At 70.5% G+C, this 57,671-nt stretch carries 38 protein-coding genes and 1 pseudogene (1 of these 39 running past the window's edge); 13 read left to right on the top strand and 26 right to left on the bottom strand.

The features are described 5' to 3' along the window. The 5 genes from ADL15_RS03680 to ADL15_RS03700 all read right to left on the bottom strand — a co-directional run. Nucleotides 1–472, bottom strand: partial view of a hypothetical protein gene (locus ADL15_RS03680; protein ID WP_067685143.1) — the 5' portion only. 236 nt of this gene lie to the left of the window's left edge; only the first 472 of its 708 coding nucleotides appear in the window; the start codon lies at nt 470–472; its stop codon lies beyond the left edge, outside the window. Nucleotides 473–529: 57 nt separating this feature from the next. After that, the gene (locus ADL15_RS03685) at nt 530–829 is read right to left on the bottom strand and encodes a PAS domain-containing protein (RefSeq protein ID WP_198170502.1); all 300 of its coding nucleotides are present in this window, start codon (nt 827–829) and stop codon (nt 530–532) included. Nucleotides 830–927: 98 nt separating this feature from the next. Next, the gene (locus ADL15_RS03690) at nt 928–2,148 is read right to left on the bottom strand and encodes a right-handed parallel beta-helix repeat-containing protein (RefSeq protein WP_067685146.1); all 1,221 of its coding nucleotides are present in this window, start codon (nt 2,146–2,148) and stop codon (nt 928–930) included. 153 nt (nt 2,149–2,301) lie between these two features. After that, nucleotides 2,302–3,780 (bottom strand): nickel/cobalt transporter, encoded by a 1,479-nt coding sequence (locus ADL15_RS03695; protein ID WP_067685148.1) that lies wholly within the window; start codon nt 3,778–3,780, stop codon nt 2,302–2,304. Further along, entirely contained in the window at nt 3,777–5,087 is a 1,311-nt protein-coding gene (locus ADL15_RS03700; protein ID WP_067685150.1) for a tetratricopeptide repeat protein, read from the bottom strand. Before ADL15_RS03700 ends, ADL15_RS03695 begins: the two co-directional genes overlap by 4 nt. Before the next feature lie 182 nt (nt 5,088–5,269). Here ADL15_RS03700 and ADL15_RS03705 point away from each other — a divergent pair, with 182 nt between their 5' ends. Next, nucleotides 5,270–6,637, top strand: a complete 1,368-nt coding sequence (locus ADL15_RS03705) for a DUF4331 domain-containing protein (protein ID WP_198170504.1) — start codon at nt 5,270–5,272, stop codon at nt 6,635–6,637. 53 nt (nt 6,638–6,690) lie between these two features. Here the strand turns inward: ADL15_RS03705 and ADL15_RS03710 are convergent, their stop codons facing one another. The 9 genes from ADL15_RS03710 to ADL15_RS03750 all read right to left on the bottom strand — a co-directional run bounded on the left by ADL15_RS03710 (nt 6,691) and on the right by ADL15_RS03750 (nt 21,799). Continuing rightward, the gene (locus ADL15_RS03710) at nt 6,691–8,145 is read right to left on the bottom strand and encodes an endo-1,4-beta-xylanase (RefSeq protein WP_067685154.1); all 1,455 of its coding nucleotides are present in this window, start codon (nt 8,143–8,145) and stop codon (nt 6,691–6,693) included. Nucleotides 8,146–8,506: 361 nt separating this feature from the next. Beyond that, nucleotides 8,507–9,883, bottom strand: a complete 1,377-nt coding sequence (locus ADL15_RS52615) for a non-reducing end alpha-L-arabinofuranosidase family hydrolase (RefSeq protein ID WP_067685380.1) — start codon at nt 9,881–9,883, stop codon at nt 8,507–8,509. Between the two features lie 11 nt (nt 9,884–9,894). Next, complete coding sequence (locus ADL15_RS03720; protein ID WP_157441143.1) at nt 9,895–12,192, bottom strand: beta-L-arabinofuranosidase domain-containing protein; 2,298 nt, start codon at nt 12,190–12,192, stop codon at nt 9,895–9,897. A gap of 70 nt (nt 12,193–12,262) precedes the next feature. Further along, the gene (locus tag ADL15_RS03725) at nt 12,263–13,759 is read right to left on the bottom strand and encodes a non-reducing end alpha-L-arabinofuranosidase family hydrolase (RefSeq protein WP_067685156.1); all 1,497 of its coding nucleotides are present in this window, start codon (nt 13,757–13,759) and stop codon (nt 12,263–12,265) included. Nucleotides 13,760–13,784: 25 nt separating this feature from the next. Beyond that, complete coding sequence (locus ADL15_RS03730) at nt 13,785–15,842, bottom strand: family 43 glycosylhydrolase (protein WP_067685158.1); 2,058 nt, start codon at nt 15,840–15,842, stop codon at nt 13,785–13,787. Between the two features lie 219 nt (nt 15,843–16,061). After that, nucleotides 16,062–17,621: a sigma-70 family RNA polymerase sigma factor gene (locus ADL15_RS03735; protein ID WP_067685160.1), complete on the bottom strand. Its 1,560-nt coding sequence runs from the start codon at nt 17,619–17,621 to the stop codon at nt 16,062–16,064. 58 nt (nt 17,622–17,679) lie between these two features. Next, on the bottom strand, nt 17,680–19,095 hold the full coding sequence (locus tag ADL15_RS03740; RefSeq protein WP_067685381.1) for a glycoside hydrolase family 43 protein: 1,416 nt from the start codon (nt 19,093–19,095) through the stop codon (nt 17,680–17,682). Further along, on the bottom strand, nt 19,095–20,699 hold the full coding sequence (locus ADL15_RS03745; RefSeq protein ID WP_232343878.1) for a glycoside hydrolase family 27 protein: 1,605 nt from the start codon (nt 20,697–20,699) through the stop codon (nt 19,095–19,097). The genes ADL15_RS03740 and ADL15_RS03745 overlap by 1 nt, the downstream gene beginning before the upstream one ends. A 17-nt stretch (nt 20,700–20,716) precedes the next feature. Beyond that, entirely contained in the window at nt 20,717–21,799 is a 1,083-nt protein-coding gene (locus tag ADL15_RS03750; RefSeq protein ID WP_067685164.1) for an RICIN domain-containing protein, read from the bottom strand. A 354-nt stretch (nt 21,800–22,153) separates the two neighbouring features. Between ADL15_RS03750 and ADL15_RS03755 the strand changes: the two genes are divergently transcribed. The 4 genes from ADL15_RS03755 to ADL15_RS03770 all read left to right on the top strand — a co-directional run bounded on the left by ADL15_RS03755 (nt 22,154) and on the right by ADL15_RS03770 (nt 28,098). Continuing rightward, entirely contained in the window at nt 22,154–23,527 is a 1,374-nt protein-coding gene (locus ADL15_RS03755) for an endo-1,4-beta-xylanase (protein WP_067685165.1), read from the top strand. Between the two features lie 120 nt (nt 23,528–23,647). Then, complete coding sequence (locus ADL15_RS03760) at nt 23,648–24,928, top strand: cellulose binding domain-containing protein (RefSeq protein ID WP_067685166.1); 1,281 nt, start codon at nt 23,648–23,650, stop codon at nt 24,926–24,928. A 5-nt stretch (nt 24,929–24,933) separates the two neighbouring features. Beyond that, nucleotides 24,934–26,235, top strand: a complete 1,302-nt coding sequence (locus ADL15_RS03765) for an extracellular catalytic domain type 1 short-chain-length polyhydroxyalkanoate depolymerase (RefSeq protein WP_198170506.1) — start codon at nt 24,934–24,936, stop codon at nt 26,233–26,235. Between the two features lie 216 nt (nt 26,236–26,451). After that, nucleotides 26,452–28,098, top strand: a complete 1,647-nt coding sequence (locus ADL15_RS03770; RefSeq protein ID WP_067685167.1) for a glycoside hydrolase family 43 protein — start codon at nt 26,452–26,454, stop codon at nt 28,096–28,098. 15 nt (nt 28,099–28,113) lie between these two features. Here the strand turns inward: ADL15_RS03770 and ADL15_RS03775 are convergent, their stop codons facing one another. After that, nucleotides 28,114–29,634, bottom strand: a complete 1,521-nt coding sequence (locus tag ADL15_RS03775; protein WP_067685168.1) for an alpha-N-arabinofuranosidase — start codon at nt 29,632–29,634, stop codon at nt 28,114–28,116. A 223-nt stretch (nt 29,635–29,857) separates the two neighbouring features. Between ADL15_RS03775 and ADL15_RS03780 the strand changes: the two genes are divergently transcribed. The 3 genes from ADL15_RS03780 to ADL15_RS03790 are packed head-to-tail and all read left to right on the top strand — an operon-like array spanning nt 29,858 to nt 32,925. Next, entirely contained in the window at nt 29,858–31,147 is a 1,290-nt protein-coding gene (locus tag ADL15_RS03780) for an ABC transporter substrate-binding protein (RefSeq protein ID WP_067685169.1), read from the top strand. Nucleotides 31,148–31,149: 2 nt separating this feature from the next. Then, nucleotides 31,150–32,070, top strand: coding sequence for a carbohydrate ABC transporter permease (locus tag ADL15_RS03785; protein WP_067685170.1), 921 nt, complete (start codon nt 31,150–31,152; stop codon nt 32,068–32,070). 3 nt (nt 32,071–32,073) lie between these two features. Then, nucleotides 32,074–32,925: a carbohydrate ABC transporter permease gene (locus tag ADL15_RS03790; RefSeq protein WP_067685171.1), complete on the top strand. Its 852-nt coding sequence runs from the start codon at nt 32,074–32,076 to the stop codon at nt 32,923–32,925. A 41-nt stretch (nt 32,926–32,966) separates the two neighbouring features. Here the strand turns inward: ADL15_RS03790 and ADL15_RS03795 are convergent, their stop codons facing one another. The 6 genes from ADL15_RS03795 to ADL15_RS03820 form a co-directional block, all read right to left on the bottom strand. Continuing rightward, a complete protein-coding gene (locus ADL15_RS03795) occupies nt 32,967–33,806 on the bottom strand; it encodes an ATP-binding protein (RefSeq protein ID WP_083970876.1) in 840 nt (279 codons plus the stop codon). A 25-nt stretch (nt 33,807–33,831) separates the two neighbouring features. Then, complete coding sequence (locus ADL15_RS03800) at nt 33,832–36,465, bottom strand: cation-translocating P-type ATPase (protein WP_067685172.1); 2,634 nt, start codon at nt 36,463–36,465, stop codon at nt 33,832–33,834. Between the two features lie 43 nt (nt 36,466–36,508). Further along, entirely contained in the window at nt 36,509–38,884 is a 2,376-nt protein-coding gene (locus tag ADL15_RS03805; protein ID WP_067685173.1) for a phosphoketolase family protein, read from the bottom strand. Between the two features lie 274 nt (nt 38,885–39,158). Beyond that, entirely contained in the window at nt 39,159–40,406 is a 1,248-nt protein-coding gene (locus tag ADL15_RS03810) for an Acg family FMN-binding oxidoreductase (RefSeq protein WP_198170508.1), read from the bottom strand. Nucleotides 40,407–40,414: 8 nt separating this feature from the next. Continuing rightward, nucleotides 40,415–42,109, bottom strand: coding sequence for a hybrid sensor histidine kinase/response regulator (locus tag ADL15_RS03815; RefSeq protein ID WP_232343879.1), 1,695 nt, complete (start codon nt 42,107–42,109; stop codon nt 40,415–40,417). A gap of 262 nt (nt 42,110–42,371) precedes the next feature. Beyond that, nucleotides 42,372–45,128: a cation-translocating P-type ATPase gene (locus ADL15_RS03820; RefSeq protein WP_338025514.1), complete on the bottom strand. Its 2,757-nt coding sequence runs from the start codon at nt 45,126–45,128 to the stop codon at nt 42,372–42,374. 532 nt (nt 45,129–45,660) lie between these two features. On the opposite strand from ADL15_RS03820, the pseudogene ADL15_RS03825 reads away from it, so the two are divergent. Further along, nucleotides 45,661–46,274: pseudogene (locus ADL15_RS03825) on the top strand (hypothetical protein). Between the two features lie 84 nt (nt 46,275–46,358). Continuing rightward, nucleotides 46,359–47,273 (top strand): hypothetical protein, encoded by a 915-nt coding sequence (locus ADL15_RS03830; RefSeq protein WP_067685175.1) that lies wholly within the window; start codon nt 46,359–46,361, stop codon nt 47,271–47,273. Nucleotides 47,274–47,277: 4 nt separating this feature from the next. Here the strand turns inward: ADL15_RS03830 and ADL15_RS03835 are convergent, their stop codons facing one another. Beyond that, nucleotides 47,278–47,913, bottom strand: coding sequence for a DUF4360 domain-containing protein (locus tag ADL15_RS03835; RefSeq protein WP_067685176.1), 636 nt, complete (start codon nt 47,911–47,913; stop codon nt 47,278–47,280). Between the two features lie 159 nt (nt 47,914–48,072). After that, nucleotides 48,073–48,636: a TetR/AcrR family transcriptional regulator gene (locus ADL15_RS03840; RefSeq protein ID WP_067685177.1), complete on the bottom strand. Its 564-nt coding sequence runs from the start codon at nt 48,634–48,636 to the stop codon at nt 48,073–48,075. A 61-nt stretch (nt 48,637–48,697) separates the two neighbouring features. Here ADL15_RS03840 and ADL15_RS03845 point away from each other — a divergent pair, with 61 nt between their 5' ends. Next, the gene (locus tag ADL15_RS03845) at nt 48,698–50,329 is read left to right on the top strand and encodes an FAD-binding protein (protein WP_067685178.1); all 1,632 of its coding nucleotides are present in this window, start codon (nt 48,698–48,700) and stop codon (nt 50,327–50,329) included. A 7-nt stretch (nt 50,330–50,336) separates the two neighbouring features. On the opposite strand, the gene ADL15_RS03850 is transcribed toward ADL15_RS03845, so the two are convergent. Beyond that, nucleotides 50,337–52,256 (bottom strand): potassium transporter Kup, encoded by a 1,920-nt coding sequence (locus ADL15_RS03850; RefSeq protein ID WP_067685179.1) that lies wholly within the window; start codon nt 52,254–52,256, stop codon nt 50,337–50,339. 125 nt (nt 52,257–52,381) lie between these two features. Here ADL15_RS03850 and ADL15_RS03855 point away from each other — a divergent pair, with 125 nt between their 5' ends. Continuing rightward, nucleotides 52,382–54,106: an aminotransferase class V-fold PLP-dependent enzyme gene (locus ADL15_RS03855; protein ID WP_083970913.1), complete on the top strand. Its 1,725-nt coding sequence runs from the start codon at nt 52,382–52,384 to the stop codon at nt 54,104–54,106. Nucleotides 54,107–54,228: 122 nt separating this feature from the next. Here the strand turns inward: ADL15_RS03855 and ADL15_RS03860 are convergent, their stop codons facing one another. Together ADL15_RS03860 and ADL15_RS03865 are read right to left on the bottom strand one after the other, a co-directional pair. After that, a complete protein-coding gene (locus tag ADL15_RS03860; RefSeq protein ID WP_067685180.1) occupies nt 54,229–55,188 on the bottom strand; it encodes a TolB family protein in 960 nt (319 codons plus the stop codon). 88 nt (nt 55,189–55,276) lie between these two features. Beyond that, nucleotides 55,277–55,747 carry an SRPBCC family protein gene (locus ADL15_RS03865; protein WP_067685181.1) on the bottom strand — a complete coding sequence of 157 codons (471 nt, stop codon included), beginning with the start codon at nt 55,745–55,747 and terminating at the stop codon, nt 55,277–55,279. A 205-nt stretch (nt 55,748–55,952) separates the two neighbouring features. On the opposite strand from ADL15_RS03865, the gene ADL15_RS03870 reads away from it, so the two are divergent. Continuing rightward, nucleotides 55,953–57,560 (top strand): SGNH/GDSL hydrolase family protein, encoded by a 1,608-nt coding sequence (locus ADL15_RS03870; protein WP_157441144.1) that lies wholly within the window; start codon nt 55,953–55,955, stop codon nt 57,558–57,560. Nucleotides 57,561–57,671 lie beyond the last annotated feature (111 nt).

A 57,671-nucleotide genomic window follows, 5' to 3' on the forward strand; every position in this document is an offset into this window, starting at 1 on the left:
CGGTCCCGGCCGCCTCGCCGGAGAAGTTGGGGCACGCCACCGGCGCGGCGGCCAGGTCGGCGACCATCGTGCGGGCCGCGAGGTCGCCGGGGGCCACGATCGCTTCCGCGACGAACGGTCCGGTCATCCCCTTGGCCAACATCACTTGTACGGCCTCAGCCGGCGCCGCGGACGCTACCGGGGCAGCCGAGGCCGCCGCTGCCCCGCCGCACTGCTGCGCGCCGCTGCCCAGGTCGGTGATCCCGCCGGAGCCGGCCGGTCCGGCGGGCATCGGCCCGTACCCGGGCAGGTCACCGGCGGTCAGCAGCAGATCCTGAAGCTGCTCGCCGGTCGGCGTGAGATCGGGCGCGGTGTTCGCCGGTGCGGCCGGCGTGGCCGTGGCATCGAGGGGCTTCGGCGGGTGCACCAGGCTGCAGCCGCCGAGGCCGAGAACCAGCGTCACCGCCGAGAGTCGCCGCAGGTGTGGACGCATGGAAGCCATCGTCGTCCACCCGTCCGAACCGGACAATCACCCGTTGGAGAGACCGGGCTAGGGCGCCGCCGGGGCGAACAGCGTCGTGCCGTCGGCCAGCTCACCGTCCGCGCCGGTCAGCGGCCGGGCGTCGACGAGCACCGCGCGCGGGGACCGGCCCGGCAGGTGCAGCGTCGTCTCGCGGTGCACCAGGACCGCACCGGCCAGCGCCCGGGCCAGCGGATGCCGCGGATCGTCCTCGTGCAGGCCGCCCAGGTCGCTGACATGCGCCGGGGTGTTCCCGAGCGGGGTGTCGCGGGCGATCCGATTACGGAAGATCAGCAGGCCGCCGGCATCGCAGCAGACCGGCCTCGGCACCACTCCCCCTCCCCCTTCAGCCCGAGACTAACCACCCTGGCCTGCCTAATTCCGGCGATCTGCCATCCGGATCCGGTCGGGCATCGGCGGAGCGACGGTCAGATCCTCGCGCCGACCGCGGCGCCGTTCGCCGGGACCAGGAACGTCGAGGACGCGATCGCGCCGGTCGAGGTCCGTGCGCCGGTGATCGTCGCCGGGCTGGTGCTGAGCAGTGTCCAGGTGCCGCCGATGTTCCACGAGTTGCCGGACGCGGTGGACGAGCCGAGGGCGACAGCCGTGGTGTTGCCGACCGCGAGGTTCCCGGTCAGTTTCGCGGTCGAGCCGCCGTCGAAGTCGAAACCGGTCTTGGCGTTCTGGTACGCGGTCGACCGGCCCACCGTGATCGCCCCGGTGTTGCCGTTGTCGGTGAACCCGTGCGCGGCGTTGCCGAACGCCATGCTGTTGGTGACGGCGTGACTCGCGGCCGGCCCGGTGCCGCTGCTGCCGCCGAGTTTGAAGCCGTTGCCGTCACCGGAGAAGTCCGGGACGCTCCACCGGTTGTAGCCGTTGCCGTACGAAATCGAATCTTGGAGGGTGATCGGGGAACTGAAGCTCCACGCGTCGAAACCGTCGTCGATGTTGTTCCACAGCCTGGCGCCGCGCACCACGTTGCCGGTGCCGCTGCCCTCCTTGACGCCGAGCCCGTCCGCGCTCTCGCCGTTCTTGCGCGGGTCACGGTTGTTGTAGCTGTCCAGGTTCAGGATCAGGTTGTTCGCCGAGACGCCCTGCAGCTGGAATCCGGTCTCGTAGTTGTCGTGCGTGATCAGCTGGTCGAACGTGTTGCCGGTGCACTTGTTGCAGTAGATCCCGTACGGTCCGTGCGCGATCTCCAGGCCGACGATTTTCCAGTACGACGCCTCCATGTGGATCGCCCCGCGCTGCGCACTCGGGATGGTGGACCCGACCGCGCCCGGGGTGTAGGCCAGCGCCTCACCGTCGATGACCACCTTCTCGCTGCCGTAGCGGGTCAGCGTGATCGGCGCGGCGGCCGTACCGCTCGTGGTGATCTGGATGTTGGCGGTCAGCGGGTAGGTCCCGCCGCGCACCGCGATCGTGCCACCGGCGGCGACCAGACTGATCGCTTTCTGGATGGTGGCGAACGGTGCCGCGAGCGTGCCGGCGGCGCTGTCACTGCCGGTGGTCGCGACGTAGTAGGTGGTGGTGGCGGTCGCGGCGTCGGCGGTGCCGATCGCGGCGACACCCGCTCCGACCAGGGTGAGCGCGGCGGCCGCGGTGATCGCGGCCCGGCGCAACGGACGACGCCCGGTGACTGACGACATGGATGCTCCTCACGGGTTCGCGCGCGGCACGGGGGAACGTCCACCGGCACGCGAACACGGTTCTCAGGGGATGACGGCCCGGAGGGCATCGTTGCCGTCCGGGCCGGGTGTCATACCCCTAGTGGCCGTGAGGTCCGAAAAGGTTGCCCGGCGTCAGCGCAGCATGCCGGGTGCCGCCAGCAGGGTCATGCCGAGGCCGACCAGCACGATGACCGCGGCCGTGGCCACCGGCAGCCGCCGGGTCAGCAGGACGCTCCACCGGCCGGAACCGGCCCGGCGCAGCCGCTCGCCCCAGTGGGCCAGGGCGAACCCGACGCCGGTGAGGGTCGCGGCCAGGCCGATGCCGTAGGCGAGCACCAGCAGCACGCCGTACCAGGCCCGGCCGAGCGCGGCCGCGCCGAGCAGGACCACCACCGCGGACGGGCTGGGTGACAGACCGCCGGCGAAGCCCATGGCCAGCAGCGGACGGATCCGCAGCGGCTCGTCGGGCTCGGGCACGTGGTGGGTGTGCGTGTGCCCCCCATGACTGTGGTGATGATGGTGCCCCGCAGGCACCAGCTGATCATGGTGGTGGTGATCGTGATGGTGGACCGGCTGGGCGCGCAACCGGCGGACCGCCTGGTAGAGCAGGTGTGCGCCGACCAGCGTGACCAGCACCCCGCTGATCAATCGCAGCCACTCGTACATGGTGTCCGGGGCCAGCTGCAGCGACGTGGCGAACACGACGCCGAGGGCGAGCACCCCGAGCGTGTGTGTCACCGCGACCGCGCCGGCCACCGTCACCGCGTGCACCGCCCGTCCGCGCGCGCCGACCAGGTAGGCCGCCATGATGGTCTTGCCGTGCCCGGGCGCGACGGCGTGCGCGCCGCCGAGCACCAGCGCGATCAGGAACGCGAGCACGCCGACGCCCAGGGTCAGCTCGGGATGCCCGATCAGGCCGGTGAACCAGACCGTGAACCGGTCGGCGCCGCGGGCCTGCGCCACGCCGGTCGTGGTGAACGGCGCCACGGCCGCCGGTCCACCGGGCCGCACTCCGAACGTCGCGGTCCGCACATCCAAGGAGACCACACCTGAGGGGTACGAGGTGAGCCGCGCACTGGCACTCTCCGCCGGCACGTCGGAGCGGACGACGGTGTACCGGTCGCCGACCGCGGTGACCTCACGCCAGCCGATCCGGTCGGGGTACAGCGCCGCGCGAAAGCCGACCGTCGTCGCGTCGGTGATCCGTGCGTCGGCGTGCAGCACGCACTGCAGGCGCAACGTGGTGAGCCCGCCGGCGCCGGCCGGGAACGTCAGCCCGGCCGGTGCGGCGGCCAGGCGCAGGTTCTGCCCGCCGACGGTGACCGCGCTCGCGTCGGCCGCCGCCGCGCAGGTCCGGGTGGCGTAGGCGTCGTTCTCGGCCGGGGACCCGGTCCCGTCCCGGTCAGTGTCGATCTCCACGGTGCGGGCCTGGTACGCGGGCAGCTCGGCCAGGTCGAGCACGTAGTCGACGTCCACCCCGGCCGCGCCGACCCGCAGACCGGCGTACTGATTGGTGGTGAAGTTGCCGAGCGGGTGCGCCTGCGCCGGCACGCCGGTGAGCAGCGCCGCCAGCACGCCGAGCAGCACCACGCCGAAGCCTCTGCGGATCATACGGGGCCACCCAGGTCGGTGAGGGCGGTCCGGGCCCGAGCCCCGTACCGCAGCGAGAAATACGGGTTGAGGTTCAGCGCCCGGGTGAGGTCGGCGCGCGCCCCGGCCCGGTCGTGCAGCGCCAGGCGGATCTCGGCGCGGTAGTAGTACGCCCGCGCGTCCCGGGTGCCCAGCCGCAGCCCCCGGTTCGCGTGGACGAGCGCGGCCCGGTCGTCACCGGCGGCGTGCAGCGCCCAGGCGTACGCGGTCTGCACCGTGACACCCGGCCGCGCGGCCAGCAACGCCTTGCCCTGGGTGACCGCGCCGCGGGCGTCGCCGTGGTCGGCGGCGAACAGGATCAGGTCGATGTCGGTGGTCGCCGCGCCGGCCCCGGGCAGCCGGGCGCTGACCCGGATCAGGTCCTCGGTCTGTGCCGCCGCCTCGGTCTGACCGGCCGCGGTGAGCGTGTCGGCGAGCGTCATCAGGTGGTCGACGGTCGGCAGCGTCGCGGTGGCGGCCCGCAGGTCGCTCACCGCCGCGGTCAGGTCACCACGGGCGGCGGCCACCTTGCCCCGGTCGGCGAGCAGCGCCGGCTGCCCGGGCACCCGGGCCAGCCCCTCGGCGAAGTGGGCGGCGGCGGTGTCCAGGTCGCCGGCCCCGAGGGCCAGTTCGCCGAGGTGGGTCAGCGCGAAGGTGATCTCGTCGGGTGAGGTCGCGACCTCGCGGGCCCGGGTCATCAGCTCCAGCGCGCGGGCCTGGTCGCCGCGCAGCTCGAACAGGTAGGAGGCGCGGGCGAACGACCCGGTGTCCGGGCGCAGGTCGAGCATCCGCTGCACCGCCGCGGTGGCCTCGGGATAGCGGCCGAGTTCCACGTTCGCGTCGGTGAGCACCCCGTACGCGTCGGCGGAGTAGTCGTCGGCGGCGACCGCCAGGCGCGCGTAGCGCAGCGCGGAACGGAAGTCGTGGCGTGCCGCCGCCAGCGCGCCGAGTCCGGTGAGCGCCCCCGCGTTGCCGTCCGGGCGCACCGCGCGGGAGCGGCGCAGCGCGGTCTCGGCGGCCCGGTAGTGCGCCGGGTCGTAGGTGATCCGGCCGAGCTGGATCCGGGCCGCGCCGAGCGCCGCCCAGCCCTGCCAGTCGCCGGGCACCTCGGCGAGGTGGGTCTCGGTGCGGCCCACGTAGGCGTCCAGCTCGCGCGTCGGCGACCGGTCGACGGCCGTGGACGCTCCGGGCGCCGGCTCACGATCAGGCACCAGGGCGGCGCCGGCGCCGAGCAGGGCCACCGCCGCCAGGACCGTGACCAGCGCCGGGCGTGCCCATCGTCTCCGCATCCCCTGATCGTGCGCTACTCCGGCCTTCCAGACATTAACGACACGAGTATTGCAGCCTGTTCAGCTGCGACAGCACCTGGAATGAGGCTAAGAACAGACGTTGGGGCGGTGGCACCGACGCCGTCGTCCCGCCTGATACCGGGGGAATCATGAAAATCGTCCCAACCACTTCGCGCCGGAGGATGCTCTCCGTCTCGGCGCTCGGCGTCTCGGCCGCCTTGGTGGCCACGCTGGCACCGGTCCAGGGCCAGGCGTCCTCGCACCGTGAGGCGCCGCTGGTCGCGACCACGCCCAGCCTGGACAACACCGACCTGTACGCGTTCGTCAGCCCGGACGCGACCGACACCGTCACGATGGTCGCGAACTGGCAGCCGTTCGAGGAGCCGAACGGCGGCCCGAACTTCTATCCGTTCGCGCCGCTGACCGCGCACGACATCAACATCGACAACAACGGTGACGCCAAGCCGGACATCACCTACCGGTGGACGTTCAGCACGACGTACCAGAACACCAACTCGTTCCTGTACAACACCGGTGCGGTCTCGTCGCTGACCGATCCGGATCTCAACGTCCGGCAGACCTACAGCCTGCAGCGGATCACCCCGGGCGGCACCCGGACGATCGTGCACGGCGGGCCGGTCGCGCCGTCGTTCACCGGTGTGGCGTCGATGCCGGACTACGCGGCGCTGTCCGACGCGGCGGTCACGTCCGCCGGGCACGGCGCCAAGTCGTTCGCGGGGCAGTCCGACGACGCGTTCTTCGCCGACCTGCGGGTCTTCGACCTGCTCTACGGCGGCGACCTGAGCAAGGTCGGCCAGGACACCCTCAAGGGCTACAACGTCAACACCATCGCGCTGCAGGTGCCGAAGGCCGATCTGGCGCTCAAGGGTGACGCCACCGGCAACCCGGTCGTCGGCATCTGGACCACCACGTCGCGGATGGGCGCGGACATGGACGGCAAGCCCGGCAAGCTGCAGCAGGTGTCCCGGCTGGGCATGCCGCTGGTGAACGAGGTGGTGGTGCCGCTGCGCAAGAAGAACCGGTTCAACGCCGACAAGCCTCAGGACGACGCGCAGTTCGGCGATTACGTCACCGACCCGGAGGTGCCGAAGCTGATCAAGGCGATCTACGGCATCCCGGCCCCGGCCGCGCCGCGGAACGACCTGGTCGAGGTGTTCCTGACCGGTGTCTGCAAGGCCTGCCCGGGCCCGGTCGACGCCGACCTCAACTCGCAGCTGGTGAACAAGGACGTCAACAAGAAGTGGTTCGTGCCGAGCGAGCAGCTGCGCCTGAACATGGCCGTGGCACCGGCCATGAACCCGAACCGGCTCGGCGTGATCGGCGGTGACCTGGCCGGCTTCCCGAACGGGCGCCGGCTCGCCGACGACGTCATCGACGTGACGCTGCAGGCCGCCGAGGGCATCCTGCTGCCCGACCCGCCAGAAGCGGTCAAGACCCTGGGCGACGGGGTCGACGCGAACAGCGCCGGCTTCCGCAGCTCGTTCCCGTACGTCGCGCTGCCGAACCAGATGAGCGTCAACCAGAACTGACCCTGACGCGCGGCGGCCGGTCACCCGGTCGCCGCGCGTCAGGAGCGGGCGGGTCAGCTGAGGCTGAATCGCTGGTTGGCCTGCCCGCTGCAGTCGTAGAGCTGCACCTGCTGGCCGTTGCCGGTGCCCCAGACGTCCAGGCAGCGCCCGGACTGCACACCGGTGATGGTGCCGTTGCTGTTGACGTTCCACTGCTGGTTGGCCTGGCCGTTGCAGCTGTAGATCTGCACGGCCGCGCCGTTGCCGGAGCCGGCCGCGTCCAGGCACTTGCTGCCGTAGACGGTCAGCTGCTTGCTCGAGGTGAGCGTCCACCGCTGGTTGGTCTGGCCGTTGCAGTCGTAGAGCTGGACCCGCGTGCCGTCGGTCTGCGAGGAGCTGGGCACGTCGACGCACCGGCCGGACTGGGCGCCGAGAATCCGGCTCCCGGTGCCCGGGGTGGCCGACGTCGACGGTGACGGTGACCCGGTGCCACCGCTGGGTGTCGGCGAGGACGTGCCGGGGCCGGCGGCGTTGAGGGCGTTGAGCACCGAGGTGTACGCGGCCTTCTTGTTGCCGCTGCCGTCGAACAGCAGCGGGCTCTCGCCGGAACGCCACGAGTCGCTGTCGCGCACACCCCACACCGTGATGCCGATGCAGCGGGGCACGTTCATGCAGGCCTGGGTCAGTCCGGCGTACTGCGAGGTGGACGCGTTGGTGACGTCGACCTCGGTCAGGGCCACGTCCACGCCGAGGGCGGCGAAGCTCTGCAGCGTGGTCGAGAAGTTGCCGGGCAGCGAGCTGCCGCCGGTGAAGTGGGTCTGCAGGCCCACGCAGTCGATCGGCACGCCGCGGGACTTGAAGTCGCGGATCATGTTGTAGACGCCCTGCGTCTTGCCGTAGGACCAGTTCTCGATGTTGTAGTCGTTGTAGCAGAGCTTGACCGACGGGTCGGCGGCGCGGGCGGTGCGGAACGCGACCTCGATCCAGTCGTTGCCGGTGCCCTGCAGGTTGGAGTTGCGCCGGCTGCCGTCCTCGTTGAACGCCTCGTTGACCACGTCCCAGGCGGCGAGTTTGCCCTTGTAGTGGGCCATCACCCCGTTGATGTGATCGATCATCGCCTGGCGCAGGGTGCTGCCGCTGAGGCTCTGCATCCAGCCCGGCTGCTGCGAGTGCCAGGCGAGGGTGTGCCCGCGCACCTTCAGGCCGCGCTGGGTCGCCCAGTTGTAGATCTGGTCGCCGGCGCTGAAGCTGAACTGGCCCCGGTTGGGTTCGGTGGCGTCCGGCTTCATCTCGTTCTCGGCCGTGATCATGTTGAACTCACGCCCGGCGATCGTGGTGTAGGTCGAGTCGTTGAGCCGGCTGCCGGCGATCGCCGTGCCGAAGTAGCGGCCCGACTGCGCGGCGGCGGCGCCCAGGGTGCTCGCCGCGGCGTTCGCGTCCGGCATCACCATCAGGGCGCTGAACGCGGCGACGGCGGCCGCGGTGCCGGCCAGCAACGTCCGGGTGCGGACGCGAGATCTGCTTTCCATGAATGCCTCCCTGTGTCGGCCGTGCGTCCGGGCGCCGGGCAGCACCCGGACGACAGCCGTGGCCGCCGTGTGGGTGAAGGAGAGCGAGAGAACGCAGAGCCCGAATCGAAAGCGATGGACTTCAATGCCTCGTCATGCTGGCACGGTAACACCGGCGAAACAAGTACTTCCGGAATCGCTCCGGAAGTATCAGAACGGCCACCAACACGCTGAACAGGCATTTCAGGCCTCAGAACGACGCTGAATCCGCGAAAGTCGCTTCCAAAACTACCGATAATAATCTCGAGAGTTTCGGACCGGGGCACAGCGACGCCGCGGGCCGTCTCCCCGACGGAACGGCCCGCGGCGTCGGTGGCAGCCGCTATCGCTGCAGGGTGAGCAGGCCCGGCCGCCACGGCAGCTGGTCGTAGGCGCCACCGGCGTTCGGGTTCTTGCCCTGGTAGAGCAGTTGCAGGTTGCACGGGTCGACGGTCTTGGTCTGGTCCGGGTTGCTCCGTACCAGGTCACCGTGGCTGATGTCGTTGGTCCAGGTCGCGCCACTGTTGGCCTTGCCCGCGAACGGGTTGCCCTCGGTGGCGGCCTGCGGCGTCCACGACCCGCCCAGGCTGCTCGCGGTGAACGACCGGAAGTAGCGGCCCTGACTCCCGATCGCCTCGACGATCATCAGGTACTGGTTCTGGCCCTGCACCTTGTAGACCTCGACCGCTTCGAACAGGTTGTTCGTCGAGTCGCTCATGATCGTGGTGTACGACGACCCGAAGCTGCCCGGGAAGTTCCCGATCGGCATGCTGGCCCGATAGATCTTGCCGTTGTCCCCGGCGAAGAACAGGTACATGTTCGTGCCGTCACCGATCAGCGTCTGATCGATCACGCCGGTGCCGGACCCGGTGATCGATCCGGTGAACAGCGTCTGCGCCGCCGACCAGCCGTTGGCGTTGGTCGGATCGCTGGAGGTCTTGTAGCTGAACGCGGTCGGACCCCACTGGTAGGCCAGGATCCAGACGTTCTTCGGCGCGAAGTAGAACAGCGTCGGCGCCACGGTGCCCTGACTCATCGCGTTCTGGCCCGCCGAGGCCATGTCCGACCAGTTGGTGAACGGGGTGAAGTTCATCGAGCCGTACCCGGAGCCGGAGACGTTCGACGCGTAGACCAGGTGCTTGCCGTTGTAGACGACGTTGGTGAAGTCCTTCAGCGACACCCACCCGGACTTCGGTTCGGCCAGCGAGCCGGTCGAGGTCCAGCGGTAGCTCGACGGGAGCGGGCACGTGCCGCCCGGCGTCGAGGGCGAGGTGGACGGCGACGGGGACGACGGCGACGGCGAGGCCGGCGTGGTCCCACCGGTGCAGGTCACCCCGTTCAGAGCAAAACTCGAGGGTACGGGGTTGCTGCCGGTCCACGCGCCGTTGAAGCCGAACGACACCGTGCCGTTCGTGGTGATCGCGCCGTTGTAGCTCACGTTCGTCGCGGTCACCGCCGAGCCGCTCTGCGTCACCGTCGCGTTCCACGCCTGGGTGACCGTCTGCCCGGCGCCGTACGACCAGGTGAGCGTCCAGCCGGACACCTGATCACCCAGGTTGGTGATCGCCACGCTGGCGCCGAACCCGCCCTGCCAGGACGACGTCACGGTGTAGCCCACCGAGCAGCCGGCCGCCGCGGCGTCGGCGGGCCTCGCCGCCACCACCGCCGTCGTGGCCAGCAGCGCGGCGCCGGCCGAGGCCAGGATTCTGGATCTGTGCACGATTCCTCCGATCAGGCGACGCGTACCAGGCGCCAGTTGTTGTCGGCACTGCCGTTGTCGGACTCCTGGACCACCGGGCTGCCCCAGGCGCTCGAGGCGTTCAGCACGGCGAGCACCTTGCCGCTGTTGACGTTGCGGATGCGACAGGAGCCGTCGCTGTTGGCCAGCAGGGTCCAGCGGTGGTCGGCGGTGCCGTTGTCGGCCCACTGCAGGACCCGGGCGTTGTCCGTGGTCGCCATGTTCTCGACGCCGAGGACCTTGCCGCTGTTGACGTTGCGGAACCGGACCGCTCCACCGTCGGCGATCTGCGCCCACCGGTGGTCGGCGGTGCCGGTGTCGCCCCAGACCACGGCCGGGCCACCGTCCGCGGTGGACATGTCCTGCACACCCAGGACCAGCCCGGAGGCCGCGTTCACCAACTGGTAGGTGCTCTCGCCGGAGCCGGCGGTGTTCCAGTAGACGGCGTAGTTGAAGCCGTGCGCGTCGTGGAACGGGCCCAGCTGGACCGGGACGCCGTTGGCCGTGGCGGTGAAGGCCAGGCTGCCGGCGCCGGTCCGGGCGATCGACGACACGGTCAGTGCCGGGTTGCCCGCCGGTGTCGTGCTGCCGTAGTTGCCGGCCAGCACCACCGGGCCGTACGTGATGGCCTGCACCGCGGGGTTGTCACCGGCCGGTTGCATGATCACACGCATCGGCAGGCGGACGGTCAGCACGTCCCCCGCGGCCCAGACCCGGGTCACGGTGGCGTAGCTGCCCGCGGCGGCGCCGACGTTCTGGGTGACGCCGTTGACCGTGAGCGTCGCGCCGGAGGTCCAGCCGGGGATGCGGACCCGGATGCTCCACGATCCGCTCATCGGGCCGGCCAGCGTCAGCGTGGTGGTGTCACTGACCGGGTACGACGTGGCCTGGGTGACCGTGATGCCCCGCTCGGCCCAGGTCAGCACCGACGGCGTGAACAGGTTCACCGTCAGCGTGGTCCCGGCGGAGAAGTAGATCGAGTCCATCAGCTTGGTGTTGGTCTCCACACCGGTGCCCTGGCAGCACCAGAAGCTGGTGTAGTCGGTCGACCAGGTGCCGCCGCCCCAGGCCGGCCCCACGCCCCGGCGCCCGCCCGCCTTCAACGGCGTGAAGTAGGTGATGTGCCCGTGGCTGTCGGCCGGGTTCTGCGCGCCGATCAGGTGGTTGAGCAGCGCCCGCTCGTAGAAGTCGAAGTACGCCGACCGGTCCGGATCGGTGAGCCACAGCTCCCGGGTCAGCTTGAGCATGTTGTAGGTGTTGCAGTGCTCGCACGTGTCGGTGGTCAGGTATCCGGCGATCGCGTTCGGGGCGCGGAAGTGCTCGGCCTGGCTGTTGCCGCCGATGGCGTACGTGTGCGCGCCGGTGGTGATGGCCCAGGCGTTGAGCCCGATGTCGCGGTAACGGGTCGTGCCGGTCGCCTTGTACTCGCGGACGGCGCCGACCCACTTGGGCACCTGGGTGTTGGCGTGCAGCCCGTTGAGCTGGTCGGCGCCGGCGGCCAGCGGGGTGAACACGGCCGCGTGGTCGAAGCGCTGCGCGGCGGTGAGCCACCGGGTGTCGCCGGTCTGCTGGTAGAGGTCGGCGAGCACTTCGTTCATCCCGCCGAACTCGGTGCGCAGCACGGTCTGCATCTGCGTGCCGGTCAGCCGCGCGGTGCGGGTGTCGACCCACCCGGCGAGGCGCAGCAGCACGTCGCGGGCGGTGGTGTCGCCGATCAGGCGCCACACGTCGAGCAGCCCGGCGAGCGTCTTGTGCACGCAGTAGTAGGGCACGTTGCCGTTGGACAGCGTGCCGGCCTCCAGGGCGGTGAAGTCCGACTCCGGGAATCCGGAGAGGTAACCGTTCGACGCCTGGCAGGCGGCCAGCCCGGCGACCAGGTAGACGGCCTTGTCGCGGCAGATGGTGTCACCGAGGGCCGCCCAGGCCTGCGCCCACGCGGTCAGGACGTGCCCCTGCATGTGCGTACGAAAAGGGAAGCTCGGTGCGTCCCAGCCGCCGTTGGCGGCGGCACCTGCGGTGGACCGGCCGTGGTTGACCCGGAAGTTGTAGAGCAGCCGGTCGGCGTCGACGAACCGCAGGTAGTTCACGGTGCGGGCCTGGTTGTCCAGCCAGCGCCCGGCGGTCAGCCGGACCTGGCCGAGGCCGAACGGGTAGGCCGCGACGCCGAGGTCCGCGCGGACGGGCGCCACCACGGCGGCCTCGGCGCGGGAGGTGCCACCGAGGGTGGTCGCCACCGCGCCGGCGCCGGCGGCCTGCAACAGGGCGCGGCGACTGATCGGGAACGGGGTCATGGTTCGCTCCTTGGGGATGGGCCCCGGCGGGCCGATAGGGGCGGCCCGCCGGGGTGGTTCAGCGAGCCGGTCAGCGCTGCCGGGTCAGCAGGCCCGGCCGGTACGGCAGCAGCCCGTAGTCACCGCCGGAGCTCGGCGAACGACCCTGGTAGAGCAGCTGCAGGTTGCACGGGTCGACCGTCATGGTCTGGTCGGCGCTGGTGCGGATCAGCTCGCCGTGGCTGATGTCGTTGGTCCAGGTCGCGCCACTGTTGGCCTTGCCCGCGAACGGGTTGCTCTCGGTGGCGGCCTGCGGCGTCCACGACCCGCTCAGGCTGCTCGCGGTGAAGGAGCGGAAGTAGCGCCCGTTGGACCCGATCGCCTCGACGATCATCAGGTACTGGTTCTGGCCCTGCACCTTGTAGACCTGCGGCGCTTCGAACAGGTTGTTCGTCGAGTCACTCATGATCGTGGTGTACGACGACCCGAAGCTGCCCGGGAAGTTCCCGATCGGCATGCTGGCCCGGTAGATCTTGCCGTTGTCACCGGCGAAGAACAGGTACATGTTCGTGCCGTCGCCGATCAGCGTCTGGTCGATCGGTCCGGTGCCGGAACCGGAGATGCTGCCGGTGAACAGGGTCTGCGCCGACGACCAGCCGTTGGGGTTGGCCGGGTCGCTGGAGGTCTTGTAGCTGAACGCGGTCGGACCCCACTGGTAGGTCAGCACCCAGATGTTCTTCGGCGCGAAGTAGAACAGCGTCGGCGCCACGGTGCCCTGGCTCATCGCGTTCTGGCTCGCCGAGGCCATGTCCGACCAGTTGGTGAACGGGGTGAAGTTCATCGAGCCCCAGCTCGACCCGGTGTCGTGCGTGGTGGCGTAGACCAGCTGCTTGCCGTTGTAGGGCACGACGGTGAAGTCCTTCAGCGACACCCAGCCGGACCGCGGGTTCGCCAGCGAGCCGGTCGACGACCAGCGGTAGGTCGTCGGCAGCGTGCACGAACCGGACGGCGGCGGCGAGCTCGGCGTCGAGCCGCCGCCGAGCTTGACCAGCTGCCACTGCTGGTTGGCGCCGTTCCAGTCGCTGTACTGCACGATGTTCGCGCCGTCCGCGGTCGACGCGCCCTGCACCTCGACGGCCTTGCCGCTGTTCCGGTTGATCAGCTGGATGTACCCGTCGACGTCCTGCACGCTGAACTGCTGGTTGGTGGTGTTGTTGTCGGTCCACTGCACGATCGCGCCGCCGTCGGCGGTCGACAGGTTGTAGACGTCGAGGACCTTGCCGGAGTGCTTGGACTTCAGCCGGTAGTAGCCGCCGCCGGAGTCGACGAACTGCCACTGCTGCTGCGCCTGGTCGTTGCGCGTCCACTGGGTGATCCGCGCGCCGTCCGTGGTGGCCATGTTGTACAGGTCCAGCGCCTTGCCGCTGGTCCGGTTGACCAGCACGTAGGAGGCGCTGGTGTCGATCGTCGCGGCGGACGCCGGCAGCGCGGTGACGGCGAGGCTGCCCGCGCCGACCATCACGATCAGCGCGGCGAGCGCGCCCTTGAAGCGCCGGCGCGGTGGTGCGGTCTGCGGAACCACTGTCATCTCGAACTCCTCGGGGGGAACGGGGTCAGGGGGTGCTGAGGTCGAACCGGTTGACCGTCACCGCGCCGCCCAGGGCCTGGGTGGCGTAGTTGAACAGGCCGAACCGGTAGCCCATGAAGAACTGCCAGGCGTTGGTGAGGGTGAACGCCGGGCCCAGGGTGGTGAACGTGCTGCCGTTGGTGCTGTAGGAGAACGTGGCGGTGCGCCCGGAGCCGGGCCGGATGTCGGCGCTGACCCGCAGCCAGAGCTTGCCGCCGCTCACGCTCGCGCCGGCCGCCTCGCTGCCGGTGCCGGTGGTGGCCCAGCTGGAGTTCATGGTCAGCCCATTGGTCATCGACACCCGGGTGGCGCCGTTGTCCTTGCGGACGCCGATCCAGGCCGAGGAGTCGCGCAGCATGGCCAGCCCGGCCCGGTCGCCGTTGGCCATCTGCGAGTAGTCCAGCTCGACGGTGGCGGTCGACGTCGGGCCCTGGATCCGGTGGGTGAGCGTGTTGCGCGCGTTGTACAGGTCGTTGGTCACCGTGGCGGCGGACAGCCGCAGTCCGTTGCCGACGCTGAACTTGCCGGTGTCGGGGTTGTGGTTCCACTCCCAGCGGGGTCCGAGCGCACTGCCGGTGAACGTGTCCGCTCCGGTCATCGGCGTGACGGTCTTCGTGGTGGTGATGGCCGGCTTCGGGTAGCTCGCGCCCCACCGGCCGTTCACGGTGGTCAGCACCGGCCAGTCGTTGCTCCAGGTGATCGGGGCCAGCGTCGGCACCCGGCCGCCGGGGTAGGCGTCGGTGAACGCCATGTACCACCAGTCACCGGCCTGGGTCTGCACGAGACCGCCCTGATGCGGCACCCCGCCCCCGGAGATCGGCCCAGGAAGATCAAGAAGGACCTGTTTCTGTTCGTACGGACCGAACGGGCTGGTCGAGCGCAGCACGTACTGCCCGTTGGCCGGCCGGGTCAGCCAGATGTAGTAGTAGTTGCCGCGCTTGTACATCCGCGCGCCCTCGAGGGTGCCGACGCTCGACGGGGTGGTGTAGACGGTCTGCGAGCGCACCTGCGAGGTCAGGTCGCCGGAGAGCTGGGCGACGCTGATCGTGCCGTTGCCGTAGGCCACGTACGGGGTGTCGTTGTCGAACAGCAGCCCGGCGTCGTAGTAGCACGTGTTGAGCCGGGCCTTCTTCGACCAGGCGCCGTCGACCGCGGACGCGGTGTAGACGTACGTGCGGTTGAACTCGGTGCAGCCCAGCCAGTAGTAGGTGCTGTTGCTGGGCCGGTAGTTGAACGCCGACGCCCAGATGCCCTTGACGTACGCGCGGGCGCCGGACAGGTCGTAGGCGGCGGAGTCGAAGTCCAGCCGGGGTACCGAGTGGCCGGCGTACTCCCAGTTCACCAGGTCGTAGGAGCGCAGGATCGGCGCACCCGGCGAGTAGTGCATCGTCGACGCCGAGTAGTAGTAGGCGTCACCGACCCGGATGATGTCGCCGTCGGCGAAGTCCTGCCACACCACCGGGTTGCTGAACGTGCCGGTGGAGGGGGTGCCTCCGCCGAGTTTCACCAGCTGCCACTGCTGGTTGGCGCCGTTCCAGTCGGCGTACTGCACGATGTTCGCGCCGTCCGCGGCCGACGCGCCCTGCACCTCGACGGCCTTGCCGCTGTTCCGGTTGATCAGCTGCAGGTATCCGTCGACGTCCTGCACGCTGAACTGCTGGTTCGCGGCGTTGTTGTCGGTCCACTGGACGATCGCGCCGCCGTCGGCGGTCGAGGCGCCGGAGACGTCCAGGACCTTGCCGGAGTGCTTCGACCTGAGCCGGTAGTAGCCACCACCGGAGTCGACGAACTGCCACTGCTGCTGCGCCTGGTCGTTGCGCGTCCACTGGGTGATCCGCGCACCGTCGGTGGTGGCCATGTTGTACAGGTCCAGCGCCTTGCCGCTGGACCGGTTGACCAGCACGTAGGAGGCGCTGGTGTCGATCGTGGCGGCCGACGCGGCCGGTGCGGCGGCGGCGACCGCGACCGCCGCGCCCAGCACGACGGTCAGCGCGGCGGCGAGCAGGCGCCACGGCCGGCGCGGCACTTCGGGGCGAGCCCTCATCGTCCACTCCTCGCATCGGGATTTCTCGTCCGGAACCAAAATGGGAGCGCTCACATTTATGGACTGGATATTGCCAGAAGGTTTCGGGGTGTTTCAATTCCTTGACCGCGCGACCAACGCGGCGAGAACCGCATAACAGTTCGCGGAAAAATACTTCCGGAATCGGTGGGGAAAGATGCCGTCGTTTTCTGTTATGTGCGGGCCGGTGCCGTGGTCGGATCAGCCGGCGAGCGGCGGGCGGACCAGAAAGGAACCGTCGGCGCGGAACGCGGTCGTGCCGTCGGACTGGTCCACCCACAGTTCGTCGCCGCGGTGCCGCAGGAACCATCCGGGATAGTTCGACGATTCGAGCGTGACGGAGCCGGCGACCGTGCCGGGCCCGGGGCAGAACGTGGCGTCCCCGCGGAACAGCTTGGAGCCGTCCCCGCCGTCGACCCGCAGCCGCCACGACAGGTGCCGCAGGTACCGGCCGTCGGCCGTGCGGAACGAGAAGCAGTCCAGGTCGTTGAGCCCGGTCACCACCCGGACGGTCGACTGGCGCCGCGCCGAGACGGTGTTGCCGGCGCTGACCGCGGTCAGGATGCCGAAACTGTCGGCCGCCGTGACGTAGCGTCCGGTGGCGTTCGCCGCCTCGAGCGACGCCGGGCCGGTGCGCAGGGCACCGGCGGACGCACTCGGCGCCGCGCGGGACGCCGTCGCACTCGTCGCCGCCGCGCTGGGGGCGGCGCTGGGTGCCCCCGGTGTCGGCGCCGCGCCCGTCGACGGCCGCGGCGTCTGCGCGATCGTCGACGGGCGCGGCGCCTCCGGGGTGGTCACCGCCACGGCGCCGGCCGTCGCGCCCACGATCAGGGTCCCGGCGGTCACTGCGGCCACCACCGGATGGGCCGCGGCCAGCGTCGCCAGCTGCCCGAGCACCCCGGCCTTGCCGGCGGCGGCGGCCGTGCCGGCGCTCAGCGTCCACCCCGCTCCCCCGACACCGGCGGTCTTGGCCAGGGCCGCCGCGGTCAGGGTCACGGGCACCGGGAGCAGCACCAGCGCGGGCAGCAACCGGTCGGTGGGCATGGCGTCCCCGGCCGCGCGGGTGCACCACGCGCAGTCCCGCACGTGCCGGGCCAGCCGTTTGCGCCACCGCGGGCTGGGCACCCCGTCCCAGCCGGCCCGCTCCTGTGCCAGCCGCGGGCACCCGGGCCGGGCGTCCAGGGCCGCCACCAGGGCCCGGCCCAGCTCGAGCTGCGCGCGCATGCGCTGCACGCGCACACCGGCGTGCACCACCGTGATGCCGAGCGCCTGGGCCAGCTCGGCCCGGGTGAGCCGCCCGGCCACCTCGAGCCACCACAGGGCCAGCAGGATCCGGTCGTCCGGGTCCAGCCAGCGACCGGCCCGGCGCACCTGGCGGCGCTGCGCCGACAGCTCGACGTGCAGGTCGGCGAGGCCCTCGAACCGCGCGCCGGAGTCCGGCACCTCACCGGCCTCGTCGAGCGGCACGACCCGGTCGGCGTCCCGGGTCGTCCGGTGCTGGTGGGTGCTGATCTGGCGCAGCGCGATCGCCACCAGCCAGGGCCGGAAGCTGTGCGGCGACCGCAGTGACGGCAGCTGCCGCAGGGCGCGCAGCATGATGTCCTGCGTGACGTCGTCGACGTCGGGGTGCCCGTCGAGGGCCTGCCGGACGAGCGTGTAGACCATCGGCAGGTGGGCCGCGACGAGCGCGTCCAGCGCGGCACGGTCACCGCCCTGGGCCGCCCGCACCAGGCCGGAGCCGCCGATCCGGGTCACTGCCATGTTCCTCGCCACCATCACCACGCGCAGGGGCTCCGATTATGGACCAGATCGACGCGCCTCAACGCATCGACGCGTCGCCGGGTACGGGCGCGCCGCCCCGGGCCGCGCTCGCACCGGCGAACTGCCAGCTGTCGACGTTGAACAGATAGCCGCTCCCGCCGGTGAACCGCAGGTACAGGTCCCGGGTGCCGGTCGCGCCGCTGACCGGGCAGCTGACGGTGGTCCAGGTCTGCCAGCCCCCGGTCACCGGCACCGTGCACGTCCCGGCGAGCGTGCCGGTGGGCCCGCCCAGCCGCACCTCGATACGGCCGCCGGCGCCGGCCGAGGCGACCCGGGCGGTGAACGAGGTCGCGCCGGATCCGAACGCGACACCCTTGACCTTGACGTAGTCGCCGTTGTCGAGGTAGCCGACGTTCAAGCCGCCCCCGCTCGCGGGCTCGGTCTCGACCCCGGAGCTCCAGGCCATCGTCTCGGCCTCCTGCCGGACGTACGGGTTGAGCGTCCCGTTCTGCGCCGCACCGGCCGAGGTCATGGTGATCGTCGGGAGGGTGCCGTCACCGTTGTAGGTGAACTTCTCCACGGCGACCGAGCGGGTGTATCCGCCTCCGCCGGGCAGCGCGCCGTTGTGGTAGAAGAAGTACGAGCCGCCGTTGAAGTCGACGATGCCCGCGTGGTTGGTGAAACTGCCGCCCTGGGTGGCCATCACGGTGCCGCGGTAGGTCCACGGCCCGGTCGGCCCGGGCGCGGTCGAATAGCCGATGAATTCCGAGCAGCACTTGGCGGCGAAGACGTTGTAGTAGAGCCCGTTGCGTTTGTAGACCCACGGGCCCTCCTCGTACAACGTGGGCCGGCTCGGGGTGCCGGTGCGGGTGCCGAACCCGGCCGTGGTGAGCGGGATCTGCGTCACCGCGCCGCTGTAGCTGATCATGTCGGCGTTCAGCCGCACGTACCAGAGGTTCGGGTTGCCCCAGTAGAGGTACGCCTGGCCGTCGTCGTCGATGAACACCGTCGGGTCGATCTCGCCGTTCTCGGCCAGCGGGCGCCCGATCGCGTCGGTGAACGGCCCGGTCGGGCTGGTGGCCACGCCGACACCGATGGCCATCCGCCCGGTCGACCGGTTGGTGACCGGGACGTACCAGTAGAACTTGCCGTTGCGGGCGACGACCTGGCCGGCCCACGCGTTCGCGCTCGCCCAGCTGAACGTGCCGAGGTTCATCGGTGAGCCGTGATCGGTCCAGTTGACCATGTCGGCCGACGAGTAGACCCGCCACTCCTTCATGGTGAAGTACGTCGAGTTGTCCTCGTCGTGGCCGGTGTAGAGGTAGACCCGGCCGTTGTGGACCAGCGGCGCCGGGTCGGCGGTGTAGACGGTCTGCACGATCGGGTTGTCCGCGTGCGCCACGGACGGGACGGCCGCGGTCAGCACCACCATGGCGAGCGCGCAGAGCAGGCCGGCGAACGATCTCCTGGCCATCAGACCCGGCTCCATCGCTGGTTGGCGGCGGCGTTGCAGGTCCACAGCAGGACCACGGTGCCGTTGGCGGTCAGGTTGTGGTCGACGTCCAGGCAGAGCCCGGAGGCGGTGCCCCGGACGGTGCCGTCGGCGGCGAACGTCCACTGCTGGTTGGTGCCGCCGGTGCAGTCCCACAGCTGCACCTTGGCCCCGGCGGTGGCCCCGGACGGTGCGTCCAGGCACTTGCCGAGCGCCTGAAGGCTCGCGCCCGAGGTGGTCCAGCGCTGGTTCGTGCCGCCGTTGCAGTCCCAGATCACCGGCTGCGTGCCGTTGGCGGTGGCGCCGTTCGGCACGTCCAGGCAGCGGCCCGAGGCGGCGCTGACGACCGTGGTGGTGGTCGCCGGGGTGCTGGTCCCGCCGCTGACCCGGTAGACCACCGTGCCGTGGGCGGGGACGCTGGCACTGATCGTGCCGGTGGTGGTCGTGGTGGCGCCGCTCCCGGCGTCCTGCAGGGTGAACGAGCTGCCGGACTTGCCGATCGCGGCGGCGCTGGTCGACACCGTGGTGGCCGAGCCGCCCTGGTTGAACAGGGCGACCGCGACGTCACCGTTCGCCAGCCGCTTGGCCAGCACCCGGCGCGTGCCGTCGTACGAGATCGGGGTTGCCTGCAGGCCGAGGGTGTCCTGGTTGATCGCGATGAGACGGGGGTTCTTCAGGATGCCCTGGGTGGCCGCGCTCATCGAGCGCAGATCGTTGCCGGCGATCAGCGGGGAGGCCAGCATCGCCCAGAGCGCGAAGTGACTGCGCTGCTCGGTGTCGGTCATGCCGCCGCGGCCGACCTCCATCATGTCCGGGTCGTTGAACTGCCCGGGCCGGGCGTAACCGGCCAGCGGCACGGTGACGTCGACGATGTTCTTCACGCCCATCGGGTAGCCGTTGGTCTGCCCGGTGTCCCAGGCGTCGCTGATGTCCTCGGTGGTGCGCCACAGGTTCGCCACGTCACCCCAGTTGCGCTGCGGGCCGGTCTTGGCGTGCACGCTGTTCGGGTTGATGCTGTAGACGATCGGGCGGCCGGTCGCGGCGAGCGCGTCACGCATCTTCGCGAACGTGGTGACCTGCTCGGTGATGGTGCCGGTGGGTGAGCACCAGTCGTACTTGAGGTAGTCCACGCCCCAGGCGGCGAACTGCCGGGCGTCCTGCGCCTCGTGCCCCAGGCTGCCGGTGGCGCCGGGGTAGCTGTTGAAGTACTGCGCGCAGGTCTTGTCCAGCGGGCCCTGGTAGATGCCGAACTTCAGGCCCTTGCCGTGCAGGTAGTCGCCGAGGGCCTTCATCCCGCTGGGGAACCGGGTCGGGTCGCCCTGCAGGTTCCCGGAGCCGTCCCGGTTCGGGTTGAACCAGCAGTCGTCGACGACGACGTACTGGTAGCCGGCGTCGCGCATGCCGCTGCTGACCATCGCGTCGGCCATCTGCCGGATCAGGGTCTCGCTGATGTTACAGCCGAACGTGTTCCAGCTGTTCCACCCCATCGGCGGGGTGCGGGCGACCCCGTTGTCCAGTGCCCGGGCCGCGGAGCCGGGCAGGACGGTCGCCGCGCCGGCGAGCAGCAGCAGTCCGGCAGCGAGCATGGCCCTCAGTTTCGTTTTCATCGCCTCGTCCAGAGCTGGTTGGCCGAACCCGTGCAGGTCCAGAGGATCGTGGTGGTGCCGTTGGCGGTGGCGTTGCCACTGACGTCCAGGCACAGGCCGGACGCGGCGTTGCGGATGGTGGCGCCGGAGGTGAACGCCCACCGCTGGTTGGTGGCGCCGCTGCAGGCCCACAGCTGCGCCTTGGTGCCGGCCGTGGCGCCGGTGGGCGCGTCGAGGCACTTGCCGACCGCCTGCAGCGTCTGGCCGTCGTAGGTCCATCGCTGGTTCGCGGCGCCGCTGCAGTCCCAGATGATCGGCTGGGTGCCGTTGGCGGTGCTGCCGTTCGGCACGTCCAGGCAGCGGCCGGACGCGGTGCCGACCAGCGCCGCGCCGGTGCCGGTGGACGGGTCACCGATCGATCCGGGCACCGATCGCAGGGCCGCGTACCAGGTGGCGGCCATCTTGTCGTAGCCGCCCGCGGTCGGGTGGACGCCGTCGATCAGGTCGGCGGTGGTGAGCGCGGCGTGCATGTCGACCAGGTGGACCCGCGAGCCCCGGCTCTGCACGATGCCGGGAAGGGCCGCGTTGAAGGTGCGGGCGGCGGCCTCCTGACCGGAGTTGGCCAGCGGGATCAGGGTGGCCACGAAGACGTCCGCCGACGGCGCGGCCGCGGTGACGTGGTCGATCAGGGTGGCGAGCCGGCCCGGTGCGCCGGAGACGTTGTAGTTCTGCAGGATGTCGTTGGTGCCCAGGTGCAGCAGCACCGTGCGGGGGGTGCTGGTGCGCAGCCAGCCGCCGATGTTCGCGTCGATCTGGTCGATGCGCCAGCCGGGGTGGCCCTCGTGGTCGTGGTCGCCGAGCGCGGCCGGGCCGTTGACCTGCGAGCCGACCAGGTCGACCCGGTATCCGGCGGCGGCCATCCGCTGCCAGAGGCCGATCCGGTAGCCGCCGGGCACCTGGGTGCCCTCGGTGATGGAGTCGCCCAGCGGCATGACCCGGGTGCCACCGTTGGATTCCGCGGCGGTCGCCCCGGGCGGGACGACGAGGACACCGGCGGCGGCGAGGAGGGCCGCGAGCAACCACCGTCTTCTTCTGGGCATGGGGATATGCCTCCCTGGTGATCGGTTGGCTTCCTGTTATCGCTCACACCGCATTGACCACTGGTCCGGGCGGGGCCTAGCGGTTTGCCGGTTGAGGATGGGAGCGCTAACAGCTTGCTTCCGCACATTGCCAGGATGTTTCCGGACATTCAAGAGGCCTTTTGCGAGTCCGGCGACGACTCCGCAGCCCCCCGCCGCATAACACTTCCGGCCGATCAAATTTCCGGTGGCGCCGGAATTGTTATGCCGGCGTGCGGGAAATGGTCGCGTCTTGCGGTTCTCGGAAATGCGCTGCCACCATAGCCGGGAGCGCTCCCACGCTCCGTCCTCCCCCGTTCGGAAAGGTTCCCCACCATGTCCCTGTTCAGCAAGAGCCGCTCCCTGCTGCTGGCCTCGGCCGCCGTCGGCGTCGCCGTCGCGGCCAGCGTCGCCGTGATCGGCACCGCCGAGGCCGCCAGCACGCTCGGCGCCTCGGCCGCGCAGTCCGGCCGCTACTACGGCGCGGCGATCGCCGCCGGCAAGCTCGGTGACGCCACCTACACCGGCATCCTGACCCGCGAGTTCAACGCGGTCACCCCGGAGAACGAGATGAAGTGGGACGCCACCGAACCGTCACAGGGGCGGTTCACCTTCACCAACGGCGACCGCATCCTCAACCAGGGCCTGTCCAACGGATCCAAGGTCCGCGGGCACGCCCTGCTCTGGCACGCCCAGCAGCCCGGCTGGGCCCAGTCGCTGTCCGGCAGCGCGCTGCGCAGCGCGGCGATCAACCACGTCACCCAGGTGGCGACGCACTACAAGGGCAAGATCTACGCCTGGGACGTGGTCAACGAGGCCTTCGCCGACGGCGGCAGCGGCGCGCGGCGCGACTCCACCCTGCAGCGCACCGGCAACGACTGGATCGAGGCCGCGTTCAAGGCTGCCCGCTCCGCCGACCCGAATGCCAAGCTCTGCTACAACGACTACAACACCGACGGCGTCAACGCGAAGTCGACCGGCGTGTACAACATGGTCAAGGACTTCAAGGCGCGGGGCGTCCCGATCGACTGCGTCGGTTTCCAGTCCCACCTGGGCACCGGCATTCCCGGTGACTACCAGGCCAACCTGCAGCGCTTCGCCGACCTGGGCGTGGACGTGCAGATCACCGAGCTCGACGTCGCGCAGGGCGGCAACCAGGCCGGCATCTACGCGAGCGTGACCCGCGCGTGCATGGCCGTGTCGCGGTGCACCGGCATCACCGTCTGGGGCATCCGGGACAGCGACTCGTGGCGCACCGGCGAGAACCCGCTGCTGTTCGACAACTCCGGCAACAAGAAGGCCGCGTACACCTCGGTCCTCAACGCCCTCAACGCCGGCGGCAGCACCACCTCGCCCGCGCCGTCGTCGCCGTCGCCGTCGTCGCCGTCGCCCAGCACCAGCACCTCGCCCCAGCCCGGCGGCGCCTGCAGCGCGTCGGTGTCGCTCAACTCGTGGAACGGCGGGTTCGTCGCGACCGTCCGGGTCACCGCGGGCTCCGCGCCCGTCAACGGCTGGACCGTCGGCGTGACGTTGCCCTCCGGCAGCGCGGTGACCAGCGCCTGGAGCGCCACCAGCAGCGGCACGGCCGGCACGGTGAGCTTCCGCAACGTCGCCTACAACGGACAGCTCGCGGCCGGCGGCACCACCGAGTTCGGCTTCCAGGGCACCGGCGCCGGCCCCACCGCGACGCCGAACTGCTCCGCCGGCTGACCCGCTCCCCCGTTTCGAGGCCCACCCGGCGCCGGTCTGCACGGCAGGCTGACCCGCCCCCGTTTCGAGGCTCACCCGGCGCCGGTCCTGCGCGGCCGGCGCCGGAGAAGGGAACACCCCATGTCCCGACGCACACTCGCACCCCTGACCGCGGCCCTCGCCGCCCTGGCGACGGCCGCCGCGATGCTCACCGGCGTCCTCGGCGCCACCGCGGCCGCGGCACCGGCCGGCGCCACGGCGGCCACGGCCGGCTGCGGCAAGGCCCCGACGCTGACCAGCGGCACCCGCACCATCCGCAGCGGCGGCCAGAACCGCACCTACGTCCTGCGGGTGCCGGACGGCTACGACCGCACCCGCCCGTACAAACTGATCTTCGCCTTCCACTGGCTCAACGGCACCGCGACCGACGTCGCCACCGGCGGTGCGGCCGGCGCCACCTGGGCCTACTACGGCCAGCAGCGCCTGTCGGACAACAGCGCGATCCTGGTCGCGCCGCAGGGCATCGACAACGGCTGGGCGAACACCGGCGGCCGGGACCTGACCCTGGTCGACGACCTGACCGCGCTGGTCGAGGGCGACCTGTGCGTGGACACCTCGCAGCTGTTCGCGCTGGGCTGGAGTTACGGCGGCGCGATGAGCTACGCCGTCGCGTGCGCCCGCCCGGCGGTGTTCCGGGCCGTCGCGGTGCTCTCCGGCGCGAACCTGAGCGGCTGCTCCGGCGGCACCCAGCCGGTGGCGTACCTGGGGATCCACGGCACTCACGACAGCGTGCTGGACATCTCGCTCGGCCGGGGCGTGCGGGACACCTTCGTCCGCGCCAACGGGTGCGCGGCCCGGAGTCCGGCCGAGCCGGCCCGGGGCAGCCTGACGCACATCGTCACCGACTACACCGGGTGCCGGGCCGGCTATCCGGTGCGCTGGGCCGCCTTCGACGGCGACCACACCCCGGAGCCGGTGGACGGGTCGACGAGCACGAACGGCGCGCGCACCTGGACCGGCGGCGAGATCTGGAACTTCTTCACCCAGCTGCCCAGCACGACGCCGTCGTCACCGGCACCGTCGTCACCGACGCCTTCGACGACCCCCTCCACCACACCCGGCGGTGGTTGCGCCACCGCGTACCGGGTGGTCAACAGCTGGCAGGGCGGTTTCCAGGCGGAGATCACCGTGTCGAACACCGGGGCGGCAGCCGTCACCGGGTGGCGGGTGAGCTGGACGCTGCCGGCCGGGCAGGCGGTCAGCCAGGTCTGGAACGGCTCGCTGACCAGCACCGGCGGGACCGTCACCGTCACCAACGCGACCTACAACGGGTCGGTGGCGCCCGGCGCCGGCGTGACCTTCGGCCTGCTCGCCACCGGCGACGCGGCCACCACCCCGCCCCTGACCTGCGCCGTGAGGTGAGTCGCATGAAACCGATGGTGCGCACCGCCCTCGTCGCGGCGCTGTCCCTGCTGATCGGCGCCGCCGGACTGGTCGTCGCCCGGCCCGCCGCGGCCGCCTCGCTGGTCCCGGTGACCGGCTTCGGCGCCAACCCGACGAACCTGAAGATGTACACCTACGTACCCGACCGGGTGGCGGCCACGCCGGCGCTGCTCGTGCTGGTGCACTACTGCGGCGGTTCCGCCGGCGCGATCGCCGGCGGCAACGGCAAGGACTTCCTCACCGCGGCCGACCGGTACGGCTTCGTCGTGGTGCTGCCCGAGGCCACCCGCAGCGAGAAGTGTTTTGACGTGTCCAGCCCGCAGGCGCTGCGCCGCGACGGCGGCAGCGACTCCACCGGCATCATGTCCATGGTCAGCTGGGCACGGGCCCGATACCACGTGGACAGTGCGCGGATCGTGGTCAGCGGCTTCTCCTCCGGCGCCATGATGACCACGGTGCTCGCCGCGCAGTACCCGGACGTGTTCACCGCCGCGTCGGCGTTCTCCGGTGTGCCGGCCGGCTGCTTCGCCACCACCAACGGCTCGCTCTGGAACAGCACCTGCTCCGGCGGCAACCTGATCAAGACGGCGCGGCAGTGGGGTGACCAGGCCCGCGCGATGTATCCCGGCTACACCGGCCGGTACCCGCGGATCCAGCTGTGGCACGGCACCACCGACACCACCCTCGCCTACCCGAACTTCGGCGAGGAGATCAAGCAGTGGACCGACCTGCACGGCCTCGGGCCGAACCCGGCCTTCACCGACCACCCGCAGTCGTCCTGGACCCGGACCCGGTACGGCACGACCGGCACCCAGGCCACCGTCGAGGGCGTCAGCATCGCCGGGATCGGGCACCAGCTCCCGCAGACCGGGCAGCTCGGCTACGCGGTGTCCTTCCTCGGGCTGGACGGCTCCACCGGCACCCCGTCGACCAGCCCGTCGAGCAGCCCGTCGACCAGCCCGCCGGCCACCGGGACCTGCCGGGTGACGGCGTCGATCAGCTCGTGGAACACCGGCCTGACCGCGAGTCTCACCGTCACCAACACCGGCGCCACCGCGATCAACGGCTGGACGCTGGACTTCACCCTGCCGGCCGGGCAGAGCATCACCAGCGGCTGGAACGCCACCTACGCGCCGGCCACCGGACGGGTGAACGCCACGAACGTCGCCTACAACGCCGCCATCCCGGCGAACGGGTCGATCGGCATCGGGTTCCAGGCCGGACACACCGGCGCGGTGGGCGCGCCCACCGGCTTCGCGCTCAACGGCACCGCCTGCGGTGGTTGACCGGCGAGCGCCGGTGCTTCGTAACTTCCGGAGACGGTCGTACCATCAAGAATTTTAGAAATTCGAACGACGGCGAACCTCCATGACAATCCGGGCCACAGGCCGCCACCACCTGCGCCTATGGCCCGGATCACGGCGGGTTGACCAAGATCGATATTTCCGTTTTCATTCCGAGAGTTGTTGACAGCTCGTGGCCGGCAGGTGACGATCCTCGCCATGACGGACCTCGATGGCCGCCCCATCGCCGAGACAGCCACCGCCGTGATCCGCAACCCGGTACTGCCGGGCTTCCATCCGGATCCCTCGATCCTGCGGGTCGGCGCCGACTACTACATCGCCACGTCGACCTTCGAGTGGTATCCGGGCGTGCGGGTGCACCACTCGACCGACCTGGTCTCCTGGCGGCCGCTCGGCGGCGTGCTGACCGAGCGGCGCCTGCTCGACCTGACCGGGACCGCCGACTCGTGCGGTGTCTGGGCGCCCAGCCTCACCTACGCCGACGGGCTGTTCCACCTGGTCTACACGGACGTGGCGACGTTCGCCGGTGGCTACTGGGATCCGCAGAACTACCTGGTCACCGCGCCGAGCATGGCCGGGCCCTGGTCGGATCCGGTGGTGCTGCACGGCCGCGGGTTCGACGCCTCGCTGTTCCACGACGAGGACGGCACGACCTGGATGCTGTCGATGCGCGCCGACTGGCGCCCCGGCCGCAACCGGTTCGCCGGCATCTCCGCGCAGCGATACGACCGCCGGCATCGCCGCCTGACCGGTCCGGAACATGTCATCTTCGAGGGCACCGAGGCCGGGCTCACCGAGGCGCCCAACATCTACCGCAAGGACGGCTGGTACTACCTGGTCACCGCGGAGGGCGGCACCACCTGGACGCATCAGGTCACCGTCGCCCGCTCCCGGCGGCTGCTCGGCGACTACCAGGTGGATCCGGCCGGCCCGCTGCTGACCTCGGCCGGGCGGCCTGACCTGGCGCTGCAGAAGGCCGGGCACGGCAGTCTCGTGCAGACCCCGGCCGGCGAGTGGTACCTGGCGCACCTGGTCGGCCGGCCGTATGCGCCGAGCGACCGGTGTGTGCTCGGCCGCGAGACCGCCCTGCAGCAGGTGGACTGGCCGACCGGCGCGTGGCCGCGGATCCGCGACGGTGTCCCGGCCGAGCAGGTCGCGGCACCCTCCGGCACCGCCGTGACGTCCGAGCCGCCGGCCCAACAGACCGATAAAGATCACTTCGAGGGTACGACGTTGAGCGCCGCGTGGTCGACGCTGCGGCGCCCTGCCGCACCGGACTGGGTGGATCTGGCCGCCCGGCCGTCACACCTGCGGATCCACGGTGGCCAGTCGCCGATGGCGCGGCACCGGCCGAGCCTGGTGGCCCGCCGGGTGACCGCGCGGCGCTGCACGTTCGAGGCGACGTGCGAGTCCGAGCCCCGCAGCTTCCGGCAACTGGCCGGGATCACCGCCTACTACAACTCCCGCAACTGGTACTACCTGCACATGACCGCCGACGACGACGGCGGTGTGGTGCTCGACGTGCTGGCCTGTGACAGCGGGCGGGTCACCACGGTGCCGGACGTCCGGGTCCCGCTCGGCACGGTCCGCCGGGTGGGCCTGCGCGCCCGGCTGGACGGCCCGGCCCTGACCTTCGCCTGGACCACCGAGCCCGGATCCGGCTGGCACGAGGTGGGCCGGACCTTCGACGCCACCACCCTGTCCGACGAGTACGCCGCGACGGCGGCGCCCGGTGAGCCCGAGGCCTGGGGCTTCACCGGCGCCTTCGTCGGGCTCTGGGTGCAGGACCTGGGCGCCGAGGGCGGCTACGCCGACTTCGACCAGGCCACCTACCGCACCGGCTGACCTGCCCCGGCCGGCCTACAGCCCGGCGCTGACGGTCACGAACGCGTGGGCCGGCAGGTGCACCCGCAGCGTCCCGCCGTCCACCGTCACCCCGTCGTACGCCCGCGGCGCCACCACCGCGGGCGCCTGCGGCGTGTTGTGGTCCTGCAGCGCCACCGCCGTCAGGATCACGGCCGCCACGTCGCCGGCCGTGCCGCCGCGCAGGTCGATCTCCACGTCGGCGGCGGCCGTGGCGTCGAGGTTCGACAGTGACACGAGCAGCCGGCCGTCCTTGCGGCTGGCCGACATCGAGACGGTCGTCAGCGTCGCGTCGCCGACCGGCCGCGACGGCAGCGCCGTACGGAAATCGACCCGCAGCGCCGTCGCGTCCTGGTGCCCGCGGTTCATCCGGAACACGTGGTAGGTGGGCGTGAGGACCATGGCCTTCGAGTCCGGGTCGGTGAGGATCATGGCCTGCAGCACGTTCACCGTCTGCGCGATGTTGGCCATCACGAGGCGGTCGGCGTGCCGGTGGAAGACGTCGAAGTGCACGCTCGCCACCAGGGCGTCGCGCAGCGTGTTCTGCTGGTACAGGAAGCCCGGGTTCGTGCCGCGGGCCACGTCGAACCAGGTGCCCCACTCGTCGAGGACCAGCCCGACGCTCTTGTTCGGGTCGTAGCAGTCCAGCACGGCCGTGTGCCCGGCGAGCAGCTGCTCGATGCGGGCCGCGGCGGCCATCGTCGTGTAGTACTCGCCGGTGTCGAAGACCGTGGCCGAGCCCTTCTCCTCCCAGGTGGGCCCGGTGACCGTGTAGTAGTGCACGGACACCGCGTGGAAGGCCGTGCTGCGCACGTGCTGGCAGCCCAGGTGCCCGAGCTGCTTCATCAGGCTCTCGGTCCAGGCGTAGTCGTCGGCGTTGGCGCCCGCGGCGATCTTGTAGAGCTGGTTGTCGCCGTAGTCGCGGCAGTAGGTGCCGTAGCGGCGGGCCTCCTGCGCGTAGTGCTCGGCGGTCATGTTGCCGCCGCAGCCCCACGCCTCGTTGCCCAGGCCCCAGAACCGCACCGGCCACGGCTCGGACCGGCCGTTGGCGGCGCGGAGCCGGGCCATCGGCGAGTCACCGGCGCGGGTCAGGTACTCCACCCATTCGCTCATCTCCCGCACCGTGCCGGAACCGACATTGCCGCTGATGTAGGGCTCGGCGCCGAGCAGCTCGCAGAGGGCCATGAACTCGTGGGTGCCGAAGTGGTTGTTCTCCTCGACGCCGCCCCAGTGGGTGTTGACCATGACCGGCCGCTCGTCCTTGGGTCCGATGCCGTCGCGCCAGTGGTACTCGTCGGCGAAGCACCCGCCCGGCCAGCGCAGGTTCGGGATGTCCAGGGCGCGCAGCGCGTCGACCACGTCGAGGCGGATGCCGCCCTCGTGCGGGATGTCGGAGTCCTCGCCGACGTAGAAACCGCCGTAGACGCAGCGGCCCAGGTGCTCGGCGAAATGCCCGTAGACGTGCCGGTTGATCCGTGGTCCGTCGAGGTCCACGTTGATGACGGCTTGGATGATCATAGGTTCCTGTTTCTCCGAGAGTTTCGGTAAAAATCTCGCAAGTTTTGGCACTAACCCATGCGGCATCGCCGGTGATCTTCCCGCCTCAGATTGGCGAAAAAACACCCGGTACTCACTGCATCGGTCTGATCACCATCTTGACATCGCTATGACTTGGTTCATAGTTTGAGCGCCACATTCCGGAAACATTCCGAAACTTTCGCTACCGAAGAGGTGGGCTTTCATGAGACCCAACAGGACCCTGGCCGTCGTGGTGGCGATGGCGATGAGCACGCTGGGCATGGCCGCCTGCTCGGGCGACGACGACAGCAGCTCCGGATCGGGCGGCACCGTCGAGATGGACCTGTGGCAGAACTCCACCACCGGTCCGGGCAAGGCGTTCTGGGAGAAGGCGGTCGCCGACTTCCAGACCGCCCACCCGACCGTCAAGATCAAGGTCCAGTCGATCCAGAACGAGGACCTGGACGGCAAGCTGCAGACCGCGCTGAACTCCGGTTCGGCGCCGGACATCTTCCTGCAGCGCGGTGGCGGGAAGATGGCCGCGATGGTGGAGGCCGGCCAGCTCAAGGACATCACCGGCGACATCACCGACGCGACCAAGCAGGCGGTGGGCGAGGCCAGCCTCAAGACCGGGCAGGTCGACGGCAAGGCGTACGCGGTGCCGGTCTCGATCCTGCCGGGCGGCTTCTGGTACAGCAAGGACCTGTTCAAGAAGGCCGGTGTCACCACGACACCCACCACGCTGGCGGATCTCACCACCGCGGCGGGCAAGCTCAAGGCCAACGGCACGCCGATCGCCCTCGGTGCCAAGGACGCGTGGCCGGCCGCGCACTGGTACTACTTCCTCGCGCTGCGGGCCTGCAGCCAGGCCGCGCTCGACACCGCCGCCAAGGACAAGAACTTCACCGACCCGTGCTGGACCAAGGCCGGCGAGGACCTCAAGGCGTTCGCCGACACCAAGCCGTTCAACGACGGCTTCCTGACCACCTCGGCGCAGCAGGGTGCGGGCAGCTCGGCGGGCCTGGTGGCCAACCACAAGGCGAGCATGGAACTGATGGGCACCTGGGACCCGGGTGTGATCGCCTCGCTGACCAAGGACACCAAGCCGCTGCCCGACCTGGGCTTCTTCCCCTTCCCCGCGGTGCCCGGCGGGCAGGGTGACCCGGCCGCGGTGATGGGCGGCGCGGACGGCTACTCCTGCTCGGCCCAGGCGCCGAAGGAGTGCACCGACTTCCTCAACTACATCCTGACCGCGGACGTGCAGCAGGCCTACTACAAGGCCTTCAACTCGCTGCCGGTCAACAAGCAGGCGCAGGGCACCATCACCGAGGACTACCTCAAGGCGGTTCTCGACGCCTACAACAAGGCACCGTACGTCTCGCAGTGGCTCGACACGGTCTACGGCCAGAACGTCGGCAACGCGCTCAACGTCGGCGTCGTGAACCTGCTCGCCGGCAAGGGTGACGTCGCCGGGATCATCAAGGCCGTCAACGACGCGGCCAAGAAGGGCTGACGTTGCGTTCTCGCCGTCGCGGCATCGGCTGGGCCCAACGCCTGGAGATCGCCGCGCTGTCCGGCCCGGCGATCCTGATGTTCCTCGGCTTCGTGATCTTCCCGGTGCTGATGGCCGCCTACTACGGCTTCTACCGGTGGAAGGGCTTCGGCCCGCCGACCACCTTCGTCGGCCTCGACAACTACGTCACCATCCTGCAGGACACCGCGTTCCGTGAGGCGCTCTGGCACAACGCCCTGATCGTCGTGCTCTCGCTGGTCCTGCAGGGCCCGATCGCGGTCGGCCTGGCCCTGCTGCTCAACCGGAGGATGCGGGGCCGGTCCGTCATCCGGGTGCTGATCTTCGTCCCGTACGTGATCGCCGAGGTCATCGTCGGGACGGCCTGGGCCCTGCTGCTGCAGACCAACGGAGCCGTCAACGACGTCCTGCGCTCGATCGGGCTCGGCGGGCTGACCGAGGACTGGCTGGCGAATCCGGCCCTCGCCATCTGGACCCTGATGCTGATCCTGACCTGGAAGTACGTCGGCTTCGCGGTGATCCTGTTCCTGGCCGGCATGCAGAACATCCCGGAGGAGCTGGCCGAGGCGGCCGCGGTGGACGGCGCGTCGTACTGGCAGACCCAGCGCCGGATCACCCTGCCGCTGCTGGGACCGACCGTACGGATCTGGGCCTTCTTGTCGATCATCGGTGCGCTGCAGCTGTTCGACCTGGTCTACATCATCTGGGGCCAGTACGTCGCGTCGACGGCCGGCACCTCGACGATGGCGACGTACATGGTCACCGAGGGCCGCAACGCGGGCAACTACGGGTACGGCAACGCGGTCGCGGTCGTCCTCTTCATCATCTCCATGATCATCGCGCTGCTGTACCAGCGTTTCGTGCTGCGCCGGGACACCGACGGCGCGCTCACCGGAGGACGGTAGGACATGGCCATCGCCACGCAGTCCCGGCCGCGGCCGGACAGCGGCTGGGGCAACCCGATCGGGTACGTCGCGGTCCTGCTGCTGATCGGCGTCACGCTCGGACCGGTGCTCTACATCATCGTCGGCGGGTTCCGGACCAACTCCCAGATCACCGTCGACCCGGCCGGGCTGCCGGCCCCGTGGGTGTTCGGCAACTACACCGGCGTGCTGACCAGCTCCACGTTCTGGCGCCAGGTCGGCAACTCCACGATGGTCGCGACCGCCACGACCGCCGGGGTCCTGCTGCTGGGGGTGATGGCGAGCTACGTCCTGGCCCGCTACCGGTTCCGGGGCCAGGGCGCGATGTACGCGCTGTTCGCCGCGGGCCTGATGTTCCCGGCGACGGTCGCCATCACCCCGCTGTACATCCTGATCAAGAACCTGGGCCTGGTGAACACCCTGCCCGGGGTCATCCTCCCGCAGATCGCCTTCGGCCTGCCGACGACGATCATCATCCTGGTCCCGTTCCTGCGGGCGATCCCCAAGGAACTCGAGGAGGCGGCGGCGCTCGACCGTTGCAGCCGGCTCGGCTTCTTCTGGCGGATCGTGCTCCCGCTCTCGGTGCCCGGGCTGATCACGACCGGCATCCTGGCGTTCGTCGGCAGCTGGAACAGCTATCTGCTCCCGCTGTTCATCCTCAACGACCAGGACACCTTCACCCTGCCCCTGGGCGTGCAGGCGTTCGCCTCGCAGTACTCGGTGGACACCGCGAAGGTGCTGGCGTTCACCTCACTGTCGATGATCCCGGCACTGGTCTTCTTCAGCCTCTTCGAACGCCGCATCGTCGGCGGCCTGACCGGCGCGGTCAAGGGCTGACCCGCCCGTCAGCCGTGTCCCCGACACCCTTGCCGGCCCCGTCACGGGCTGACCCGCCCCGGAGCCGTGGACAGCGTGGCCCAGACGACCTTGCCGGCCCGGGCCGGCAGGGCGCCCCAGGCCATCGCGACGGCGTGCACGAGTGGCAGCCCTCTTCCCCGTTCGGCCAGGGGAAGGGGGCCGTCGTCGCGGGCCGGACCGGGCAGGCGCGGGTATCGGCTGTCCCCGTCCCGGACGGCCAGGTGCAGACGGGCGCCGCTACGCGACACGGTGACCACCAGGTCGCCGCCGGCGTGCTGCACGGCGTTGGCGGCCAGCTCGGACACGACCAGGCAGGCGTCGCCCTGCAACGGGAGCAGATGCCAGCGGTGACACGCCTGCACGACGAGGTCGCGGGCGGCGGCCACCGAGGACGGTCGCGGACCGAGCCGGGCCTGGAGCCGCGATCCGTGCACGAGCCGACCGGCCACCGCCCGCCGCGCGTCGGCCATGGTGGCGAACACCGGCATCGGCGGGCCGTCGCCGTTGCGTACCCGGAGATCCAGCATGGTCGTCGCCGGCAGGCACAGCACGAGCTGGGCGGGCGCCGGCCCGAGATGAGCCGCCCGGGCCGCCGCCGCCCAGAACCCGCCGCTCACGCCGTGCAGGTCGCCCACGTCGTGCAGATCGATGATGATCACCGCGGCCGGCCCGGCCAGGCACATCCGCAGCGTGACGATCACCTGGTCGGCGAGCTCCGGCGACCACCGGCCGTGCACGGTCAGCTCGACCACCGTGGTGCTCGCGTCCGCGGTGACACCCACCGACACGGCGTGCCGGTCGGTTCCGGTGGTGACCAGGTACGGAGGCCGCGGCGGTTGCGACCGCCCGCCGGTCCTCACCGGTGGTGTTCTGCGGTCTGCTCGGTCATGACAACCTTTTCGGGGTGAGGCCCGCGCCGGTTTCCGGCGCCGGGTGGATACGACGGTCGAGGCGGATCGCGGCGTACCCGAGGGTGGCGACGGCCGCGACGATCAGCAGGTCGGCGGCGGTGACCGGTGTGGTGCCGAGCAGCTCGCGCAGCGGTGGCGCGTAGATCGCGGCGAGTTGCAGCAGCAGGGCGATGCCGACCGCGGCGAACAGCATCGGGTTGGCCCGGCTGCCGGGCCGGGCACGTGATCCCACGGCGACCGCGAGCTGGGTGAGGCCCAGGGCCAGGAACGTCAGGGTCTGCCAGGGCCGGTCGGTGGCGTGCGCCCACCAGCCGACACCGACGGTGACCACGGAGATGACCGCGCCGACCCGCAGGATGCGCTGCCACAGCCCGGCGCCGAGCACGGTCTCGGCCGGCGGGCGGGGCGGGCGGCGCATCGCGGCCGGGTCGGCCGGTTCACTGCCCATGGCCAGACCGGGCACCCCGTGGGTGACCAGGTTGATCCAGAGAATCTGGGCCGGGAGCAGGGGCAGCGGCAGGCCGGCGAACGGTCCGGCGAGCATCACGGCGATCTCGGCGGCGCCACCGGACAGGGCGTACAGCAGGAAGCGGCGGATGTTGGCGTAGACGCGGCGGCCCTCCTCCGCGGCGGCCACCACGGTGCCGAGTTCGTCGTCGGCCAGCACCAGGTCCGCGGCTTGGCGGGCGACTTCGGTGCCGCGCTTGCCCATCGCCACGCCGATGTCGGCGCGGTGCAGCGCCGGGCCGTCGTTGACGCCGTCGCCGGTCATCGCCACGACCTCACCGGCACTGCGCAGGGCGTCGATGATGGCGACCTTCTGCTGCGGGGTGGCGCGGGCGAAGACCCGGACGCCGCGAGCAGCCGCCGGGCCGGGTTCGGTGGTACGGCAGTCGACCGCCTCGTCGCCGGCCGCGATGATGCCCAGTTCGACGGCGATCGCGGCGGCGGTGGCCGGGTGATCGCCGGTGATCAGGACCGGGGTGATGCCGGCGTCCCGGCAGGCGGCGATGGTGGCCGCCGCGGAGGCGCGCGGCGGGTCGAGGATCGCGACCAGGCCGAGCAGCCGCAGCCCCTGTTCGAAGCCGGCCGCGTCGGCGGGCACGGTGTCGCGATCGGCCTGGGCGACGGCGAGGACCCGGTAGCCGCCCGCGGCGAACGTCTCGGCCCGGTCGGCGGCGCGGCGCAGCAGGTCCGGCGGGTCGGCGAGGATCTCCGGGGTCAGCAGCGACTCCGGTGCGCCCTTGCAGACGATCCGGAGGTGGCCACCGGGCAGCCGGTGTGCGGTGCTCATCCGCTTGCGGTCGCTGTCGAACGGCGCCTCACCAGCACGTGGTGCCGCCTGCTGCGTCGCGGCGACGTCGATGCCCAGCTTGCCGCCGGCGGTCAGCAGCGCGGCCTCGGTGGGATCGCCGACAGCCAGCCAGTCGTCGCCGGGGCCGGGCGCGCGCAGCGATGCGTCGTTGCAGAGCACCGCGGCTCGCAACAGCTCCTGAAGGTCAGGTGCCTGATCGGCGGAGACGTCCGCGCCGTCGCGGTGGATCCGCCCGTCCGGGGCGAATCCGGAACCGCTCACCGACGCGTCACCGTGCGCGGTCCACAGCCGGCGCACGACCATGGTGCCCTCGGTGAGGGTGCCGGTCTTATCGGTGGCCAGGATCGTCACGGAGCCGAGCGTCTCCACGGCGGGCAGGCGCCGGATGACCGCGTGCCGGGCGGTCATCCGCCGGGCCCCCAGGGCGAGGCTGAGGGTGACCACGGCCGGCAGGGACTCCGGTACCGCGGCGACCACCAGGCTGATCGCCGTGATGATCATCAGTTGCAGCGGCTGCCCGCGCACCAGGCCGAGGGCGAGGACCGCCGTGCAGAGCAGCAACGAGCCGACGGCGAGTTGCCGGCCCACACCGGCCAGGCGGCGCTGCAGCGGGGTCAGCTCCGGTGCGGTCACCAGCATGGCGGCGATGCGGCCCAGTGCGCTGGCGGCGCCGGTGGCGGTGATGACGGCCTGTCCGCGACCGCGCACGACCACGGTGCCGGCCGACACCCGGGTTGACGCGTCCGCCGGCGGGTCCGCACCGGTGGTCTTGTCGACCGGCGCGGACTCGCCGGTCAGTGCCGCCTCGTCGACGAGCAGCGCCACCGACTCCACGACGCGGGCGTCAGCGGGCACGACGTCCCCCTCGGCCAGGACCAGCAGGTCGTCCACGACCAGGTCGGCGGCGGGGACCTCGCCCTGCTGTCCGTTGCGGATCACCCGGGCTGCGGGCGCGGTCATGGCGGACAGGGCGGTGATGGCCCGCTCGGCTTTGATCTCCTGCAGCACGCCGACGGTGGTGTTGACGACGATCACGAGCAGGATGACGGCCGCGTCGGTGAAGTCGGCGGTCGCCAGGGTGAAAGCCGCGGCGGCGAGCAGAACCAGCACCAGCGGGTCCCGCAGCTGGGTGACGATCCTTCGCCACAGCGGTGCGGGCCGGGGTGCGGGCAGCACGTTGGCGCCGTCACGGGCCAGCCGCTGCGCGGCCTCCCGCGACGACAGGCCGCCCGACGACGATGACGCGGAGGTGCCGGAGGCGTCCGGTGCGACCTGCAGATTCGGTACGGTCATGGTGTTTGCCGCCAGGTGGGTTCGTGGTCGAGTCGGATGCCGCTCAGGGCGTGTGCGGCCAGACCCAGTCGCGGATCTCGGGCAGGTCCTCACCGGTACGGCGTACGAAAGCGCGGTGTTCGGCTCGCTTGTCGACCATCTGCTGGCGCAGGACGGCGGCCTTGCGGCCCAGACCGGGAACCCGGTCGATGACGTCCATGACGAGGTGGAAGCGGTCCATGTCGTTGACGACGAGCATGTCGAACGGCGTGGTCGTGGTGCCTTCCTCCTTGTAGCCGCGCACATGCAGGTTGTCGTGGTTGGTGCGCCGGTAGGTCAGCCGGTGGATCAGCCACGGGTAGCCGTGGTAGGCCATGATGACCGGCCGATCGGTGGTGAAGATCGCGTCGAACTCCGGGTCCGGCAGGCCGTGCGGGTGTTCGGAGACCGGCTGCAGGCGCATCAGGTCGACGACGTTGACCACCCGCACCTTGAGGTCGGGCAGGTGCCGGCGCAGCAGGTCGGTGGCCGCCAGGATCTCCATGGTCGGTACGTCACCGGCGGCGGCCAGGACCACGTCGGGGTCGCCGTCGTCGTTGCCGGCCCAGTCCCAGATGCCCAGGCCACGGGCGCAGTGCAGGGCGGCGGCGTCCATGTCGAGCCAGGTCGGCGCGGGTTGTTTGCCGGCCACGATGACGTTGATGTAGTCGCGGCTGCGCAGGCAGTGGTCGGCGACCGACAGCAGGGTGTTGGCGTCCGGCGGCAGGTAGACCCGGACCACTTCGGCCTTCTTGTTGACGACGTGGTCGATGAAGCCGGGGTCCTGGTGGGAGGTGCCGTTGTGGTCCTGGCGCCAGACGTGCGAGGTGAGCAGGTAGTTCAGCGACGGGACGGGTTTGCGCCAGCCGAGGTGCCGGGTGGTCTTGAGCCATTTGGCGTGCTGGTTGACCATGGAGTCGACGATGTGGACGAACGCCTCGTAGCAGGAGAACAGGCCGTGCCGGCCGGTCAGCAGGTATCCCTCCAGCCAGCCCTGGCAGGTGGTCTCGGACAGGATCTCCATGACCCGGCCGTGCCGGTCCAGGTGCTGGTCGACGTCGTCGACCCGGGCCTGCCAGGCCTTGCCGGTGGTGTCGAGGACCGCGCCGAGCCGGTTCGACTCGGTCTCGTCCGGGCCGACCACCCGGAAGTTGCGGTAAGCGGCGTTCGCGGTCATCACGTCGCGCAGCCAGCCACCCAGCACCCGGGTCGCCTCGGCGGTCTCGCCGGCCTTGACCGCGTGGTCACGGAACTCCGGCAACTCCAGATCGCGTGGGAACCGGCCGCCGTTGGCGTGCGGGTTCGCCGACATCCGCAGGTCACCGCGGGGCAGCCAGTCGACCACCCAGGACTGCGGGACGCCGTCGGCGTCGAACAGCTCGTCGGGACGGTACGAGGTCATCCAGGCGTGCAGGGCGTCCAGGTGCGCGGCGTCGTCGCGGGCCGCGGTCAACGGCACCTGGTGGGCGCGCCAGGTGCCCTCCACCTGCAGGCCGTCGACGACCTTCGGGCCGGTCCAGCCCTTCGGCGTACGCAGCACGATCATCGGCCAGTGCGGACGATCGGTGACCCCGTCCTCGCGGGCGGCCCGCTGGATCTCGGTGATCTCGTCGAACACCGTGTCGAGGGTCGCCGCCAGGAGCTGGTGAACAGTGGCCGGGTCGTCGCCGGCGACCAGGTACGGCCGGTGGCCGTACCCCTCGAGCAGCGCGCACAGCTCGGCGTCGCCGATCCGCGCCAGCACCGTCGGGTTCGCGATCTTGTAGCCGTTGAGGTGCAGGATCGGCAGGACCGCGCCGTCACCGACCGGGTCGAGGAACTTGTTCGAGTGCCACGACGCCGCGAGGGGCCCGGTCTCGGCCTCCCCGTCGCCGATCACACACGCGACGACCAGCTCGGGGTTGTCCAGGGCGGCGCCGTAGGCGTGCGACAGCGAGTAGCCGAGCTCGCCGCCCTCGTGGATCGAGCCGGGAGTCTCCGGGGCGACGTGCGACGGAATGCCGCCGGGGAACGAGAACTGGGTGAACAGCCGCTGCATGCCGACGGTGTCCCGCGAGATCCGCGGGTAGACCTCCGAGTACGTACCTTCCAGCCAGGTGTTCGCGACCAGACCCGGACCGCCGTGACCCGGCCCGGTCACGTAGAGAACCTCCCGGCCGCGGGCCGCGATGATCCGCGACAGGTGGGCGTAGAGCAGGTTCAGCCCGGGAGTGGTCCCCCAGTGCCCGAGCAGCCGCGGCTTGACCTGCGCCGGCTCCAACGGCTCGCGCAGCAGCGGGTTGCCCATCAGATAGATCTGCCCGACCGACAGGTAGTTCGCGGCCCGCCAGTAGCCGTCGATGCGGCGCAGCTCGTCGGTGCCCAGCGGCTCGCCGTGCACCACCTCGAGGATGTCGTTCATCAGAGTGCCTTCGTGGTACGAGACGCACCGGCCGCGATGAGAATGATCCGCACATGTTCCATGGGGAGTTTCCTGACTTCGGCCGTAGCCGGATACTTCGTACGCGAGAACAGTCCGTGCGAAAACGCACCTGATCACTGCGGAGACGAAGAAACGCCAAGAGATCCGCGGCAGCCAACTACCAGCCACCGAGGTTCACGGCGGCACCCTGACCCTACGCTTGTCCCAGCCGCTCGCCGATGGCCAGGTTGGTGCGGGCAGCCGTCGCACACCGTCAGCGGCCGGGCTGTCCACCGCCGAGCATCACGAACTGACACGAGCCGTCATGATGTCTGTGCAACGTGCACGTGTCTCCGGTGGGCAGATGTACACGGCCGCATTCGCCCTGGTGAACGAGTTCTTCGTTGATGGACGGGATGTGCCGTTCCGGCAGGTCGCCGCAATCGAGGTTCTCGTTCACCAGGTCCTCCTCGGGTAGGTCAGATGGCGGGGTGGGTGCGTCGGTCGCCGCTCGCTCGACGGTCTGGCCGGTGGACAGCCGTGGGGTGTGCGGGCCGTCAGCGGCGGTGGGGTCGAGCGCGGTGAAGCGCAGGACGAGGAACGGGTGGCCGGCGCCGTCGAGCAGTTCACGCACGGCCTCCCTGTTGGCGGGGACCTCGATGGTCGCGCTCAACGGCAGGACCGCCACCTCGAGTTCGGTCGCCGTCAGCCACGCCGCGGACAGTGCCTCGCCGGCGCGTATCCAGTCCAGCGGCTGGTCCTCATCCCCGTAGAGGATCCCGTACGCCGCGCTGCGATCGTTCGCCTCGCCGACCAGCATGTCGCCGCGGTGACCGAAGTCGCGGCGGACCACCGTGGCCGGCGCGGCCGCGGACGGGAGCACCGCGCCCGGAAGGCCGGTGTCACCAGGACGAACGCCGCCGGCCCACCGCTGAAGCTCCGCCTGCCAGGCCGGTCCGTCGGTCTCGGTTCGATGAGCGTCATCGGCGGCCCGGGCCAGCTCGAAGGCCTGACGGGGGCGCAGCAGAAGCAGCGAGGAACCCTGCGATGCCGCGGCCGCGACGATCGGGCGCAGCTTGTCGGCGTCGAGGTGCACGCCGGCGACCGGTCGCCGGTCGGTGTATCGCAGCCCGATGGCCCGCAGACGAGCGATCGACTCCGGTTCGATCGGGATCCGCCCGCCGACGCGCACCGTCGCGAGGTGACCGGACGACCCGGTGCCGGGTGCCCGGGTGACCGTGGTGTGCCAGCCGGCGGCCGCGAGACTGACCAGGGCATGGTGCAGTGCCGCACCACAGCTCACGGTGGCCAGCCGGCGATCGGGGTCGGCGACCGCCAGGGTGCGAGCGGGGTCAAGGGCAAGCTCGAGGACGTGACCGTGCTGCCGCCAGCGCCACGGCTGCGTGTTGAGGATCGACGGCGCATCTCCCGCCGTCGCGACCGCGTCGTCGAGAGCCTGGGCCTCGGCCGCCCCGATCGGCACCTCCGCCGCCACGGTGGCTTCGGTTCCGTCGACGCTCATCGGTGCCGTCATGCTGTTCCCTCGTCGTGTCGGATCGTCGCGAATCCCGGGAAGTTCCCGTTCAGGACCTGGCCGGCTTTGGCGAGCAGTTCGGCGCTGGAGAACGGCTTGTCGACGAGGATCGCGCCGGGCTCGAGCCGGCCCTGGGATGCCAGGACCGGCTGGGCATAGCCGGACATGAACAGGACCGCGATGTCGGGTCGGATCTCCCGAACCCGTTCGGCGACTTCCTTGCCGCGCATCCGGGGCATCACGACGTCGGTGACGAGCAGGTGGATCTCGCCGACGTGGGTGGTGGCCAGAGCGATCGCGGCCACGCCGTCCCCGGCGGTGATCACGCGGTATCCGCTGCGGGTGAAGATCCGTTCGGTGACCTCCCGCAGTGCTTCCTCGTCCTCCACCACGAGAACGGTCTCCCCGGCGGGGACGCGGTAGTACGGTGCCGGTTCGGCGATCCCGATCGCGGCCTTGCTGGTGACCGGCAACATGATGGTGAAGGTGGTCCCGGCGCCGGGTGCCGACTTGATGGCGATGGTGGCCTCGGCCTGGGTCACGATCCCGTAGACGGTGGCCAGACCGAGGCCGGTGCCACCGGCATCGCGCTTCGTCGTGAAGAACGGCTCGAACACGTGGGCGACGATCTCGGCCGGCGTGCCGGTGCCGGAGTCGCCGACCCGCAGCCGTACGTAGCGGCCGGCCGGTGCGGGACTTCCGCCGGCGATCGATTCGGTGTCGACGGTGATGTTGGCGGTGTCGATGCGCAGCGTGCCGCCGCCGGGCATCGCGTCGCGGGCGTTGACCGCGAGGTTGACCAGGATCTGTTCGACCTGCCCCGGGTCGGCCAGGACCGGCCACAGCTCGTCGGATCGGCCGATGAGCAGTTCGACGTCCTCACCCAGGGTCCGGCGCAGGAGCTGTTCCACCTCGCCGACCACATCGTCGAGGTTGATCACCCGGGCCTGGGCCACCTCACGCCGGGCGAAGGCCAGCAATTGATGGGTCAGCGCCGTGGCACGTTGCGCGGCGCGTTCGATCTGTCCGACGTCGCGCTGCGCGGTGTGCAGCCGCTGCTGCCAGTCGGGTGGCGACTCGCAGGCGGCAGTCAATTCCTCGGAGACGAACGCGGCGTAGTTGAGGATCACCGCGAGCAGGTTGTTGAAGTCGTGTGCCACCCCGCCGGCGAGGCGTCCCAAAACCTCCAGACGCTGATTCTGCTGCGATTGGGCGAGCTGGATGTGGCTGGTCGTCAAGCCGCTGCCCGGGGCCGAGTTTTGCGAAGATCGATCGACGTAGGCGTCGAAACTGTCCTGCGCCTCCGGCGGTTCGCCCTGGCGAGCAGACACCATCACCACGCCGACGACAGCGTTGGCGTCGTCGAGAATCGCGGACATCGTCACTGACACCGCGAGCACCGACTGGTCCTTGCATATCCGTTGCGTGTCATATTTTTCGGTCGGCTCACCCCGCAGCACCCGGTTGAGGGCCTCGGTCTCCTTCGCCCGGAAATCCGGTGCGATGATCGCCTGCCGGGCCTGCCCGATGATTTCCTCCGCCGAATACCCGTACAGGCCGGTCGCGGCGGCGTTCCAACTGTTGATCACGTCCAGGCGGGTGGAGCCGATTATCGCGTCATGAGTCGACGCCAGCATCGCGGCCAACTCCACCCGTTGCGCGGCAGTTCCGGCCTTAACGGCGTTAATCACGATGTCCCTCCGAGGCCACAGGCCAGGGCGCATACCGAAAAAGACGGCAGCACCCCGGAACGATCCGGCCTACGGCACGGCACTGGGCGTCGAACGCCGGTTTCCTGAAACCCTATACCTGGTGCGCTCCGCCAGGCACAAAATACAATAGTGCTCGCTGTCCTTTCCCGGACACGCTGCGATGAATCCGCCACCTTCGCACGCCTGCACCCCCATAAAAAACCTCACGAAAATTGATTTCCCGGTGCCGGGACAGCCCGTGTCAGAGTTTTTCTCTTGAGCGCAGAAACAGCTTGCGAATTTCGTCCGCGACCAGCAGCACAGCGCCACAGGCCACCAGGAGGGCCCAGTCTGCCGCGGCCAGCGGTGCGGTGTGGAACACGCGCTGCAGCAGCGGGACGTAGCTGATCGCGCAGATCGCCACCAGGCTCAGCCCCTGAGCAGCGAGCATCCGGCCGCTGGACCGCAGACCGAGGGTGACGATGCTGAGCCGGTCGCTGCGCACGGTCAGCCCGACGAAGATCTGGCTGACCACGATGCCGGCCTGGCTCATGGTCAGTGCCTCCCGGTAGACCGGGTTCGCCGCGGTGACGGCGTCGAAGGGCAGCCCGGCGCTGTGGATGTGCCAGAAGAAGACGGCGGTGACCCCGGCGGCCTGGATACCGCCCAGGAACAGGATCCTGCGGACGACCGTGGCCGAGAACAGCGACTCGCGGGGACTGCGTGGTGGCCGGTCCATGGTGCCCTGCTCGGGCTGCAGCGTGCCCAGCGCGAGCGCGGGAAGCACGTCCGATCCGAGATCGATCGCGAGGACCTGAACCGCGGACAGCGGGACGAGCGGGAACCCGGCGAGCGTCGCCACGACGATCGGCACGAGTTCCCCGATGTTGGAGGTGAACACGTAAATGAGGAAGGTACGGATGTTCTGATAGACCGACCGTCCGCGCTCGACAGCGGCGGCGATGGAGGCGAACGAGTCGTCCAGCAGCACCATGACGGCAGCTTCGCGGGCGACGTCCGTACCGGAAGCGCCCATCGCGACGCCGATGTCGGCGCGGCGCAGGGCGGGAGCGTCGTTGGCGCCGTCACCGGTGACGGCGACGATCTCCCCGAGGTCCTTGAACGCGGACACGACGCGCATCTTGTGTTCCGGTTTGACCCGGGCGAACAGCAGCGGCGCGGGGTCGGCCACCAGCGCCCGGAGCTGCTGTTCGTCGAGGCCGTCGAGGTCGGCGCCGGTCAGCGCGCGCGGGTGCGCCCGGTCGATGAGCCCGACCTTGCGGGCGATGGCTTCCGCGGTCAGCACGGAGTCCCCGGTGACCATGACGATCCGGATGCCGGCGCGTTCGCAGGTCGCGATCGCCGCGGACACCTCGGGACGGGGCGGGTCGAGCATGCCGATGAGTCCGAGCAGGATCAGGTCCTGCTCGGTGCCGGCCTGCCCCATGCCCGCCGAGACCGGCCGGTAGGCGACGGCGAGCACACGCAGCGCGTCGCGGGACATGTCGTCGTTGACGGCGGTCACCCGGGCGCGCATCGCGTCGCTGATCGCGACGACACCGAGGTCGTCCTGCACGACGTGGGTGCACCGGGCGAGCAGCTCCTGCGGTGCCCCCTTGACGTATGCGACGACCGTGTCGTCGACGCGGTGCACCGTCGTCATCAGCTTGCGGTCGGCGTCGAACGGGAACTCCTGGACGCGGGGCGCCGCCTGTTGCTCCGCGCCGACGTCGACACCGGCCTTGGCGGCCACGACGAGCAACGCGCCCTCGGTCGTGTCACCCAGCACTCGCCAGCCGCCGTCGGCGTCCGGCGGCAGCAGCCTGGCGTCGCAGCACAGGACGGCAGCTCGCAGCGTGCCGAGCAGCGGCTCAGGGCTCTCGACCGCGCCGACCGGCTCGTAGCCCACCCCGGACACCGCGTGGGTCCGGTCCGGTACCCAGATCTGCTGGACCGTCATCTCGGCCTTCGTCAGCGTGCCTGTCTTGTCGGTGCAGATCACCGTGGTCGACCCCAGGGTCTCCACCGCGACCAGTTTCTTGATCAGAGCCTGCCGGTGTGCCATCCGCCGGACCCCGACGGCCAAGGCGACCGACATCGTCGCCGGCAGTCCCTCGGGGACCAGGGCGACCATCACGCCGAGGGCGAACACGAACGAGGTCACCAGCGGGCCGCCCAACGGCAGCCGGATCGCGAACACCAGGGCACCGAGGCAGAACGCGCCGGCAGCGACCCGGCGCGCCATGCCGGTGACCTGCCGTTGCAGCGGGCTGTGCTCGGCGTGGGTGGTGGCGGTGAGCTGGTAGATGCGCCCGAACTCGGTGTTCTTGGCGGTGGCGACGACGACCGCGAGGGCGGTGCCGGCCACGACCATGGTGCCCATCCACACCAGGTTGTGAGCGTCCAGCGCCGGGATGCCGGCCGCGACAGCGTCGGGTGTACGCCGGGCGGGATCGCTCTCACCGGTCAGCGCGGAGTTGTCGACGCTGAGCCCGTGCGCCTCGATGACCCGGGCGTCGGCGGGCACCGCGTCGCCGGCCGCGAGCACCAGGATGTCGCCGACGACCAGGCTCACCGCCGGCGCGTCGACGCGTTCGCCGTCACGAAGGACCACCGTCCGGTGCGGCACCATGGCCCGCAGTGCCTCGGCGGTACGTTCGGCGGCGAACTCCTGCCCGAATCCGATCACCGCGTTCAGCAGCACGACTGCCAGGATCGCCACCGCCAGTTCAAGACTCCCGGGGTCGCGCGGGCTGCCCAGCCGGTAGGCGACGAAGGTGATCACGGCCGCGACCAGCAACATCACCGCGAACAGATCGGTGAACTGGGCGGCGAAGCGACGAAGCATCGACGGACCGCGGGCGACCGGCAGTTCGTTGGGACCGTCGCGTGTCAAGCGGGTCGCCGCCTCCGCCGCGGAGAGACCTCGTGCGGTGACCCCCAAGGTCTCGAGAGCACCTTTCACCTGCAACGACGCGGACACAGTGCCGCGCGTGGGCGTTTGCGTGCCGGTTTCCACCGTGACTCCCCTTCAACCGCCGAGGGCGGCTCTGCTGACGACAGGACGCCAGGGGCCGGGTGATGAGGACCAGATCGGGGCGCGGGGATCCGCGACGGTGATCTCGGCGCGGGAGTCTGGGCGCCGGTGGCGAGCTTCGCAGGTCTCAACGTACGCGCACCGCGGCCGTGGTCCGGCGCGTCGGGGGTCGGGGGCCGCGCTGCTGTCCCGCGTGGTGGCGGCGGGCACGAGCGTCGCGGTCACGGTGATCCGGCCGGTGGAGAACCCACGTGATCCCCGTGGTGCCGGCGGCGTCGCCGAGGCGTACGGTCGAGGTGTCGCCCGGGACCTCCGGTGGCCGCCGAGCCCACCGTCGACGTCTTCCCGACATTGTGGATCTTTCCGGAGCCGAGGCGTGCCCGGATGTCCCGGACCCCGCACAGGAGCACGGCCCCCGCCCTGAGCCGGCGGCGCCGCCTTCCGATACATCCGTGGACGCGCTGGACGCGTCGCGGAACACGTGTCATGAGCAATGCGAAGGAATGTGAGTGCGATGGTCGACATCGCCAACGATCACGAAACCTCTCGCCCGACCACAACGGACCGGCCCGAGCGGGCCGCCCGGCACCAGACCGGCGTCGCAGTGGCGCCGGACGCCACGCTCTCGGTCACCGGGCGGACGGCCACCGCGACGCGGTACCTGCTGGCCGGCATCCGGCTCGCGCTGGGCTGGGTGTTCCTCTGGGCCTTCCTCGACAAACTGTTCGGTCTGGGCCGGAGCACTCCCGCCGCGAACGCGTGGCTGGACGGCGGCAGCCCCACCGCCGGTTTCCTCGGCAAGGCCGCGACCGGACCGTTCACCGGCCTCTACCACGCGATCGCGGGGACGCCGTCGTCGACGGACTGTTCATGGCGGCTCTGCTCGGCATCGGCGTCGCCCTGATCCTCGGCATCGGGATGCGGATCGCTGCCGCCGCCGGCACCCTGCTGACCGTCCTGATGTGGACCGCGGTGCTACCGCCGGCGACCAACCCGTTCATGGACGAGCACCTCGTCTATGCCGCCGTGCTGATCGTGCTGGCCCTGCTCGCTGCCGGGAACACGTGGGGGTTCGGCCGTCGGTGGGCGGCCACGCCGCTCGTCCGGCGTAGCTCCTGGCTCAGGTAGACCCGATCGCGTGTGCGTTCCACCTGCCCGGAGCGCACACGCCATCGTTCACCCCGGCGACGGACACCCAGGTCAGGAGTCGTCATGATCGACCAGGAACGAGCACCGGACCATCACGCCGCAGGATCGACGGGCGCGCCGCTCGGCGCCGGGCTGATGACGCTCGGCACGGCAGTGGGCGCGGTCGCGCTCCTCGGGCCACTGGTGTCGGATGTGCTGCGTTATCGCACCTCCCCGACGAGCCTGAACCAGATCATCGGAGGCGACGCCGCCGCGCTGACCGTCGTCGTTCCGGTCACGATCAGCATCGGTGTCCTGGCGGCACGCGGGCATCCGGCGGCGCCCGCGCTCGCCCTGGCACCATCGATCTTCGTGGCCTACACCTACACCCAGCTGATCCTCGGCAACGAGTTCCTGCGGTGGCCCGGCAACGTCGAGCGGTTCTTCCCCTTGCTTCTCACGGTGTTCCTCCTGGCCGTGTCCCTCGCACTGCGCGCGTGGCGCGACATGCCCGGGGCGGGGTTGCCGGCCCCGTCCGGGCGCGCCGATCGTACGGCCGGGATCCTGCTGCTGGTCATCGCCGCGTTCGTCGTGGTGGGCCTGCACCTGCCCAGCTACCTGGACGCCATGCGTGACCGCCCGGCGGGCGTGCAGTATCTGTCCAGCCCTACCGCGTTCTGGCTGGTCAAATTCATGGACCTGGGCATCGTCGTCCCTGCTGCGATCACCGTCGGCATCGGCACCCTGCGCCATCGGCCGTGGGCACGCCGGCCGATGTACGCGATGCTGGGCGCCTACACCCTGATCGGAGCCTCGGTCACCGGCATGGCGATCACCATGGCCGTACGCCACGACCCGGATGCCTCCGTCACCGTGGTGGTGGGTGCGACCCTGATGGTGGCGGCGCTGGCCGCGGTGACCGGCTACCTCTACCGGCCGTTGCTCCGGCGCGCCCCGTCCCCGCCGGCCGCCCCGTCCCGCAGGCGGCCGGCACGGTGACGGATCAGCACTTCTTCCAGGCGACGTGGTAGACCGTGTCGAGGTTGCCGTCGGTGGAGTCCATCGTCATGAAGCTGGTCTTCTTCTTGTCCGACCAGCCGCCGCTGACCCGCAGCTCGGTGTTGACGTTGAGGTAGCGCTGCTCGCCGCAGGGCAGGTAGGCCAGCGAGCTGACGCCGATCCGATCGGTGCGCTGCCAGTCGCCGTCGGCCGGGCCGGCGAAGTTGTGCCGGATCCGGCTGGTGCCCTGCTCGCCCTGGAAGTAGTAGTAGGCGGTCTGCGTCGCCGAGGAACCGCGCTCCAGGTGGGCGTACCCGCGGTAGTCGGTGCTGGCGATCGCGTAGGTGTAGCCCTGCGGGACGTGCACGTTCAGGCCGAGCTGGCAGTTCTTACGGAACTCGGTCGGGCCGGCCCCGGCGCCGGTCTGCGCGGTGAACTCGCTGTAGGTGACGGTGAACGCCTTGCTGTCCGGCGACACCGTCACGGCGGCGGTGCCCCAGGGGCAGCCGGACCCGTTGGCGGAGACCACGTCGATGACCATCTGGTTGCGCGGCGGCGCTGCGGGTGCCGCACCGGCCGGTACCGCGGTGGCGGCGAGGGAGGCGAACAGGGTGGCGGCGGTGGCAAGCGTCTTGAGCATGTCAATCCTTAGCGGTGCGTCAGTGGGACCTCCGTAACGTACGGTTTGTCCCTTTCGTCCGCTATAGCCACCACGCCAAAGTTGATCTCTTTAGGAGTACTTACCGGGCCTTTGGGGCCATCCAGTTGATCAGCCACGGGCCCGAACGGCCAGCCCGGATCAACCGAAAGGCGCCCGGCGCAGCAGATGCAGCGCCCGTTCCACCGCCGGCGCGAGGTCGGCCGGCGCCACCACTGTCGCGATCACGCCGTAGACCATGCGGTGGGCCAGCAACACGTCGTCGACGGTGGCCCCGACCGGCACCAGCCCGGCGGCTTGCGCCCGCGGCAGCGTGGCACCCACCAGCGCGTGCAGGCGCTCGCCGCCGGTGTACTCGGTGGTGCTGCGCCGGGCGTCGACGACCATCTCCACGAACGCGGCGGACTCCACGGTCAGGTGCACCATCCGCTCCCAGAGCCGGCCGAACGCGCCCGCGTCCGGGTCGGCGGCGATCACCTCGAGCTGCGCGAAGTTCTCCTCGAACACCGCGAACGCCAGGTCGAGCCGGGTCGGGAAGTGCCGGTACAGCACGCCCTGGCCCACCCCGGCGTCCTTGGCGATCGCGCTGAGCGGCACGCGGTAGCCCCGCTCGGTGAACAGCCGGCGCGCCGCGTCGAGGATCGCCTGCCGATTTTCCGAGGCCGCGGCGGGACCCCTATTGACGCGACCGCCAGAGCTGGGCATTCTTGCAACCTACCAACCGGACAATACTGTCCGGTTGCCGGGTGCCGTGGAGGAGACCCCCATGACCGACCACACCTTTGACATCGTTGTCGTCGGCAGCGGCGGGGCCGGCTTCGCCACCGCGCTCGGCGCCGTCGACGCCGGGCTCAGCGTGCTGATCGTGGAGAGCAGCCCGAAGTGGGGCGGCAGCACCGCGATGTCCGGCGGCGGCATGTGGCTGCCGGACAACCCGCTGATGCGCCGCGCCGGGGTCGGCGACTCCCGCGCCGAGGCGCTCACCTACCTGGACGCCACCGTCGGTGACACCGGGCGTTCCACGTCCCGCGAGCGCAAGGAGGCGTTCGTCGACGGCATCGAGGACTTCGTCACCACCGCCGAGAAGTACGGAATGGTCTTCGCCCGCTCCACCGACTATCCCGACTATTACCCGGAACGTCCCGGCGGCAAGATCGGCCGGGCCATCGAGGTGAAGCCGCTCAACGCGAAGGTGATCGGCGACTGGTGGAAGACGATCAGCGCGCCGGCCGGGATGCCGATCAAGACCGACGACGTGTGGCTGCTCGGCCGCGCCTGGTCCACCCCGGCCGGTTTCCTGCGCGGCGCCCAGTTCGTGTTCCGCGCCCTGGGCGGCGTGGTCCGCGGCCAGCGGCTGGTCGGCATCGGCGCGGGCCTGGCCACCGCGTTCCTGCGGGCCGTCGTGATCGAGCACAAGGTGCCGCTGTGGCTCGACGCCCCGCTCGAGGAGCTGCTGATCGAGGACGGCCGGGTCATCGGGGTCCGGATCACCCGCGACGGGCAGCCGGTGACCGTGCACGCCACCCGCGGCGTGATGCTGGCCGGCGGCGGTTTCGAGTTCAACACCGAGTGGCGGCGCAAGCACCACGGCATCGACGGCGCGCCCTCCGGCAACCCGGCGAACCTGGGCCGCCCGATCGAGATCGCCCAGCAGGCCGGCGCCGCCGTCGAGCTGATGGACGACGCGTGGTGGGGCGGCTCGGTCGCGGCGACCGCCGGGCACACTCCCGCGTTCATCGTCGGCGAGCGCTCGCTGCCGTACTCGATGATCGTCGACAGCCGCGGGGACCGGTTCGCGAACGAGTCGGAGTCCTACGTCGACCTCGGTCATCACATGCTCGAGCACGACAGGGACGGCGCGTACTGGATGATCGCGGACGGGCGCCACGCCCGGCGCTACCTTCGTACCTTCGCGTTGGATCCTAAGAACAACAAGGCCATGCGGGAGGCCGGGATCATGGTGACGGCCGACGATCTCGACACGCTCGCGGGCAAGCTCGGCATCGACCCGGGCCGGTTGCGGGCCACCGTCGCCAGGTTCAACGGGTTCGCCCGCTCCGGTGTCGACGGCGACTTCGGTCGCGGCAATTCCGCGTACGACAGGTACTACGGCGACCCGACCGTGCACCCGAACCCGTGCCTCGGTCCCCTGGTGAAGGGCCCGTTCACCGCCTACCGCGTCGTCATCGGCGACCTGGGCACCAAGGGCGGAGTGGTCACCGACGCGGACGGCCGGGCGCTGCGCGAGGACGACTCGGTGATCGAGGGCCTGTACTCGGCGGGCAACAACTCCGCCTCGGTGATGGGCCGCACCTATCCCGGCCCGGGCTCCACGATCGGCCCGGCCGTGGTGTTCGGCCTGCGCGCCGCCCGCCACATGGCCCGCACCCGCTCCTGACCGGCGTTCACACCTGGATGCGCGACCCGATGATCACCGTACGGTCGCGGGGCAGGCCGAGGAACTCCGCGGCGTCGGCGGTGAGGTAGGACGTGGCGATGAACAGCCGTTTCCGCCACGGCGCCATCGTCTGCGCCGGGCCACGCACCAGCTCGACCGTCGACAGGAAGTACGACGCCTCGTCGAGCGCGACCGGCCCCTCGGTCTGCTCCGGCGCGAGCAGCCGCAGGGCCGAGGGCAGATCCGGGCTGTCCATGTAGCCGAACCGCGCGCTGACGTGCAGGATCCCGTCGCCGGCGTACCCGAGGTCGTCGACCCGGATCCGCTGCTCGTCGGGCACGTGCGGCACCGGCAGGGTCTCGATCGAGACGATCAGGATCTGGTCGTGCAGGGTGTGGTTGTGCGCGACGTTGGCCCGCAACGCCAGCGGCGTGGTCTGTTTGCCGCGGTTGAGGAAGACGACGGTGCCGGGCACCCGCGCGTACGATCCCGGATCCGCCCGCAACAGGTCGATGAACCCGCACAGCGAGCCTTCGGCCCGTTCCCGTTCCCGGGTGACCGCCTGCCGTCCGCGCTGCCACGTGGTCATCACGGTGAACGCGGTCAGCCCGATCAGCAGCGGCAGCCAGGCGCCGTGCGCGAGCTTGGTCAGGTTCGCGGCCAGGAACAGCAGGTCGATGGTGAGCAGCACGCCCGCGCCGAGGCAGACCAGCCACAGCGGGGTGTGCCAGTGCACCCGCGCGAGGGCGAAGAACAGCAGCGTGGTGATGGTGATGGTGCCGACCACCGCCATCCCGAACGCGTACGCGAGCGCGGCCGAGCTCTGGAACGCGAAGACCAGGGTGAGCACGCTGACCATCAGCAGCCAGTTGATCCCCGGCACGTAGATCTGACCGATCGTGGACGCCGAGGTGTGCGCGATCCGCAGCCGCGGCAGGTAGCCGAGCTGCGCCGCCTGCGACGCCACCGAGTAGGCGCCGGTGATCACGGCCTGGGCGGCGATCACCGTGGCCGCCGTGGCCAGCAGCACCATCGGCAGCCGTCCCCACGCCGGCACGAGCAGGAAGAACGGGCTGCCGATGGCGCCACGATCGCGCAGGATCAGCGCGCCCTGGCCCAGGTAGCTGAGCACGCACGCGGGCAGCACCAGCAGCAGCCAGCCGCGCGCGATCGCCCGGTGACCGAAATGACCCATGTCGGCGTAAAGCGCTTCCGCGCCGGTCACCGCGAGCACGATCGCGGCGAGCGAGAAGAACGCGATCCCGAAATGACCCCACAAGAACCCGATGGCGTACGTCGGGGACAGCGCCCGGAGAATCCCCGGGTGGCCGGCGATGCCGATCGCGCCGCACGTGCCGATGGTCAGGAACCACACGATCATCACCGGCCCGAACAATCGGCCCACCGTGGCCGTGCCCTTGCGCTGGAAGGCGAAGAGCATCACGATGATCACCGCGGTGGCCGGCACCACCAGCTCACCGAGCCCCGGCTCGACCACCTTGATCCCCTCCACCGCGGACAGCACCGAGATGGCCGGCGTGATCATGCTGTCGCCGAAGAACAGCGCCGCGCCGAACACTCCGGCCAGCACGAGCAGTCCCGCCGCCCGGCTGTTCGCGGCGCCACCCCAGCGGCGCAGCATCGCGATGAGCGCCATGATGCCGCCCTCACCGTCGTTGTCGACGCGCATCACCAGCGTGATGTAGGTCAGCGTCACCACGATCATCACGGACCAGAAGATCAGCGAGACGACCCCGTAGACGTTCCCGGTGCTGACCGGCACCGGGTGCGGGTCGTCCGGGTTGAAAACGGTCTGCAGCGTGTAGATCGGGCTGGTCCCGATGTCCCCGAACACGATCCCGAGCGCCCCGACCACGACGGCGGCGTGCACCTTCTGCTTGACACCCGGCCCGGTTGCGGACTCCATGTTCACTGGGTCCTTCCTCGGCCGGCGTGCCGTCGAACCTGACGGTAGCCGCGCCGGGGTGCAGCCGAGCAGAATCGGCGCAACCGGCGGTTGAACCGGGACCGGCCCATCCTGAGGTGAGCGACATGCTGAACCGCATCCGGAACGGGCTCCTCGGAGCCGATCACGTGCTGGACGGGCCGTACGGGCCGCGCCGGATCACCTACGCCGACTACACCGCGTCCGGGCAGGCGCTGGACTTCGTCGAGGACTTCCTCCGCGACCAGGTGCTCACCCGGTACGCGAACACGCACACCGAGGCGTCCGCGACCGGCGCGCAGACCGGGGCGCTGCGTGAACAGGCCCGCGCGCTCATCCACCGCAGTGTCGGGGCCGGTCCCGAACACGTCGTGCTGTTCTGCGGCTCGGGGGCGACGGCGGCGGTCGCCAAGCTGACCGGGATCTTGGGCTTGCGGCTGCCTGAGCAGCTCGACGACCGGTACCACCTGCGCGCGCACATCCCGCGGCGGGAGCGCCCGGTGGTGTTCGTCGGGCCGTACGAGCATCACTCCAACGAGCTGCCGTGGCGGGAATCGATCGCCGACGTCGTGGAGATCGACGCAGATCGCACCGGGCACGTGGACCTGGGCGCGCTGCGGGCGGCGCTGCGGGCGTACGCGGATCGGCCACTGCGGATCGGCAGCTTCTCGGCCGCCTCGAACGTGACCGGGATCCTGACCGACACGACGGCGGTCGCCGGTGTGCTGCGCGAGCACGGTGCGTTGTCGGTGTGGGACTACGCGGCGGCCGGTCCGTACGTACCCATCTCGATGAACAGCAAGGACGCGGTCTTCCTGTCGCCGCACAAATTCGCCGGCGGACCGCAGACCCCGGGCGTGCTCGTCGTCGACCGGCGGCTGCTCACCAACCGGGTCCCGGTCGTCCCGGGCGGCGGCACGGTGGCCTACGTCGATCCGACCGGCCACCGCTATCTCGACGACCCGGTGGCGCGCGAGGAGGGCGGCACCCCGGCGATCGTCGAGTCGATCCGGGCCGGCCTGGTCTTCGCGGTCAAGGACGCGGTCGGCACGGACCTGATCGCCGACCGGGAACGATCACTGTGGCAGCGCGCCCGCGCCCGCTGGCTGGCCGAGGAGAACATCGCGATCCTCGGCGACGTCGACGCGGACCGCCTGTCGATCGTGTCGTTCCAGATCCGCGCCGAGGGCCGTTTCCTGCACCACAACTTCGTCGCGGCACTGCTCAACGACGTGTTCGGCATCCAGGCGCGCAGCGGCTGCTCGTGCGCGGGCCCCTACGGCCACCGCCTGCTCGGCATCGACGAGGCCCACTCCCGCAAGTTCCGCGACGAGATCCTCGGCGGCTGGGAGGGCATCAAACCGGGCTGGAGCCGCCTGAACCTGAACTACTTCATCTCGGACACCGTCGCGGACTACCTGATCGACGCGGTGGCGCTGATCGCCCGGCACGGCGCGCGGCTGCTGCCCGACTACTGCTTCGACCCCCGGTCCGGCCGGTGGACCCACCGCCGAGCCACTCCCCCACCGCTGCGGCTTTCCGATTTGCGGCTTTCGGCGGACGGATCGGTCACCATGCCCCCGCCCCCGACCGCGCGGGCCGGCGAGGAGGTCTTGCCCGGCTATCTGATCGAGGCCCACCGGCTCATGAGCGCCCGGCCGGTCCCGGCCGACGGAACGCATGCGGATCTGCCGCCGGCCTTCGAGAAGCTGCGCTGGTTCCTGCTCCCGGACACCTGCCGCTCCCGGTCCGCTGCTTCTTCCGGTCCACCCCTTTCCGGTACGCGGATGACAGCGCTCTCCGCGGCCGACCTGCCCCCGGACGACAGATAGCGCCCGGCCGCTGACCGGCGGCAAGGACAAGCCCTCAGGCGTGACGACCTGGGCAGACACCGACCGGGACCAGCCTCTCCTGTCGCCAGAAGAGGCTGGTCCCGGTCAGAAACGGCCCAGGATCAGGACTGGTAGTCGCGCAGCGTCAGGTTACGCAGCGCAGCCGGCTCGGCCTTGGTCGCCAGGACCTTGCCCTTGGCGGACACCAGCGTCAGCACCCGCTTGCTCGCCGGGCCGCTGCGGACCAGCAGCGTGCCGTTCGACTGGATCAGGACCTGCGACACCGCGCCACGCACCGGCAGGGCGACAACCTTGCCGGTCTTGGTGTTGATCACGGTGTCGGCCACCTCGCCGCTGCCGATGTCACCGTCGGTCTCGTCGCCCTTGATCAGGTCGACGGTGATCCGGCTGCCGTCGCGGTTGGTGCTGACGATGTCGTACGCCCGCAGTTTCTTCGGGTTGTTGCGGTCGAACTTGCCGAGCACCGGCACCCGCGTGACGCCGGTCCCGTTGACCCGGGCCGACCAGATGCCGCCCGTGCCGTCCGACCAGAGGTAACGCTTGCCGTCGCCGGTCATCCGGTAGTGGATGCCCTTACTCTGCAGGCTGCGCGGCAACGCGGTGAACTTGCCGGTCGAGATCTGCACGACGCCGGCCTTGTTGTCGGACTTCCGCGCGACGATCAGACCCTTGCCGTTGGCGGTCCAGTTCGGTCCGAAGCCGACCGGTGCCACCTTCAGCGTGAGCTTGCGGACGTGGGTGCCGTCCGGGTTCGCCACCCGGAGCAGACCGGTTCCGGTCACGTAGGCCAGCCGCTTGCCGTCCGGCGAGAACTCGGCGAAGTACGCCGGGTAGCCGCTGAGCACGGTGCGCTGCTTGCCGTTGCGGTAGGAGACGAACTTCAGGCCGCCGGACTGCTCCTTGGCGTAGTACAACGTACCGTTGATCTTGGGAGTGGCGGCCGATGCGGCGACGGCCGCAACCGGAGCGGACGCCGGTGCCGCGGAGGCCGCGGTGGCCGCCAGGCCGGGCAGCAGGAGCAGACCCGTGGCGACAGCCAAGCCGGCCTTGATCGATTTCATGTTTCCCCCGTGCGTGGTGTGCGGCGATGCGGTGCTGTCCGACCGCGCCCCGACGCTATCGCCGCCCGTCACGCCCACCCTGGCGCAACTACTCCTTGGCACGAATCCGGGAATGAGCCGCCTCGGCCAAGTGTGCGATGTGGACGCTTCGCTTTTTCAACAACCTTTTCAGGTACGGCGTGAGCACGATCCGGGTCACCACCGCACCCAACGCTCCCAGCGGCGCCCGAACCGTCATCCGATCCGTCATCCGCGTGCGCCCGTCTCCAAGATTTTCGAAGCAGTGCTCGTGCCGCATCGACCGAAAGGGACCACGCGTCTGCTCGTCCACGAAGCGCCGCGGCCGGTCATAGGCAGTGATCCGGCTCGTCATCCGCCACCACACACCGAGGTGCCGAGCCCTGAACGTCACCTCGTCACCGAGCCCCAACCGGCGGCGGCCCGCGGCCGTCGTCGCGGTCTCCCGGCTCCCGGCCAGGGACGCGGCATGAACGTCAACGTCGAGCTCCAGGTCGAACACCGTCCCCGGCGCAGCGTTGACGACCGAAACGACCTCGATCTCCGCGGAAACGGACGCAGCCTAATACCGGGTCGCGCCGAGCCGGCGAGCAGCCTGAACGGCGTAAGCCTGACGGATCGTCCTGGAAACCGACCGGTCCCGCGAGCCGACCGCTCGGCCAGTGCACCCCGGCTGAGCGCATGCTGACAGGCCATCACGGCTGCGGTTGGCTGGAGTCTCAAATCCGACCGACGGGATTTAAGTCGTGTTTCGCCGTAAAACCGCCGTTCTCCTCGCCGCGTTGACCGCAGCCACCAGCGTCGCCGCCCCGGCCTCGGCCGCCACTCAGGTCTGGCGTCCCGGGGACGCCTTCGCCACCGTGACGAACACCGCGCCCTGGACGTTCGCCCAGGGCAGCGGCTTCGACGCGACGACCTATCGCCCGCTCACCACGTACACCACCGGCAACTGCGGCATCGCCGGGTTGCAGGCGCTCAGCGACCCGGCCGGGCTGCCGTCGGCCGGCTACAACAGCAACAACCACGTCGTGGCGGGGGCCGGCACCTGTTCTTCGCCGTTCTCGATCCCGGCGCACGGGCTGACGGTGCACCCGATGGCCAACGACGCGATCGTGATGTGGACCGCGCCGGGCGACCAGCCCGTCAGCATCACCGGCTTGATCTCCGACGCCGACAAGAGCTGTGGCAATGGCATCGACTGGCGGCTCGCGCTCCTGCCCGCCGGGGCGGGTTCGGCCTACTGGGAGCTGGCTCGCGGCGGTTTCGACAACGGCGGGACGGCCTCGCCGATCACCGGTCGCTCGGTGACCTCGATACCGGCCGAGAAGGGTGACCGCATCGTGCTGAACGTCAGCTCGGGCGGCAATCCCGACTGCGACCTGACCAACGTCGCGCTCACCATCACGCCGGTCTCGGTGCCTGGATACGCCTATGTCGCCATGGGCGACTCCTACTCGTCCGGGGAGGGCTCCCCGGAGAACACCTTCTTCTCCGACACCAAGCGGCCGGACCAGAAGAGTGGCGGCACCACCGGATGTCACCGGTCCAGCGTGGGCTGGCCGACCACGATCGCGGCGGCGAAACGGCTGAGCGGTGCGCAGTGGAAGTTCGCGGCATGCTCCGGCGCGCGGGCGATCGACTTCTACCAGACCAACGGCAGCAACCCGGCCGAGCGGGCGCAGATGCTGTGGCTGTCGCGAACCACCAAGCTCGTCACGTACACGATCGGTGGCAACGACGTAGGATTCGCCGACATCCTGAAGGACTGTGTAGGCGACCCGATCCACTACACGCCTGGCGGCTTCGGCTGCTCCACACCCGGTCGCAAGGGCCATGACACGGCCGAGGCCGGTCTCACGAAACTCACCGCCGGAATGCGGATCTCGCCGACCGGCACGACCCGGACGCTCGCCGACGTCTACGCCGACACCGCGCGGCGGATCTCGCCGACCGGCAAGGTGATCGTCGCCGGCTATCCCCGGCTGTTCGCCCTCGGCGGGTCCTGCCAGGTCGGTGTGGCGCAGAAGCTGGGCGGGACGGCCCGGATCCCGCTGTCGGTCAATGCGGCCGATGTGGCGTACCTCAACAACGTGCTGGTCCGCGGCAACAAAATCATCGCCGGCGCGGTGTCGGCCGCGAACGCCACACTCGCCCGCGAAGGACGCAAGATCCGGGTCGTGCCGGCCACCAAGGTGGCCACCGAGTTCAACGCACACAGCCTCTGCGGCAAGAACGCGGAGTATCTCAACGGCGCGGTGCTGAACGGCACCCACACCACCCCCGACCAGCGAAGCTTCCACCCGAACAAGTACGGCCAGAGCGCGTACGCGAAAGCAGTCAAGGCAGCTCTGTGAGCCCACCGAGTGAAGCGGCCCATTGCCCGAGTCGCCGCTGCTGGACAGCTTGATGATCATGATCAGGAAGGCGCCCCGGACGTGGCTGGCGGTAGGGCGGCCCCGTCGCGC

Origin of the sequence: Actinoplanes awajinensis subsp. mycoplanecinus (assembly GCF_001509495.1) — a bacterium.
In the GTDB taxonomy this organism is placed as follows: Bacteria; Actinomycetota; Actinomycetes; order Mycobacteriales; family Micromonosporaceae; genus Actinoplanes; species Actinoplanes palleronii.

Coding starts and splice junctions, on each gene's coding strand:
- ADL15_RS03745 (WP_232343878.1), bottom strand. CDS start 20,699: ATGCTCGCTGCCGGACTGCTGCTGCTCGCCGGCGCGGCGACCGTCCTG.
- ADL15_RS03695 (WP_067685148.1), bottom strand. CDS start 3,780: ATGATCCGCAGAGGCTTCGGCGTGGTGCTGCTCGGCGTGCTGGCGGCG.
- ADL15_RS03725 (WP_067685156.1), bottom strand. CDS start 13,759: ATGACAGTGGTTCCGCAGACCGCACCACCGCGCCGGCGCTTCAAGGGC.
- ADL15_RS03700 (WP_067685150.1), bottom strand. CDS start 5,087: ATGCGGAGACGATGGGCACGCCCGGCGCTGGTCACGGTCCTGGCGGCG.
- ADL15_RS03770 (WP_067685167.1), top strand. CDS start 26,452: ATGACGGACCTCGATGGCCGCCCCATCGCCGAGACAGCCACCGCCGTG.
- ADL15_RS03750 (WP_067685164.1), bottom strand. CDS start 21,799: ATGCCCAGAAGAAGACGGTGGTTGCTCGCGGCCCTCCTCGCCGCCGCC.
- ADL15_RS03760 (WP_067685166.1), top strand. CDS start 23,648: ATGTCCCGACGCACACTCGCACCCCTGACCGCGGCCCTCGCCGCCCTG.
- ADL15_RS03790 (WP_067685171.1), top strand. CDS start 32,074: ATGGCCATCGCCACGCAGTCCCGGCCGCGGCCGGACAGCGGCTGGGGC.
- ADL15_RS03855 (WP_083970913.1), top strand. CDS start 52,382: ATGCTGAACCGCATCCGGAACGGGCTCCTCGGAGCCGATCACGTGCTG.
- ADL15_RS03850 (WP_067685179.1), bottom strand. CDS start 52,256: ATGGAGTCCGCAACCGGGCCGGGTGTCAAGCAGAAGGTGCACGCCGCC.
- ADL15_RS03690 (WP_067685146.1), bottom strand. CDS start 2,148: ATGTCGTCAGTCACCGGGCGTCGTCCGTTGCGCCGGGCCGCGATCACC.
- ADL15_RS03835 (WP_067685176.1), bottom strand. CDS start 47,913: ATGCTCAAGACGCTTGCCACCGCCGCCACCCTGTTCGCCTCCCTCGCC.
- ADL15_RS03780 (WP_067685169.1), top strand. CDS start 29,858: ATGAGACCCAACAGGACCCTGGCCGTCGTGGTGGCGATGGCGATGAGC.
- ADL15_RS03720 (WP_157441143.1), bottom strand. CDS start 12,192: ATGACCCCGTTCCCGATCAGTCGCCGCGCCCTGTTGCAGGCCGCCGGC.
- ADL15_RS03755 (WP_067685165.1), top strand. CDS start 22,154: ATGTCCCTGTTCAGCAAGAGCCGCTCCCTGCTGCTGGCCTCGGCCGCC.
- ADL15_RS03805 (WP_067685173.1), bottom strand. CDS start 38,884: ATGAACGACATCCTCGAGGTGGTGCACGGCGAGCCGCTGGGCACCGAC.
- ADL15_RS03800 (WP_067685172.1), bottom strand. CDS start 36,465: ATGACCGTACCGAATCTGCAGGTCGCACCGGACGCCTCCGGCACCTCC.
- ADL15_RS03765 (WP_198170506.1), top strand. CDS start 24,934: ATGAAACCGATGGTGCGCACCGCCCTCGTCGCGGCGCTGTCCCTGCTG.
- ADL15_RS03730 (WP_067685158.1), bottom strand. CDS start 15,842: ATGAGGGCTCGCCCCGAAGTGCCGCGCCGGCCGTGGCGCCTGCTCGCC.
- ADL15_RS03810 (WP_198170508.1), bottom strand. CDS start 40,406: ATGAGCGTCGACGGAACCGAAGCCACCGTGGCGGCGGAGGTGCCGATC.
- ADL15_RS03740 (WP_067685381.1), bottom strand. CDS start 19,095: ATGGCCAGGAGATCGTTCGCCGGCCTGCTCTGCGCGCTCGCCATGGTG.
- ADL15_RS03775 (WP_067685168.1), bottom strand. CDS start 29,634: ATGATCATCCAAGCCGTCATCAACGTGGACCTCGACGGACCACGGATC.
- ADL15_RS03710 (WP_067685154.1), bottom strand. CDS start 8,145: ATGGAAAGCAGATCTCGCGTCCGCACCCGGACGTTGCTGGCCGGCACC.
- ADL15_RS03735 (WP_067685160.1), bottom strand. CDS start 17,621: ATGGCAGTGACCCGGATCGGCGGCTCCGGCCTGGTGCGGGCGGCCCAG.
- ADL15_RS03830 (WP_067685175.1), top strand. CDS start 46,359: ATGATCGACCAGGAACGAGCACCGGACCATCACGCCGCAGGATCGACG.
- ADL15_RS03705 (WP_198170504.1), top strand. CDS start 5,270: ATGCTCTCCGTCTCGGCGCTCGGCGTCTCGGCCGCCTTGGTGGCCACG.
- ADL15_RS03845 (WP_067685178.1), top strand. CDS start 48,698: ATGACCGACCACACCTTTGACATCGTTGTCGTCGGCAGCGGCGGGGCC.
- ADL15_RS03840 (WP_067685177.1), bottom strand. CDS start 48,636: ATGCCCAGCTCTGGCGGTCGCGTCAATAGGGGTCCCGCCGCGGCCTCG.
- ADL15_RS03860 (WP_067685180.1), bottom strand. CDS start 55,188: ATGAAATCGATCAAGGCCGGCTTGGCTGTCGCCACGGGTCTGCTCCTG.